The sequence below is a fragment of the Bradyrhizobium sp. BTAi1 genome (genome assembly GCF_000015165.1).
In the GTDB taxonomy this organism is placed as follows: Bacteria; Pseudomonadota; Alphaproteobacteria; order Rhizobiales; family Xanthobacteraceae; genus Bradyrhizobium; species Bradyrhizobium denitrificans.
Genome location: NC_009485.1, coordinates 6,778,502 through 6,836,172, shown reverse-complemented (window position 1 = coordinate 6,836,172; position 57,671 = coordinate 6,778,502). Strand labels below are relative to the sequence as shown.

Here is a 57,671-nt window from a genome sequence, read left to right as displayed (position 1 = left end):
GCACGGTTTCGAGCTCGAGCGCGATCAGTCCTTCGTCCTCGGCGACCAGGATTCGCAGGCCTTCGAGCTGAGATGTGTCCGTTGCCATGGCCTCCATCCGGTCGCAACCGCGTCCAGGAGTTCCGATCCTCTTTCTATCTAACCATCCGGAGCGGAGTGTCGAGCCGTTTTCGATCCGGCTCGTTAACGGACTACAGAATCGCGTGCGGCAAAAAGCGTGAGCGATTTCCTGTGATCGGGGTCACATCCTCGCGGATGGAGAGGCCGCACGGTGCATGCGCCACCAGCCAGCTGCCGACGACCGGGAACACGCCGCCGAAATCCGGCAGCGGCGCGAGCGCCTGACGGATGAAGCCTTCGGCCCCGTAGGGCCCTTCTTGTTCTGATACCGCAATGCCCTCGGCGACGAGGCTGACATTGGCGCCTTCGCGCGAATAGATCGGCTTGCGCACGAAGCTCGGGCCGAGACTGGCGGCCTTTGGATCATCCTCGAAATAGGCCGGCAGCAGGTTGGGGTGGCCTTCGAACATCTGCCAGAGCAGCGGCAGGATGCCCTTGTTGGAGAGAACGGCCTTCCACGGCGGCTCGACCCATTGCGTCAGCGCGATCGCCAGTTTCGCGCCGAAGGCATCCTGAAACATCCACTCCCACGGATAGAGCTTGAAGGCGAGCGCCATGTCCTTGTTGTCGAGATCGACGAAGCCGCCGGCCTCACGCCAGCCGATGTCGGCCATGTCAAGGATGGTTGTCGATAGGCCGGCTTGCGTCGCCGTGTCGGCGAGATAGGCCAGTGTGGCGGCATCCTCGGCTGCGTCGGTGAGTCCTGCCAGATGCAGCGGGCGTCCTTTGCCAATCAGACGCCAGCGTTCGATCAGCCGCTCATGGATTGAATTGTACTGATCCGCGCGTCCCGGAAGGATGCGCCGTTCGATCGCCTGTTCGAGCCAGGTCCATTGGAACACGGCCGCCTCGAAGATCGACGTTGGCGTGTCGGAATTATATTCGAGCAGCTTCGCCGGCGCGCGGCCGCCCTGGAAACTGAGATCGAGGCGGCCATAGAGGCTGTCGTCCTTTCGCTTCCAGCTCGAAGCCAGCAGCGGCCAGAAGCGGTCCGGGATTTTCAGCCGGCGCAGCAGCACCTCGTCTTTCACCACGCGGCTGACGAGTTCGAGGCACATCTGCTCAATCTCGCCGGTCGGCTCCTCGATGCCGAGCTCGATCTCGGCCAGCGTAAACGCGTAGTAGGCGCGCTCGTCCCAGTAGCGCTCGCCGTCGAGTTCGTGGAAGTCGAACCCGCATCGCGCCGCCGTCTCCCGCCAATCGTCGCGCTCGGGGCAGGGAATGCGCTGCATGGCAATCAGCCGCGGTGATGCGTAGGCACGCCGTGCAGCCGACACGATGTCAGCAGGCATGTCGAGCGCAAGGCGACCGCAGCGATGGCTGCGGTCCCCATCAGCCCCGGCGCCCAACGGCGCCGACCAGTTATCGGGGCGATCCCGATCAGCGGGTAGTCGCGTTTGTTATGATTTTGAGTCTGTGTCAAAGATCCGGATCCAACTCACAACGTAAACGCGGTGTTTTCGCGGCGTCATCGCGATCGCAATCAGCCGCCATGTCCGAAGCCGAAGGCGTGGGCGAAGCCGCCGAAGCCGCCGCGCGAGACGTGGGCGGAGGAGGCGTCGGCGACATGGGTCGAACTGCTGCTTCTGGACTCGTTGTCGCTGCTGGCGAAGCCCCAGCGTCCGGAGCCGCTGCCGCCACTGCTGCCGCCGCCGGAGCGGCGGGTCGTGCATTCGGTGCTCTGCGGCTGTCCGGCCACGGCCGGATCCTGCTGCGGGCAGTTCTGCTGGCGCGGCATCAGCGCATAGGCGGTGCCGCCGACCGCGAGCGTGCCCATCACGAGCAGCGCCACATGGCCGGAGCGCTTCACCGGCGGTGTGGCGGGCGGCGGCGGCAGCGGCCTGCGCTTGCCGAATTCGATGCGTTGCTCGGCCATGGTCAGATGATCATCGAGGCGGCGTTGAGCGCGCCGGCCGAGAGCGAGGCGAGGCCGAGCCAGATGGCCGAGGCCAGCTCACCGGCGACGATGCGGTTGGCGAGGTCCGGCACCGGGATGCGGACGAGATAATACACGATCACCTGGACGATCAGCGCGACCAGCGCCCAGATCAGGCAGTCCAGCACATTGGCCGAATGCGCGATGGCGCTGACCAGCGGCAAAGTGAAGCCGAGCAGGCTTAGGCCGAGCGAGATCGCGGCCGAGGGATGATTGTCCCGGATCAGCTGGAACTCATTGTAGGGTGTGACGCGCGTATAAATGAAAAGGTATGCCGTCACCGCAAACAGGGCGGTGCAGAAATACACCAGGAACGCCGGCAGGCCGGCGAGCGATTGCAGGATCATGATCAGGCCCGAGGCGGAAAGCTTTCATCTGTCGCGGCGCCAGCATGTCCGGTTCGACGTGAACAAAGTCTATGCGCTGTTGGCCTGATTCAGCATCTGCAGCACGGAATCCCCGGTCTTGCGGGTGTGCGCGCTGAGCGCCAGCGCGAAGCCCTGGGCGTCGTGGGCGCGCAGCAGCGCCATGAAAGCCTCGTGTTCGCGCAGCGACTCGTCCCAGCGGCGCGCGTCGTAATTGGCGACCGCGCGGGCGCGGAACACGCTCGCATGCAGCGTGCTCCAGATGTTGAGCAGCACGCTGTTGCCGGCGAGCCTGGTGATCTCGAGGTGGATCTGCTGGTTGAGCCGGAAATAGGCGGCGCGCTCGGCGGCGCCGTGCAGCGCCACCAGCTCGTCATGCATCGCATCCAGCCTGGCGATCTCATCCGCCGTGGCGCGCGCGGCCGCCGCGCGGCCGGCGGCAGCGTCGAGCGCGACCATCACGTCGAAGATCTCGGCGATCTCGCCGGCATCGATCGGCGTCACCACCGGTGTGCGATGGGGCCGCAGCGCGATCAGACCTTCGGCGGCGAGGATCTTGAACGCCTCGCGCAGCGGCGTGCGCGAGACGCCGAACGTCTCGCACAGCATGCGCTCCGGCAATGGCGCACCGGCCGCGAGCTCGCCGTCGATGATCATCTCGCGGACCTTGGCGACGAGCTGATCGTGCAGCGACAGCCGCGCCAGCGGCCGGGTCGACTGGTCGGAGGACAGCTTCAGCCGCGTCGGCTTGAAGCGCGTTTTCAGTCTGGGCCGGGTTGCCGAAGGGGTCATGACAGAAGCTGCGGCTCTGCTGCGAGGTGCCTGAGATTCGGGCGGAGCGCCCTCGGATCAGGCAGATCCAGAAATTCTGATGTAGAATTACATATTGATTTCATTGTAAAAAATCAACATTGCATATCGCATCCAATTGGCACGTCGCTTGCTGATTGGGGGCAGAGACCTGATCCGATCGACCTGCCCTGGAGATGGACGTGACCCGCTTTCTGCTCCCCATTCTGACCCTGCTCATGCTCGCGCTGCCCGCGCCGAGCTTCGCCGAGGACGCACCGAAGATCAAACTCGGCTACGCCAAATGCGCGCATTGCACGCCGATGTCGCTGACACCGCAATTCGCGGAGGGCGTCGCCATCGATGCGGTCGGCTTCAACACCGGCACCGATGCGCTGACCGCTTTGGTGTCGAAGAACATCGACGTCGCGCAGGTGACCTATCTGCATTACGCCATCGCGCTCGATAAGGGCTTCGATGTCGTCGCCATCTCCGGCCAGGTCAATGGCGGCTCGGCGATCCTGCTCGGCAACGACCTCGATGTCGCGCAGGGCGACTGGGGCGCGCTGAAGGCGCTGATTGCCAAGTACAAGGCCGACGGCAAGCCGTTCCGCGTCGCCGCCTCGCGCGGCAATGCGCAGGACATCCACATGCGTGGCGCCTTCGCCAAGCAGGGCATCGACATCAACAAGGATGTGCAGTTCGTCAACATCCCCAATCCGTCCGACCATCTGCAGGCGCTGCGCCGCGGCGAGGTCGAGCTGATCTGCACCGTCGAGCCGTTCGCCACCCAGATCATGCAGGCCAAGGCCGCAAAATTCTTCGGCTTCCCCTATGACCAGGCCGCCGGCAAGCTGACCAACCTGATCCTGACCCGCTCTGACGTGATCGCCTCCAACCCGAAGGGGCTCGAAGGCGTGGTGCGCGCGGTGGTGAAGGTCGATGCGCATATCGCGGCCGACAAGCCGGCGCTGATCGAGGTCATCTCCAAGGTCACCGGCCTCGACAAGGCGATCGCGACCGGTGCCGTCGAGAACCTCGATCCCGATCCGAAGATGTACCGTTCCTCCGCGCTCGCCATCGCCGCGATGATGCGCGATCTCAAATACATCAACTCGGATGTCACGGCCGCGGTCGAGAAGAACCTCGACTACCGCTTCCTGGAAGCGGCGACCGGCAAGCCGAAGACCGAGCTCGGCTACTGAGATGATAGCGCTCGCCCAGCTCAAGAAGCTTGACCGCGCCATTGTCCCGCTGCTTGTGCTCGTCGGCTGGGAGGCGTTCTCGCGCTCGGGCGCGCTGCCGGCGGCGCTGCTGCCGGCACCGTCGACGGTGGTGTGGGCGTGGACGGACTGGCTGGTCGGCACCGACGGCAACACCCAGACCTACAGCGGCCATTGGGTCGCCGACATGCTGGCGAGCCTGTCGCGCGTCGCCGCCGGCTTTGCCATCGCCACCGTGCTCGGCGTGGCGCTCGGCGTCGCCATCGGCTGGTCGCGCAGGATCGAGATCGTGATCGAGCCGACACTGCAGATGCTCAGGCCGATCCCGCCGGTGTCGTGGATCCCGCTCGCCATCATCTGGTTCGGCATCGCCAACAAGCCGGCGATCTTCCTGGTGTTTCTCGGCGCGTTCTTCCCGATCCTGCTCAACACCATCCATGGCGTGAAGAGCTGCGACCGCAATCTCATCCGTGCCGGCGCCATGGTCGGCGGCAGCGAGCGCAAGCTGTTGCGCTACATCGTCGTGCCCGCGGCGATGCCCAGCATCTTCGCAGGTCTGCGCATCGGCATCGGCTCGGCCTGGATGCTGACGGTGACGGCCGAGATGGTCGCGGTGAAGAGCGGGCTCGGCTATGTGCTGTGGGACAGCTATTATTTCCTGCGCTACGATCTGGTGCTGGCGGCGATGGCCAGCATCGGTCTGCTCGGCTTCTGCAGCGACCTGTCGATCCGGCTCGTGATGGCGCGCGTGCTGCACTGGCAGCGCAACACTACCTTGCGCGGCGGAGAGTAGCCATGGCCACGATCGACATTTCGAACGTCTCCAAGATCTTCACCGACAAGAAGCGCAACGCCGATGTCACTGCGCTCGCCGACATCAATCTCTCCATCGCGCGCAACGAATTCGTCTGCCTGCTCGGCCCGTCCGGCTGCGGAAAGTCGACCCTGCTCAACATGATCGCCGGTTTCGAACAGCCGAGTGCCGGCCACGTCACTGTCGACGGCGAGATCGTCACCGCGCCCGGCGCCGATCGCGGCGTCGTGTTCCAGCACGCCAATCTGATGCCGTGGCTGCCGGTGTGGGAGAACGTCGCCTTTCATCTCCTGCTCGGCGGCGGCCAGAAGGCCGAGCGCCGCGCGCGGGCGCAGGTCTATATCGACATGGTCGGCCTCACCGGCTTCGAGAACCATTACCCGTCCGAACTGTCCGGCGGCATGAACCAGCGCGTCGGCATTGCGCGGGCGCTGCTGATGAACCCTCAAGTGATTCTGATGGACGAGCCGTTCGGCGCGCTCGATGAGCAGACCCGCATGGACATGCAGAATGAGCTCGTGCGGATCTGGCAGCAGCACCAGGGCACGATCGTGTTCGTCACCCATGGCATCGACGAGGCGCTGACCTTGGGCACCCAGATCGCCGTCATGAGCGCGCGCCCCGGGCGGATCGTGGAGATCATCCCGATCGACCTGCCGCGGCCGCGGGATATCACGAGCCCGCAGTTCAACGCGCTGAAGCGGCACATTCTCGCGCTGCTGCGCGGGGAGCGGGTGGAGCAGGAGAGGGCTCCGGCATGATGCGCGGCTTGCTTGATCTTGAAGAGCTTCGCAATGGACAAGCATGGTCGAGCCGAAGCGCGGGTCCGTTGGCGGCACATGCTGTCTCGACGACGGCGGTGTACCCTCTCCTCTTGCGGCAGAGGGTGGTTTCTCACGCAGTGAGAAACCGGGTGAGGGGTCTCTCTCCGCGATCTCATTTGTCGAGGCAGACCCCTTACCCAACCGAGTCTGCTGCACGCGCAGGCATGCCCTCTCCCGCAAGGGGAGAGGGCGCATCAATGCGCGGCTCGCCCGCTGCCGCTGCTGTGGAATTGCCGTTAGTCACGCCGGCTCTGGTCGTGCGAAGAGGGCTCAATCACCAATGACCAAACGCACCCTTCTCGGCATGCTGACGCCGTCGTCGAACACGGCGCTGGAGCCCATCACCTCGGCGATGGTCGCCGGCCTGCCGAACGTGTCGGCGCATTTCTCGCGCTTCAAGGTCACCGAGATCGCGCTGTCGAGCGATGCGCTGGCGCAGTTCGACACATCGAACATTCTGCGCGCGGCGGAATTGCTCGCGCACGCCAAGGTCGATGTCATCGGCTGGAACGGCACGTCCTCCGGCTGGCTCGGTTTCGAGACCGACGTGAAGCTGTGCGAGCAGATCACCGCGGCGACCGGCATCCCCGCGACCACCTCGATGCTGGCCTTGAACGAGATCCTGGCGGCCTCGAAGGCCACGACGCTCGGCCTGGTCACACCCTACCGCGACGATGTGCAGGCCCGCATCATCGCCAACTATGCCAAGCTCGGCATCGCCTGCCGCGGCGACCGGCATCTCAACCTGCAGGACAATTTCTCCTTCGCGGAGGTGACGCCGGCGGAGATCGAGACCATGATCCGCGAGGTCGCCCGCGAGACGCCGGATGCGATCGCGGTGGTCTGCACCAACATGCGGGCCGCGCCGCTCGTGGCGCGCCTCGAGCTGGAGACGGGCATTCCGATTCTCGACACCATCGCTACCGTGGTATGGAAATCGTTGAAACTGGCGGGCGTCGACACCCGGGGCGCCAGCGAGTGGGGATCGCTGTTTCAGAAATTCGCCTGAGCATTTGGGAGAGCGCGTCACATGGCTGCATTCGACACCGTCATCCGCAACGGCACCGTCGCCACCGCGAGCGACACGTTCAAGGCCGATGTCGCCATCCGGCAGGGCCGCATCGCCGCGATCGGTGAGGCCATTACCGATGCCGACGAGATCGTCGACGCGTCGGGCCTGCTGGTGCTGCCCGGCGGCATCGACAGCCACGTCCATATCAGCCAGCCGTCCGGCCCCGGCATCGTGATGGCCGACGATTTCGAAAGCGCGACACGCGCCGCCGCGTTCGGCGGCAACACCTTCGTCATGCCCTATTGCCTGCAGGAGAAGGGCCAGCCGTTGCGCGCGGCGCTCAAGGACTATCACGCGCTGGCTGAGCAGGCCTGCTACGTCGACCATTCCTTTCACCTCATCATCGCCGACCCCTCGGACTCCGTGCTCGGCCAGGAATTGCCGGCGCTGGTTGCCGATGGCTATTCGTCGCTGAAGATCTTCATGACCTATCAGGATCTCGCGCTGAGCGATTACGAGATCCTCGGCGTGCTGCAGGTCGCGCGCGAAACCGGCGCGCTGGTGCAGATCCACGCCGAGAACTACGATGCCATCCGCTTTCTCACCGATCGCCTGGAGCGTGCCGGCAAGATCGCGCCCTATTATCACGGCAAGTCGCGGCCGATTGCGGTCGAGCGCGAAGCCACCCATCGCGCCATCTCGCTGGCCGAGCTGATCGATGTGCCGATCGTCATCGTCCATGTCTCCAACCGCGAGGCGATGGAGGAGATTCGCCGTGCGCAGACGCGCGGCCTGAAGATCCACGGCGAGACCTGCCCGCAATATCTGGTGCTGACCGAGGAGGACATGCAGGGCCTCAACATGGAAGGCGCCAAATATGTCTGCTCGCCGCCGCCGCGCGACAAAGCGAGCCAGGGGGCGTGCTGGGAGGGGCTGGAGCAGGGCGTGTTCTCGCTGTTCTCCAGTGATCACTGCCCGTTCCGCTATGACGACGAGGCCGGCAAGCTGACGCCGAAGGGCCGCACCAGCTTCCGCTGGGTGCCGAACGGCATCCCCGGCGTCGAGACTCGGCTGCCGATCCTGTTCTCGGAAGGTGTCGGCAAAGGCCGCATCAGCCTGAACCAGTTCGTGGCGTTCACCGCGACCAACCACGCCAAGACCTATGGCCTGAAAGGCAAAGGCTCCATCGCGATCGGCTACGATGCCGACATCGCGCTATGGGACCCGAACAAGACCGCGAAGATCAGCCAGTCCGGCCTGCACCACGGCTCCGACTACACGCCCTATGAGGGCATCGAGATCACCGGCTGGCCGGTCGCCACGATGCTGCGCGGCAAGTTCGTCGTGCGCGACGGTCAACTCGTCGGCGCCAAGGGCAGTGGCCGCTACGTCACCCGCGGCAAGCCGGGCGCCGTGGCCTGAGGCACGTTCCCTCCATGCGTCATCGCGAGCGCAGCGACGCGATCCAGAGTCGCGGATGGGACTCTGGATGGCTTCGTCGCTTCGCTCCTCGCAATGACGACGTCGCAGCATCGCTCCGGGCGAGCTCTCACCGTCGTGGTGCGCCATAGGTCCCGTGATCGACGCTCCAAAACAGACTCGTCATGCGCGGGCTCGACCCGCGCATCCATCAAGTGGGCAGATTGTTCTCGCGAAGGGATGGATTGCCGGGTCAAGCCCGGCAATGACGACGAAGAGAACGGGGCCCACCCTCCCCTCCAGGGCAGGGTGATCATCGCGTCAATCGCACCAGCCGTCTCTCCCGCACTGCAGCATCATCCCGCGCTACCGCCACCATCCCTTCCTGTTCCAGATGTGTCGAACCATTATTACAACTGGAAGACATAATCCTTGTCAGACAAGGAGTGCCGCCATGCCCGCGCTTGCATTTTCCAACAATGATATTGCCGTGGTCGCCTGGACATTCGATCGCCGCCTCGACGGCTGTCTCGGCTTTGCCATTCACCGCATCGACCTCGCGGACAACAGCGACACTGTGCTGCCGGCGCTCGCGCGCTTTGCCGGGCAGACCGCCGACAAGCTCAAGACCAACCAGGCCCCGGTGCAGAAATTCTGGTGGAAGGACCTGTTTGCCAAGCGCGGCGGCACCTACAAATATCGCATCGTGCCGATGGGCGGGACACCCGGCCAGACCCTGACGCCGCTCGCCGGCGTCGACGCGCTGGAGAGCAACGCAGTCACGCTGACGCCGGAACGGCCGCCGTTCCACGTCTATTTCAACCGCGGCATCACCGCGACCCAGGCCCTCACCCACGCGCTGAACGATCACCCCAGCGTGCCGGCGCTGGCGCCGCACATTCTCGATCCCAACGACCCCATTCGCATCCGGCTGATGGGCCAGCTGCAGGACGGCCTGACCTCGCTGTTGAAGCGCGCGGATGCCGGTGGTGGCACCATTCATGCCGCGCTCTATGAGTTGAACGATCCCAACGGCCTCGAGACGCAGCTGCATCAGAACCCGGCGAGCCGCACGGTCATTCTCGGCAACGAGCAGGGCAAGGACACCGACGACGCCGATGCCGAGAACCGCGCCAATCTGAAGGCCGCCGGCGTCGCCGTGATCGACCGTATCCTCGGCAAAGGCAGCATCCCGCACAACAAGTTCATGGTGCTGACCGAGAGCGGCAAGCCGACCGCTGTGCTCTCCGGATCGACCAACTGGACCTCGACCGGCCTGTGCACCCAGACCAACAATGCGCTGGTGGTGGAGAGCCCCGAGCTGGCCGAGCGCTATCTCTGCTATTGGAATGCGCTCAAGGCCGACGTCGACGCCGCTGATGGCGACAAGGCGGCGCTGCAGTCCAAGACTTTGCGCGACTTCGCCCATGCCAACAATGCCGACGCGATTCAAACGCCGATCGATCTCGGTCATGGTGTCACCATCGAGCCGATGTTCTCGCCCAACACGCCAGGCAAGCTCGGCAAGACCCCGAAGACGCCGAACGACATGGGCCGTGTGTTCGAGCTGATGCGGTCAGCCAAGCACGCCGTGCTGTTTCTCGCCTTCGATCCCGGCAACAATTCGATCCTCGACGTCGCCGGTCAACTGCTCAAGGACAAGCCGGACCTGTTCGTGCGCGGCGCGTTGACCAGCCCGGTGCGCGCCACCAATTTCTCCGCCGCGCTGCATTCCGGCGGCCATTCCGAGAGCGGCGGCGAGGATGATGGCGGCAGCGACGCGCCCGAGGTGAAGGTGGTCGGCGAATCCGGCACGCCGAAGAAACAGGGCGCCAAGGGCAGCATCGATTTCCGCGGCGTCCCGGCCGGCGCCGTGCAGGACGCATTCGGCAAGTGGGAGAAGGAGCTCGCCAAATACGGCTTCGCCATCATCCACAACAAGATCGTGGTGATCGATCCGTTCAGCGACGATTGCGTCGTGGTGACCGGCTCGCACAATCTCGGCTTCCGCGCCTCCCACAACAACGACGAGAACATGCTGATCATCCGCGGCCATCGCGGTCTCGCCGAGGCCTATGCCTGTCACGTCCTCGACCTCTACGACCATTACGCTTGGCGTTTCCTGCTGAAGGAGCACCCCGACATCTTCGGCAAGCCGCTGCAGGGTGATGACAGCTGGCAGGACCGCTACATCAAGGGCGATCAGGAGAAGTCGCCGGAGCTGCGCTTCTGGCTGTCGGCGGCGGGTGGCGGCGGGGCGGCCGAAACGCCACCGACGCCGAAGAAGCCCGCAACGCCAACCGGCACCACCAAGCCGGCCAAGACATCGGCTGTGACGACGAAGCCTGCGAAGGCGTCGACCAAGCCGACCAAGAAGGCCCAAAAGAAGACAGCCGCTGCAGCCAAGACCTCGGCCGGCCGCAAGACAACCACGACAAAGAAGGTCGCGAAGAAGGCGTCGAAGACGGCAAGCCAGCGTGCCGCCTCAGCGAAGAAGGCGAAGGCCAAGGCGACCAGGACGGCGGCGAAGCCTCCGGCGAAGAAGACCGCGGCCAAGACCGCCAGGCGAGCCAAGACGAGCGCCAAGAGGAAAGGGCGCTGACCGTCGCGCCCGCGCTGAACCGTCGCCCTTCAGACGAGGCCATGGGATCTTGATGCGAGTCCGCGGGATCGCATCATGATCTCGTCTCTTGCCCGAAGCGGATCGCGGGCCACGATCGTCCCAGTCCCTAGAGCATGATCGGAAAAAGTGGAAACCTGTTCTCCGAAAAGACCATGCTCTAGCCGTCTTGAAGCGGGCTCAATAGGCCGTCCATCCGCCGTCCGTCGCGTAGAACGCGCCGGTCAGGTTCGACGCCTCGGGCGACAGCAGGAACAGCATCACCGCGACCTGCTCCCACACGGTGGCCGGGCGATGTTTGGGATCCGCATAACTGAGAATGGAGTTCGTCTTCAGCCGTCCCATGCCGCCGTCGGCCGGCGCCCGCTGCGCCTTCGCGGCGACGGCCTGCGCCGCCCGCGCGATCATCGGCGTGTCCGTCGCCGCCATGTTGACGGAGTTGATGCGAATGCCGTGCGGCGCGTAGTCGACCGCGGCGTTGGCGGTCAATCCGTTGACCGCGTGCTTGCTGGCGACATAGGCCGGATTGCCGGCCAGTCCGGTCAGGCCGGCGATCGAGGCGACGTTGACGATGGCCCCGCCGCGCTTCTGCGCCACCATCTGCCGCAGCTCGGCCCGCATGGCGCGGAACACGCCGGTGGCGTTGGTGGCCAGGACATTGTCCCAATAGGCATCGGAGGCCTCGTGGAGCGGCGCGAACAGCAGGTCCTTCTGCTTGTCATAGTCGAACGCCTCGCCGGAAAACACGCCGTCCATGACGCCGGCATTGTTGATGGCGAAATCCAGCCCGCCGAATTTTTCGACCGCCCGCTTGACCATCAGGTCGCAGGAATCGCCCTTGGCGACATCGCCGACGAGAAATTCGATGGCGCCGCCCTCGCGCTGGATCGCGGCCGCCGTCTCGCGCGCCAGGTCCGGCAGCCAGTCGATCCCGACGATGTTCGCCCCCTCGCGCGCCGCCCGTAGCGCCGCGGCGCGGCCCATGCCGCGGGCGAATCCGGTGATGGCGATCGTGCGTGACTTGAAGCGATCCTTGATGAAGTAGTCCGGATCGATCGGGCTGATCGCCAGATTGGCCGGGCCTGCGGACTCCGCCGCCTCGGCGCTTCCCGGAAGCAGCTGCGCCAGCGGAATCGTCACCGCCCCCGAACCCAGGCTCTGCAACATGCTGCGGCGATCCATCGACATCTCCCTTTTCAGAAGCTGATCCGGGCCAGCGACATCGCGCTGAACCAGGGACGGGTGGTGCCGGCAACGGCCTGGCTGACGCCGGACAGCGGCACGGTCAGCGCCAGGCCCGACTGGAACATCACGTTGCGGCTCATGAAATACTTCACCGTCAGATTAACCTCGTAGCCGAGCAGATGTCCGGCCAGCGTCGAGGTGGTGCCGCCGATGTTGTTGAGCTGCTGCGCCTGGAACAGCCAGGCCTGCGGCACGAGCTCCCATTGCGGTGCCGGCCGCAGGATCGCCTGCAGGCGATGGGCGATCAAATTGGTGTCCTGAAACAGCTTGTAGTGGTTCAGCCCCTGCACCCATTCCTCGCCGGTGCCGCCCGACAGCAGCGGATCCCAGCGCTCATAGGTCCGCGTCGCCGGATTGTCGCCGCTGAAGCCGGACAGCCGATAGCTCAAAGTGGGGCGCCACAGCGCCTCGTTGAAGGTGTAGCCCGCCTCGACATAGCCGCCCCAGGCGCGCATCGGAAAGGCGTTGCGGTCGTTCCACTGCAACGCCAGCTCCGTCTTCGCATACGGACCGGAGGCGCCGATGGCGGGTGTCCAATAATAGCGAACGTCGGCGACCTGCAGTCCCTGGCGCGTGCCTTGCGCTGTCGTCGTGTACCAGCCGTAGTCCGAGCGCGGCACGGTCAGATAGGTCAGTCCGAGCTGATGCGGCGTTCCCAGGCCCGTCTCGAGATTCGCGCCGGCGATGACGGTGTGGGTATCGATCGCCGGCAACTCGTCGGGAGCGAGGCGAAAGACCTCGAACTTCGTGGTGTTGTAGCGCGCCTGCGCCAGGAACAGACTGTCGGCCGCCCAGCGCGGATTGAGCTGCACGGCGGCGCGGTCAAAACCGTTGGCCGCGGTGATCCTGATCAGCATGCCGTCGGCGATCTGGAACGGCTGCCGGCCGCCGGACAGGTTGATCACCAGCCGCGAGCCGTCGTCGCCCGTGATCCCGGTGACGATGCCCGCATAGGCGTCCTCGATCGCGCCATGGCGGCGCGGGCCGGTGACGAACAGGTCGGTCCCGACCGAGCCGCTCGCCAGATATGAGAGGCTGCCATAGGCGTAGACATTGTTGCCGATCGGCCCGATGCCCTGCAGCCCGCCCTCCAGCGCGGCTTCGCCGAACGACGACCAGCCGGCGCCGGCCGGTCCCCTGGCGAGCGGATTGGCGCCGACGAAGGCCTGCGGCCGGCCGTACCAGGCATCGTGATTGGCGTAGCCGAGCGTCGCGGCCGTCAGCTTGAGCTTCAGCAGGCTGTCGTCGCCTTGAAGAAGATAGGGGAAATCGACGCGGCCCGGATCCGCCTGCGGCCGGTCGCCGACGACGACGCTGACCTCGACCGCAACACCGCCGGTGTTGCCGTCGACATAGTTGACCGACGCCGAGGCCACGCCGGGGATACGCTTCACCTTGCCGAGCCCGAAATCGACCATCAGGTCGTGCAGCTGCGACCCCGGATACACATTGAGCGCCCGGCGGACACGATCCTCGAACGCGACCCGCTGCGGCCCGCTCGGCACCGCTCCCGACAGCGCCAGACGCACAACCTCGATTGGCCGGTTCTCGAACGTCGGCCCCAGTGCCTGGGCGTTGGCGGCAGAAACGGCGAGCAGCGAGAACAGCCACGCTGCGAGGGACAGACCGAGGCTTCCGCGCGAGCGGAAACGCTTTCCATACGGCATGGCTCTGACACCAGCTCAGTGCGTGGTCCGATGATCGGCGTCGCAAAGGTAGCGCGATTGATCCGGATCAACCAGAGAGAAATTGGTTGCGGGTCACCCTCCCGGTGCGCCGCCCTGTCGCAGGCGCGCCCCGCAGGCTGATAAGCGAGCATTGGGTAATGCCCCGCCGTCGCACAGCAGCGGCCGAGTTGATAGTTTTGTGCAGCGTCAGCGTAATCCCGGATACACATTGAGCGCCCGGCGGACACGATCCTCGAACGCGACCCGCTGCGGCCCGCTCGGCACCGCTCCCGACAGCGCCAGACGCACAACCTCGATTGGCCGGTTCTCGAACGTCGGCCCCAGTGCCTGGGCGTTGGCGGCAGAAACGGCGAGCAGCGAGAACAGCCACGCTGCGAGGGACAGACCGAGGCTTCCGCGCGAGCGGAAACGCTTTCCATACGGCATGGCTCTGACACCAGCTCAGTGCGTGGTCCGATGATTGGCGTCGCAAAGGTAGCGCGATTGATCCGGATCAACCAGAGAAAAAAATTGGTTGCGGGTCACCCTCCCGGTGCGCCGCCCTGTCGCAGGCGCGCCCCGCAGGCTGATAGGCGAGCTTGGGTAACGCCCCGCCGTCGCACAGCAGCGGCCGAGTTGATAGTTTTATGCAGCGTCACCGTAATCTGCGTAATCCGGTGCTCAGCAGATGTGAAACGGGCTCAATAGGCCGTCCACCGCTATCCAGGAAACCGCGCGGAGCGGCGGGCGAGCTGATAGTGTCATGCAGGATCAACGGAGCTGGCCCGGTTCTATCCCTACAGCAGACATCCCCCGCGCCGGACGAAAGGTCCGCGTTGGGCCAGCAAGCGACATGGCAAGCCTAATCTGATAAGGAAAGAGGCCGCCAACTGAGGCGGCCTCCGGATAGGGGATGGTTGTGCTACCTCAAGATCGCTTCTACGATTGGCTACGCTCAAAGTACCCGTGGATGTTCGGGTGGAAGGCCATCCTCGTCAGTTTGGGGTTTAGTGTAGCGGTTATTGCTTTTGGCTTATGGATCAATCCGCCTTCGAAAGTCCGAGAAGAATTTTACCGCGCACACCCAGAATTACTTTCACGCTCGGCAAAGTAGGACACCGCTCCAATCAATTTAGGACACTCGGGGTCAAATACGGACAGCACCCAGGGCGCCTCAATAGGAAACAGTTTGGCAACCGAGAACCTCTCCTGAACGCGGCAGATGTCGTCACGATCTACCGCATGTCTCTTGTGGGTCATAACCAGCCGTTTGGTCTTTGACTGTAAAGCGTCAGCTCTGGCCCAGACAGCCGACCTTTCCCGCTGGAATGCCAAACGCCGCATGGCCACCTGCTGACCTGAGGGCACCGTCCTCGGCAGAGCCGAAACTTGCAGCAGCTCGCTGCGATCCAAGGCGCGCGATGAGGACCGCATGAGCCGGACGCGGCTAGCGCCGCGAGGCGAGGGTTGGGCCCGTCGTCCATGTTGGATCGGCGGGACCGCTCTGCAGCGTCGCTCGCCTTTCGGCGATGGCATGATGGAATAGTTCGAGGACCAGACCGAATGCGGCCAGATCCTCCTGTTCGATGACTCCATCGTCGTAGGATTTGAGGGTCTCGCCGATGATCGCGTCGACTTCGCGCTGTCGTGTCAGCAGATCGTCTTCCGACCCGGCATTGCGCACCTCCGACACGGCCGCGAGAATGCGATTGCGACAGCTGTTGTCGTCGTCCGGTTCGTCCCGGTTCAGAAAGCGACGCAGCCAGGCGGCTGCCGAACCGATGCCGGACAGAACAAGCAGGGCGAACCAGAAGTAGTCGCTGTACTTGTCCAGAAAGGTTCGCTCCGTGCCGTTGATCACCGCCGCGGCGCCCCGATGCACGGAGGGGTCAGTCTCCTTCTCCGTGTCGGGCTTCATGATGTGGGACGCGCCGGCGACGCCTTGCGTGATCGTGTCGCGGACAGCGAACAGCTGCCGATAGAAAGCTGCCGCCTTGGCTTCGGACAGTTCCTTCCTGGCCAGGATCAGGTGGTTGACGCTGATCGTGTCGACCTTGTCCTCTGGCCAGGCCGGTCGCGCGTTGAAGACGCTGGCCGGAATTTCCTCGGCCTCGTAGCGCGCGTGCTTCAGAGCAATGGCCTCAGATGCTTCGATCGGAAGAAAGGTAGGAGCGCCACGCACTCGGGCAGTCGCGGCGATGGCGTCCGCCGTGATTTTGCTGTCAAGCGGACCAACGGCGAGATACGCATCCAGGGTCGGGTCCTGCGCAAGCTTTTCGATCTCGTCCGTCCCGAATTGAGCCGTGGTCACCTTGTCCGGCGGCACGCCGGAGCCTTCCAGAATGGTTCGGAGAACGGCGACGTTTGCTCCGGTCCTCCCGATGATGCCGACCTTGCGACCCGTCAGTTGCGCGATGTCTCCGATCTTACCGCTCGCCTTCTTCTTGGTCTCGTTGCTGCGTCGCCCGGAGGGCGACCACAGGACAACGTAATTCTTCCGCAGAATGGCCAATGTTTGCGCGTCGGGCGGCATGCCGAGGTCGCCGCGGCCGACCGCCAGATCGGTTTTGTCGGCGGACAGCAGGGCGAGCGACTCAGCCGCTCCCCCGGTCGTGAGCGGGGAGAGCCTGACTGTCCTGCTTTCCTCGCTGAAGGCGTCGGCCATCGCCTGGACCACCTGATAGTCGTCGCTCCCTGCCGGTCCAACGGCGATCCGCAGGGTCTCGGGCTGTAAGACGTAGAAGAGGGCGGCCGCAGCGGCGCCAAAGGCAACAAATCCCAGCGCCAACACGATGAGCAACCTTCGTTGACGACCATCGTGAGCGCTCCTGACTGGATCGGACGGTGACATCAGTGGGACCCCCTGACAACAGAGCATGGTGCGCTAGAAGTGTGCCGGGAACCTGGGCGAACTGGTTTCTGTCCGAAATGTTCCGCCGCGCCCACAGAGAGTCCACGAAAGGCGGTCAGCTTTGCGAAGGGACAGTGGTGAGGCAGCCGGGGTCCGCTTCCGGCGAGAGCAGTCTTGTTGTCCCTTGATGGCCGATTTCCAGGTCGGGATTACGGTGACGCCGGCAGGGTTGTGAACACGGATATCGTCGGCGATCGCCGCGATGCTCTCGACCGCGCGCGGCGTGAAGCGAAGCTTCATGGATCGAAGCGGCGAAACGCGGCCTCGATCTCGGTGTCCGTCGCGAACCGGCGCTGCTTGGCCTGTGCAAGGCTCTCCAGCACATCCGGCAGATGCGAGGGGGCAATCTCTTCCGGCTGGCTCTCATCGCCGGCAAGGTCCAGCATTCCGCGCGCGATCTCATTTTGGGTCTCGGAGGGAAGGCGGCGTACGGCGCGCGAGCGCCTGATCGAGCAGTTTGGTCATGTCCGGCTCCTCGTGAAAGATATTGGCGCGTCGAGATGCATTTTCCAGAGGTGTCGAAGTATCTCATGCTGCGAATTGCCTCGCGAGCGCACGCGTTGTCGTCCGAATTGACGGTGCCCGCCCGCCGGATGAGCCGGTCTCAGCTTGCACGGGGTTGGAGCGATCGGTTGTGCCGCACCGGCCATCCGCGCGCTCGGAAGAACAGATCCGGCTTCGCCAAAAATCATCTTTCGTTTTTACAGAAATCGTGCTTTACTCCGCTGCGTCCCGCCCCAACGAGGGGACGCTTCGCGGTCGTCACGGACGTCGGGTGTGGGATGCGATGGGCGCTTTGGGGTCGCAGCATGGTTCGCCGTGCCGACGAACGATCTCCGGCGCACGGTGAAATCGCGTGGTCCTGGCCTCCCGGTGCTGAGGTCAAGCGTGTGGGCGTTGCTGATGAGCGGCCTGCGGGTGATGGGGGCAAGACAGCCGATCCCCAGGGAGAGCGCGTATAATTCGTAAGGCCATCGCGCAGGGAGGGCCGGGCGTTTTCGGCCAGACCTGTGGTGACTGCCGCCTGCATTTTTTTCCGCAGCGGGCCACGGGCGGTGTGCCGAGTATGAACGACAGCTTGGAGGTGGAAGTCCTCTATCCAGCCTGATGACGGCGAAGGATTAGCGAAGCGCAAGGGCGTCATCGCGAGGTGGGGTCTGAAGACAGCGTGGAGCAAAGCCGCGGCCCGATGAACAAACAGCGGATGCGAGGCCTACCCGTCCGGACGAGCGAGCTGCCAATCGCGAAGTCCACGGTCATCAAGGGGCGGGGTGGTAAATCCGACGGGTATGCGGTGAAGGCGGTCGGTCTTACCTCGGGAGATCTGTGTCGTGTCCCAACGGGACTGAGGTCGTCGTAAGGCGGCCGGATCGCGGCGCAGAAGTCAGCAGAGGGCGTAGTAGGCGGTAGCGTGCCGCTAAAGGCCCAAACGATGGAAGGGGTCAGTAGAGCGGTGATCTCGCACGATCCAATGCGGCCGGAAGATCAGAGCAATCTGAACCCTCGCCTCGGACCGAGGGGTGAAGCCCCGCGTGCCGGCGCCGGGGAGGCCGAAGCTCGTGCGGCGTTGACCTGTCTCGAACGCCCGGCGGTCGTGGGACCGTCGATGGAAAGGATCGTCGCACGTGAGAACCTGAAGAAGGCATTGGACCGAGTGAAGCGCAACAAGGGGGCGGCGGGTGTCGACGGGATGACCGTGGACGATCTGCCGACCTACCTGAAGGCGAACTGGCTCACGATCCGGGCTCAGCTGCTCGACGGCACCTACAAACCGCAGGCGGTGCGGCGTGTCGAGATCCCGAAGGCATCGGGTGGCGTTCGGCTGCTCGGCATCCCGACGGTTGTCGACCGCTTCATCCAGCAGGCGGTGTTGCAGGTGTTGCAGGGCGAATGGGACCGGACGTTCTCCGACGCGAGCTACGGCTTCAGGCCAGGCCGCTCGGCGCATCAGGCGGTGACGAAGGCGCAGGCGTACATTGCGTCCCGGCACCGCATCGTGGTGGATATCGACCTGGAGAAGTTCTTCGACCGGGTCAACCACGACATCCTGATGGGGCTGGTTGCCAAACGGGTCGCTGACAAGCGTCTTCTGAAGCTGATCCGCGGCTTCTTGACTGCGGGTGTGCTGGAGGGAGGGCTGGTCAGCCCGACGGAGGAAGGCGCGCCGCAAGGCGGGCCGCTCTCGCCGCTGCTGTCGAACCTGATGCTGGACGTGCTGGACAAGGAGCTGGAGAGGCGAGGTCATCGCTTCGTGCGCTATGCCGACGACTGCAACATCTATGTGCGCAGTCGAAAGGCGGGCGAGCGGGTGATGGCGAGCATCGAGACGTTCCTGGAACGGTGCCTCAAGCTCAAGGTGAACAGGGCCAAGAGCGCGGTCGCCAGACCGAACCACCGCAAGTTCCTGGGCTTCAGCTTTACCCAGGGGAGAAAGCCGCGTCGGCGCATCGCGCCCGAGGCGATCGCCCGCTGCAAGGCCAGAGTTCGGGAACTGACGGGGCGACAATCTGGTCGAAGCCTCGCGCAGATCATCGAGAAGCTGTCGCTGTACCTGAAGGGATGGCGCGGCTACTTCGGGTTCTGCGAGACACCGTCGGTGTTGCGCAAGCTGGATGAGTGGATCAGGCGGCGGTTGCGCGCCGTCGTCTGGACCCAATGGAAGCAGGGTCGTACTCGCTTCGACGAGCTGCAACGCTGCGGCGTTGGCCGGGAGCTGGCGCTCAAAACCGCCGGCAACCCACGTGGCCCTTGGCGGCTGGCGAACAGTGCCGGGCTGACCATGGCTCTGCCAAACGTCTTCTTCGCCTCACGCGGATTGCCCTACCTCGCACCCCGCTGAACCGTTCAATCTGTCGAACCGCCGTATACGTGACCCGTACGTACGGTGGTGTGGGAGGGGAGGAGTCGCGAGACTCCCCCCTATCCCGATCGGCCAGCGCCCGGCCTTCCCTGCGCCCTCAGTTTGGAAGAGGGCGGTGAGAATGGCTCATAGCTCGGGCGCGAGGCGCTGCGAGATCGCGAGGGTTTGTCCGCATGGTCCGTACAAGGCGCATCCGCAGATGTCGTGTGAGCTTCTCGAGTTGAATGCTGCCGCAAGCGTCATTGCGAGCGCGGCGAAGCAATCCAGGGGACGGGGTGGGACTCTGGATTGCTTCGTCGCTTCGCTCCTCGCAATGACGGAGATTGGAGCAGCCGGTCGTGCTTCGCGACCGGGATCGCGCTGGGGGCCTGGCGGTGGGGCGCAATTCCTCGGGAGAGGCAAGTGCGGCGTTCGCGATGTAGAGACTCGTGCGCGACTTCCTTCGCCTCGATCCGCCACCCCCCACAAACAAAAACCCCGCCATTTGCGGCGGGGCTCAGTCTGGGAGGAGCAAGCCGTGAGGCTCGCCGGAGGACCCAGTGAAAGCTCAGGCGGGGATGCGTTCGTCCATGTCGTGGGGCTCGCGCAGCACGTAGCCGCGGCCCCAGACGGTCTCGATGAAGTTGCGGCCTTCGGAGGCGTTGGCGAGCTTCTTGCGCAGCTTGCAGATGAAGACGTCGATGATCTTCAGCTCGGGCTCGTCCATGCCGCCATAGAGATGGTTGAGGAACATCTCCTTGGTGAGGGTGGTGCCCTTGCGGAGCGAGAGCAGCTCCAGCATCTGATATTCCTTGCCGGTCAGATGCACGCGCTGGCCACCGACTTCCACCGTCTTGGTGTCCAGGTTGACGACGAGGTCGCCGGTCTGGATGACCGATTGGGCGTGGCCCTTGGAGCGGCGCACGATCGCATGGATGCGGGCGATCAGCTCGTCCTTGTGGAACGGCTTGGTCATGTAGTCGTCGGCGCCGAAGCCGAGACCTTTGACCTTGTCCTCGATGCCGGCGAGGCCGGACAGGATGAGGATCGGCGTCTTGATCTTCGAGACGCGCAGCTGCTTGAGCACGTCGTAACCGGACATGTCGGGCAGATTGAGGTCGAGAAGGATAATGTCGTAATCGTACAACTTACCGAGGTCGACGCCTTCTTCGCCGAGGTCAGTCGTGTAGACGTTGAAGCTCTCAGACTTCAACATCAGCTCGATCGACTGCGCGACGGCGCTGTCATCCTCAATCAGCAAAACGCGCATGCCAGTTCCCCATAGTCGCCGCTCCGGGCGTCAGGTCGGCCGCCATCGCGGCACTCAAAACGCCTTTGAACAACTGATTCGGATCCTGACGAGAGATGGTTAACAAATCCTGATTCACATCCGCAAGCTCAAACCGTGCAATTTTTGTCGAATCGCCGTAAGGTGTTGCGAAGAAGCAGTTTTTCTCAGCCGCCCTCGTTCAAGCTCCATGTTAAGAGACGGACCTAACCGACTCTCGTTCCTCACCGCTTTTGAGGGCGGAAAGGCGCGCTGCGTCAGTCACTCCAGACCATGACGCAATGATTAATGATGCGAGTAAACACAGAGTTAAACCGCACAACCGAATCTGCCCTTACTTAAGGTTTTCGCAATGAAGGCGCTTTCGTGATGAAGGCACTGGCCGAGCAGATCAGCGACATCGACGCGGTGAACACCTATGGCCGTGTCGTCGGCGTGAAGGGGTTGATGGTGGAAATCGCCGGTCCGATTCATGCGATGTCGGTCGGCGCCCGCATCGTGATCGAGACCGGCAATAATGTCATCCCCGCCGAAGTGATCGGCTTCTCCGGCAAGAACGCGGTGGTGATGCCGTTCGCGGGACTCGAGGGCGTGCGGCGCGGCTGCCGTGCGGTCATCGCCAATGCCGCAAACCAGGTGCGGCCATCACCGGCCTGGCTTGGGCGCGTCATCAATGCGATGGGCGAGCCGATCGACGGCAAAGGGCCGCTGCCGCAAGGCGCGGCGCCGGTTCCCTACCGCAACAATCCGCCGCCGGCGCATTCGCGCAAACGCGTCGGTTCGCCGCTCGATCTCGGCGTCCGTGCCCTGAACACCTTTCTGACGTGTTGTCGTGGCCAGCGACTCGGCATCTTCGCCGGTTCGGGCGTCGGCAAGTCGGTGCTGCTGTCGATGCTGGCGCGCAATGTCGATGCCGCGGTCTCGGTGATCGGCCTGATCGGCGAGCGCGGCCGCGAGGTGCAGGAGTTCCTGCAGGATGATCTCGGCGAAGAGGGCCTTGCACGCTCGGTCGTCGTGGTGGCCACCTCCGACGAGCCGGCGCTGATGCGCCGGCAGGCGGCGTATCTGACGCTCGCAATCTCCGAATATTTTCGCGACGAGGGTAAGGATGTTCTCTGCCTGATGGACTCGGTGACGCGCTTCGCGATGGCGCAGCGTGAGATCGGCCTGTCGGCCGGCGAGCCGCCGACCGCGAAGGGCTATACGCCCACTGTGTTTACCGAGTTGCCGAAACTGCTCGAGCGTGCTGGGCCCGGCAGCGGCGAGGGAACCATCACCGGAATCTTCACGGTGCTGGTCGATGGCGACGACCACAATGAGCCGGTCGCGGACGCGGTGCGCGGTATTCTCGACGGTCACGTCGTGATGCAGCGTTCGATCGCCGAACGCGGCCGCTATCCGGCGATCAACATCCTGAAATCGGTGTCGCGCACGATGCCGAAATCGGCCGACCCCGTATTCTTGCCGACCATCATGCGGGCGCGCCAGGTGATGGCGACCTACGCCGACATGGAGGAGCTGATCCGGCTCGGCGCCTATCGCGCCGGCTCGAGTCCCGAGGTTGACGAGGCCATCCGGCTGCACGAGCCGCTGGAAGCCTTCCTGCGCCAGCGCAAGGACGAGGTCTGCGGCCTGGCCCAGGGGTATCGGGAGCTGGAACAGATCCTTGGACGCTTGGAAACGGAAAGCTAACTTTGTCGCGTAATCATCCCCCGCATGTAACGAGCCTAGTCGGCGGGCCCAGGAAGGGCGGCCGGCCCTGTCCCGCGCCGTATACGGGACTTCTGGGGAGTATGAGTCGATGAAGTCGCGCGAAACGCTGATCCGTCTGAAAAAGTTTCAGGTGGATGAGAAACGCCGCCGGGTGACGCAGATCGAGGGCATGATCGCTGATTTCCAGCGCATGTCGGCCGAACTCGAGCGGGAAATTCAGACCGAGCAGGAGCGGGCCGGCATCAACGACCCGACCCATTTTGCCTATCCGACCTATGCCAAGGCCGCGATCCAGCGCCGCGAGAACCTGACGCGCTCCGCTGACGAGCTGCGCGCCCAGCTCGAGGACGCCAAGGCCGCGTTATCCGAGGCATTCGAGGAAATGAAGAAGGTCGAGTTGCTCGACGAGCGTGACCAGGCCCGCGAAAAGGCCGAGGAGAGCGCCCGCGAGCAGGCCGACATGGACAGTATCGGCCTGATGCGCGCCCGGCTCGGCGTCATCGCCTGAGCTGGAGCGCCCCACGGCCTTTGCTTTCGAAAACCCGGGCCCGCAAGGTCCGGGTTTTTCGTCGCGCCCACCTTGGGTGGAGCACGGTGCGCGAGTCGTGCTACGGGAGGGCGGGGCTCGAACGAGGGAGTGGGGCCGATTTTCGGGGACGCTGAATGCTGACGCCGGCAGAGCTGGTCTGGTTGCTTGCCGCAGTCGCCAAGGGGGATGAGGCCGCGTTCGAGCGCCTCTACGCGGCAACGCGCGCGAAACTCTATGGCGTCGTGCTCCGTATCTTGCACCGACAGGACCTCGCCGAGGAGGTCGTCCAGGAGACCTACGTCAAGGTTTGGAATAATGCCGCCCAGTTCAACCCGGCGGTGTCTTCCCCGATCACCTGGATGGCCGCCATCGCTCGCAACCGGGCCATCGATCTGGTGCGCAAGCGGGGCGAGCTGTCTTTGGAGGACGAGCCGTCCGCGTTCGAGGTCGCTGCCGAGACGCCGGATCCGCTGGCGCGGCGCGAAATGTCGGAGGAGCTGAAGCGGCTATTGGAATGTGTCGGCCGGCTCGAGCCGGACCGTCAGAAGCTCGTGCTGCTGGCCTATTATAACGGCTGGAGCCGTGAGCAACTGGCGACCAAGTTCGAGGCGCCGGTGAATACGGTCAAGACCTGGCTGCGGCGGAGCATGATGGACATTCGCCAATGCCTCGGTCTCGGTTGAGGCGTGGTTTGGACTGAGCGTTTGATGCGAGAGACGCTGCAATAGACTTTGTAGGTGATCTGACCTGGACCTGTACCTGGACCTGTGATGGCGTATAGCGAAGACCATATCGCGCTGGCGGCGGAATATGCGCTCGGCACCCTCGACGCCGCCGAGCGCGCCCAGGTCGAGACCATGATGGCGGTCGACAGCGATTTTGCCGCGGTCGTGCAGGCCTGGGAATTCCGGCTGAGTGCGCTCAATCAGATGGTCGGGCTGGTCGAGCCGCGCCCCGAACTGTGGGAGCGCATCAAGGCCGAGATCGCGCGCACGGCGCCGGTCGCCCAGGTCTCCCCCACGACTGCAGCTGTCGTGGCGGCGCCGGTCGCTGTGGATGCGCCGGAGCCGCCGGGCGCGATCGTGCTGGATGCTCCGCCGGTTTTGGCTGCGGATGGTCCGGCCGTCACGGCGGCCGAGGACGGCAGTGCCACGGGCAAGACGACCGAGCTCAAGGCCGAACGGACCGAGGCCGTTGCAGCCGACAACACTAATGTCATTCAGCTCTCGTCCAAGGTCCGGCAGTTGCGCATCGTCGCCAATGTCATGACGGCGGTTGCCGCGATGCTGCTCGCGCTGCTCGGGGTGCAGATCTACCGGCCGGAGCTGTTGCCGCCACCGCTGCAGCCGAAGGCGCGGGTTCAGACCGCGGAGGTCAAGGTGCCGGCTGGAGCGCAGCCTTCGGCCCAATTCGTTGCGCTGTTGCAGAAGGATGCGGCCTCGCCGGCCTTCATCCTGACCGTCGATGCCGGCAGCAAGACCTATACGGTCCGCCGGGTTGGTGCGGCGCCTGAGCCGGGCAAGAGCTTCGAGCTCTGGATCGTCTCGGACAAGCTGCAGAAGCCGCGCTCGCTCGGCGTGATCGGCGGCAGCGACTTCACCAGCCGGCCCGTTCTGTCGGCCTATGATGCCGACACGGTCAGTCGCGCCACCTACGCCGTGACGGTGGAGCCGGAGGGCGGGTCGCCGACCGGGCAGGCCACCGGGCCGATCGTCTTTACCGGCAAGCTGATCGAGACGGTGCCGCCGTCACGCTGAACCGCGGCAAAAAGAAAACGCCCGTGGGGAGCGGGCGTTTTCGGTAGTCGACTTGGGGTTGGGTCTACTACATATCCACGCGGCCAGTTGGGGGGCTGTGAGAACCGCGTGAATTCCGGAAATTCCAATCAACGAACCAGCGATGTCTCCGAGCTCGTCACCGCCACCGGCTTGCCGGCTTTCATGACTTTTGCGGTCTGCGTATAGCCCGGCTCCGCATTAAGGCGAGCCGAGATGCCGAGGCCGGCCACCGCGATGCCAGCCACCAGTGCAACCACCACGATCTTGAGGTGGGTTGTCCGATCCGCGCTGTAAATCGAGTGGTTCATGGAAGCCTCCTGCCGCCTTCCGTCCTCTATCGATTCGTGTGAGCCGGGCTCGTTCCGGTTCATCGTCTCGCCTCTAAGAACGTAGGAAACCTCGATTCCGTTTCGTAGGTGGCATCACAAGTGTGTGAAAAGTCGTGATGACCTGCGATCGGTATGCGCAGAAGGATGAATATTTATTTATTTCCAATGCCTTGTGGTGTTTCTGGTCTGTTCTGAAGTTCGGGCAACCTAACGGAAAAGAAAGAAATCGTTTGCCTGTGGCGATAAAGCACAGCTCCGGCCTGCCCAGAAAAACCGCGGAACCCAGCGATAGCGCGCCGGCTCCCATCTCAACGAGCGGCGGAGTCGCGGGTTCCGCCGCGTCCGTCCTCACACGCTTCCGACCGTCTTGAGCCGCGCGCGAGGATGAATTTCGGCCTGCGACAGCACGGTGGTCTGCGCCCGGAAGCGTTCCACCAGCGAGCGGACGAACGGCCGGATCGCGGCCGAGGTGACCAGCACCGGTGACTCGCCCTCGCGCGCGGCCCGCTCGAACGCATCGCGCGTCGCGGTCATGAACTCGGAGAGCTTCGACGGCTGCATCGCCAGGCTGCGCTCCTCGCCCTGGCCGATCAGCGATTCCGCAAACGCCTGCTCCCATTTCGGCGACAGCGCGATCAGCGGCAGGTAGCCCATCGGCGAGGTGTTCTGGGCGCAGATCTGGCGGGCGAGGCGGGCGCGCACATGCTCGACGATGGTGGCCGGATTGCGCGAGAACGCCAGCGCATCGGCGATGCCTTCGAGGATGGTTGAGAGGTCGCGGATCGAGATCCGCTCCGACAGCAGCAATTGCAGCACGCGCTGGATGCCGGAGATCGTGATCTGGGTCGGCACGATGTCCTTGACCAGCTCGCTCTGCTCCTTCGGCAGCTCCTTCAGAAGCTTCTGCACCTCGCCGTAGGACAGCAGGTCGCTCATATTGGCCTTGAGCAGCTCGGTCAGGTGGGTCGAGAGCACGGTCGCCGCGTCCACCACCGTGTAGCCCTTCAAGGTCGCTTCTTCCTTCAGGCCGGCGTCGACCCATGTGGCGGGCAGTCCGAAGGTCGGCTCGGTGGTGTGGATGCCGGGCACCGCGACCTGGTTGCCGCCGGGGTCCATGACCATGAACTGGTTCGGCCAGATCTTGCCGGAGCCGGCGTCGACCTCCTTGATCTTGATGATGTAGGTGTTGGCCTCGAGCTGGACGTTGTCGAGGATGCGCACCGACGGCATCACGAAGCCCATTTCGATCGCGAGCGACCGCCGCAGCGCCTTGATCTGGTCGGTCAGCCGGTCGGTGCCGTCGGGGCCGTTGACCAGCGGCAGCAGCGCATAGCCAAGTTCGATCTTGAGGTCGTCGATCTTCAGCGCGTTCGCGATCGGCTCCTCGGCCGCCGCGGCGGTGGCGGCTGCGGCGGGCGCCGCCGCCTCCGCGGCCTCGACCGCCTTGGCGACGTCCTTCTGCCTGCGCGCCTTGATGGCGAGCGCGGCGGCGCCGCCGCCCAGTGCGAGGAACGGAAGGGTCGGAATGCCCGGCAGCAGCGCCAGCACCAGCATGACGGCGGCGGACAGGCCGAGGGCCTGCGGATAGCCGGAGAACTGCTGCATCAGCGCCTTGTCGGCCGCGCCGCTGACGCCGGCCTTGGACACCAGCAGGCCCGCGGCCGTCGACACGATCAGCGCCGGCACCTGGGTGACGAGGCCGTCGCCGACCGTCAGCACCGTGTAGGAGCGGGCGGCGTCGCCGAACGACATGCCCTGCTGGGCGACGCCGATGATGATGCCGCCGATGATGTTGATGAACACGACGAGCAGGCCGGCGACGGCGTCGCCGCGGACGAATTTCGAGGCACCGTCCATCGCGCCGAAGAAGCCGCTTTCGTCCTCGAGCTCCTTGCGCCGCATCTTGGCGACCTTCTCGTCGATCAGGCCGGCGGAGAGGTCGGCGTCGATCGCCATCTGCTTGCCGGGCATCGAATCCAGGTGAAAGCGTGCCGCGACCTCGGCGATACGGCCCGAACCCTTGGTGATGACGACGAAGTTCACCGTCACCAGGATCGCGAACACGATGATGCCGATGACGAAATTGCCGCCCATCACGAACGAGCCGAACGCCTGGATGACGTGGCCGGCGGCGTCGGTGCCCTCATGGCCGTGGCTGAGGATCAGCCTTGTCGAGGCCAGGTTCAGCGACAGCCGCAGCATCGTCGAGATCAGCAGGATGGTCGGAAAGGACGAGAATTCCAGCGGCGCCTGGATGAAGAGGGCCGTCATCAGGATCAGGATCGACAGCGTGATCGAGATCGCCAGGAACAGGTCGAGCACGATCGCCGGCAGCGGCAGGATCAGCACCACCAGGATGGTGAGGATGCCGAGCGCCAGCGCGATGTCGCCGCGCAGGATCAGCGTCTTGAAATCGCCGAATGTGTAGCCCCCGGCCGGTGACCCGGCCCCCTGACCCGCCGTGACGTCGACCATGGCTTTCGCCCCTTCCCGTGAGCCGCGTTTCCCGGCCCCAAACGACTGCGCGGCGGCCACTGCGCCGCCGTTTCGAAACTGAGGTACCGCGCTGGCGTCCACGGAAGGTCTCCCCCGTCAACTGCACCCGACTGCGACACGCACATTTCACTCGGCAATTTTTGCCCGGTGTATGGTTAGCATTCGGTTAATGCGGGTTAACAAAGGGTTGCGGGGAGAAGGGATGGGGTGTTCCGCGGTGCTCCGATCCACCGCCCCTGCCCGAGCCTCGCCCTGCGAGACGCCCGCTTTCGGCGATCTTCTCAAGGGGAGGGGGGCGCCGATTTCGCCGCTCGACCCTCGCCATGAGCACGCAGCGTGCAGCGCCGGGGCTGGCGCAAAATCCTCATGGTGAGGAGCGCCGCAGGCGCGTCTCGAACCGTGAGGCCCCTGCCGCGCCTGACAGCCGACGCGCACGATTGAATGTCTCTCCGCGGCCATACGCCATCATCTCTCGCGGCGCATCGCGCCCGAGCTTTCGCATCAGGTTCGCCCTCATAACAAAGGAGGGCGCGGGGAAGGCCGGGCGCTGGCCGCGCCCGTGGCCCGCCTGCAGCAAAAAAAGCAGGCGGCAGTCACCACAGGTCTGGCCGGGCACGCCCGGCCTTCCCCGCGCGACGGTTGGAACGGCTTATACGTGGTCTCCCTGGTGCACCGGGCTTGTTGGCCACCATGCGCGACGGCGCTTGCGCACGCTCGCCGCGGGACACCAGCATCGGGGTGTCAGGACCGCACGACTTCGCCGTGCGCAACGAACCGTTCGTCGGCGCGACACAAAGCCACGCTGCGATTCCCTGCGCCCATCGCATCCCACCTCCCACGTCTCGTGACGGTCGCGACACGCCCCTCCACCGGAAGCAGGACGGGATTGATATACGCCAATGCTGGAAAAAAGAAAAGAAGAAAAATTCTGTAAATCGGAAGTTGATCGGGTGGGTGCGTCATACCCTGTCAGTCAGGCGGGTTGCTGGCGATCGAGCGCGAGCATTCATCGCATTAGTGTTCGGTTGTTTGCGCAACCGGAAGTAGCTTGCGCTAAAGCCGCTCCGGTCATGGTGACGGCTTTGCCGCGGCTGTCATCAGGCTGGTGCTCGAGGCGGACTTGTCCGGCTCGCGCATAGACTACCGAAGCGACGCTATCCTTCCGAACAGGCCGCCGAGGTCTCCTGGATTGAGGGGGCGGCGTGGGATCTAGACAACCGAGTTCGCGGTGTCTATTTGCCGTTGTCCGGCCAAGGCGCGTCACTGTTCTTGATGCTGTCGCCAGCAGCTGATCCGCGCGGACCTCTGCGTCGGAGGATCGATGATCTCGCTCGGAGCCGAAGCCATGGATGCGACACGTATCTTCGTGGACAGCGAGTTCGCACGCCTGCGCACGGTGGTGCTCGCCGAATGCGAGTTTCGCGCGCCCGACGCCATGCCGCTGCCGGCAGATCTGGCATTCCTTCCGCAACAGGCGAGCGCCGCAGGATCTCAAACGCCTGGCCGCAGCTTGGCTGAGAGCCATCCCGATGTGCAGCGCGCTTGGGAAGCCGAGCGCGAGGCGCTCGCGGTGGTGCTGCGCCGGCATCAGGTCGAGGTGCTGCGACCGCGGAAGTTGAACGCGGCGGAGAAGGCCTTTGCCGGCGCCAGGGGCTACGCCAACTTCTTCACGCGCGATCCGTTCTTTACCATCGGACCTTTCCTGATCGAAGGCTCGCTGCGCTTTGTGTATCGCCGCATCGAAGTCCTGCCCGCCCGCGACCTGATCTTTGACTGGGCGATGCGGACTGGCTGCCTCTATGTCGCAGTCCCGCAGCCGGCGATCGCCGACGACGATGACGGCGGCGCCGGCCCGTTCCTGGAGGGCGGCGACATTCTGATCCTGGGGCGTCACGTCTTTGTCGGGCAATCGGGGCTGGCATCGAACGACGCTGGCATCCGATGGTTGGCCAATCTGCTGCGTCCGATGGGCTATACCGTGGAAGGCGTCAGGTTGCGGCCCGACGTGCTCCATCTCGATTGTGCGCTCAGCCTGGTCCGGCCGGGTGTGATGGTCGTCTGCGAGGACGCCTTCCTCGACGGCGTGCCCTCGGCGCTTGCGAACTGGACCCGCATCGCTGTCGGTCTCGATGAGGTGGCCCAATTGGCCGTGAACGGCCTGCCGGTGACGTCCGACATCTATATCACCGATCCTGCTTTTGCAGCGGTTGGCGAGGCGCTCGCCCGACATGGCGTCGCGGTAGAATATGTCGACTTCGCCATCTCCCGATCGATGGGCGGCGGATTTCGCTGCAGCACGCAGCCGCTGCTGCGGGCCGATTGACGCAACGCGTCGATGAGGCCGGCGCTCCTTCGAGACAAATGCATCATCGATGGAGCTCAGTTCCTTTCAATCAAGCAGCAGCTCGTTGTCCATTACCGTCACCGTAATTCGCAGAGCAGCTTTCGCTTCGGCTGCGCATGCGTCCATCTACGACGGCTCGGCGTCAGAGCCCTACGACCGCGGTGTCTCGTGCTCCCCCCGCGCATCGCCGCGAGACGATCGTGCCGGCCGACAAACTGTGTCGTGATCATGCTGGCCGTGCGGCAGGCGGCATCAAGTTTTTCTGATGGTTGCGATCAGCAATCGCGATTGGCATCCCAGGCAGCTTCTTTTTAGAACGTTTCTAATTTGAAGGAGAAGCCAGGATGTATCCACCCCACCACCGCCTGCGGCTGACATTGACCGCAGTAACCCTCGCCGGACTTGCGATCGTCGCGACCGGCGTCGGCTTGCGCGCGGAGACGCCGCCGCCGTCACCGGCCTATCTGCCGAGTGTCAGCGACCTGATGATCGCGACCATCCAGCCGCGCCACATCCGGCTGTGGATCGCCGCCCATAGCGGCAATTGGGCGTTCAGCGCCTATGAGCTCGGGAATCTCAAGGGCGCCTTGAACCGGGTCAGCCGTGCGCAGCCGCTGGTGGACGGCAATTCTTTCGCCGACATGACGACGGCGGTGACCCAACAGCCGTTCGAGGCGCTGGCGCAGGCGATCAAGCAGAAGGACATCGGTCGCTTCGAGCAGTCATATGCCGATCTCACGGCGGCCTGCAATTCCTGTCATCAGGCGCTGAACCGCGCCGCCGTCGTGATCAAGGTGCCACAAAGCGCGAGCGTTGCGGATCTGGACTTTGCGCCGGGCGCGGAGTGAGGCAAAGGAATTGAGCTCGGGCGCGCCGTCCGGTGGCGATGGGAGACGGCTTGATGAAGCTCTATTCGTTCTGGCGGTCGGTTGCGAGCTTCCGGGTGCGGATCGCGCTCAATCTGAAGGGCGTCGCCTACGAGCTCATCACGGTTGATGTCGACCGCCAGCAGCATCGGGAAGGCGCTTATGCGGCGGTCAATCCGCAGATGGCGCTGCCGTCGCTGGTGCTGGACGACGGCACGGTGCTCACGCAGTCGCTGGCGATCCTCGACTATCTCGACGAGGCCTGTCCCGGTCCGGCGCTGCTGCCGGCCGATCCCAAGGGGCGGGCGCGGGTGCGGGCGCTGGCGGCGATGATCGCGTGCGATGCGCATCCGCTGACGACACCGCGGGTGCAGCGCTATCTCACCGAGGTGCTGCACCTCGACGATACGGCGCGCGCGGCCTGGCTCAGGTACTGGGCCGCGGAGATGCTCGGCGCGGTCGAGGCGCGGCTCGCGGGCGATGGCGCCACGGGGCGCTTCGCCCATGGCGATGCGCCGACCACCGCCGACATCTGCCTCGCCGGCCATGCGCTGTTCGCACGCAACCAGGGCCTCGATCTCGGCGGGGCGCCGACGGTGCAGCGCGTCGTCGAGGCCGCGATGGCGCTGCCCGCCTTCGCGGCCGCGCATCCGCTGGCGCAGCCGGATACGCCGGAGTCGCTGCGGCGCGCGCCCACTTCATCGTAGTCCGAGCGACGGCGCTATCGCGCCGGCTGTCCGCCGCTTTGCTTCATCCAGTCCTGAAACTGCTCGAACAGCACCTTGGCCTCATCATTGCTCAGGCGCCGGCCGCCGGTCGCGGTTCTCGCGCTCATCCACTCGTCGAACTGCTGCTTGACCGCGGCGGCCTCGGCCTCGGGCGGGCGGCTGCTCGCGAGCAGCTCCTCGGCGGCGCGGAAGCGGGTCCAGCCGGGCAGCGAGGAGGCGAGGTTGATCTCGTTCCATTTCGGGTGGAAGGGCGGCTGCTTGAACTGGTCGAACCGTTTGAACAGATACTCCACGAAACGCGAGACGCGGCGATAGCGCTCGGTCTCCGGCGACCAGTTGTACACCGCCAGCACCTGCGGCACGCCGATCGTCTCGACGGTCTCGCCGGGCTTAAGCAGGTTGGGGTAGTCTTGCGAGGTCAGCTTGGTCGGCACGTAATAGTCCTGCAGGCTGCGCGCGAACGGAATCGGCAGGAAATGAAAGCCCGGCTCGGGCTTGAACTTGGCGAACAGGTCGGTCGGCTTGCCGGTCACATGCACCACGCCGGCGATCTCGCCGCTGCGCATCTTCTCCAGCGCCACCGAATTGTTGATGAACACCTTCTCGGCGTTGATCTTGAGCCGGTCGAACACGATGCCGCCGGTGAGGTTGGCCGCGCTGCCCACCGTGTTGAACGAGACCTTCTTGCCGGCGAGGTCCTCGAGCGTCTTGATCTCGGGCCGGACATAGACATGCATCTCGTTGATGTAGAACGAGCAGATGTAGCGGATGCGGTTCTTGATGTTGGCGAGCGTGCCGTTGCGGACGAACTCGTCGAGCACGTCGGCCGAAGTGATGGTGACGTCGACGCCGCGCAGATACAGCAGGTCCTCGATATTGCCGAGCGCACCATAGGTCACCATCGGCAGCACGCGCAGGTTCGGCCGATCGTCGAGCACCTTGGCCATCTCGGCGGCAAAGCGGATGTTGGTGCCTTCGAGCAGGCCGCCGGCAATGCCGACCGTCCATTCGTTGGACTCCTGCAGCTTGCCGCCTTCGCCGGCGGCGGCCGCCGTCGCCGATTTTGCCGGCTTCGCGGTCTGTGCGGCGGCGGGCAGCAGCGCAGTCGCCAGACTCAATCCCGCCGCAACGACGCAACTCAACCACGCGACCCGCATGCCCCAGATCCCCCATTGCCGGCCGCACGATGATCGCGGCACGGTCGTTGTTCTGGTCGATTATGTCGGCGTTCCGCGAAGGCCGTCTACTACTCGCCGGTTGGTCGCTATTTGGCCGAGACAGTGGCGGCACGTCGCCACTAAAAAGCCATCAACTTGAATGCGCCCTGGTTTCGCCAGTGAGAGGCATTGTTACATCGGGCCCGGCCAAAAGGGCACAGCGGGAACCGTTACAGCTATCGGTTGTACCTCCGATACCCGAGAGGCTCCCGAAGACCCGGTAGGACGCATCGATGCGGTCTGCGAACGAACTCTCTGCCGTGCGCGGCAAGAGCCGCACGGCCGATCAGGTGCCGGCTTTGGCGCAATAGTCCCGCCAGAACTGCCGATAGCCCGCCTCGACGCAGCGCGTGTAGTGGGCGACGTCGCCGGCAGGCGAGCGTGCGACCTTGCCGGGCAGCTCGGTGCGCAGCTGTGCCAGCAGCTCGGGCTGCGCGGCAAATGTCTTGGCGATGCGGATGTAGCCGTCGTCATCGTCGGCGACCCAATCGGACAGGCCGGCCGCGGTCAGGATGCCGCCCGCCGCCCGCGAGGCCGCGCCGGCACCAAGCTTGGCAACGACCGGCACGCCCATGTAGAGCGCCTCGAACGTCGAGATGCCGCCATTCTGCGGGAACGGATCGAGCGCGATGTCGATGCGGTCGAACGATCGCAGATGCTCGCTGCGCGCGCTGGCGCCGAGGCAGAGGATGCGCGATTCCTTAACGCCCTGCGTCACGAAGCGGCCGAGCAGGCCGTCGCGCACCAAGGGATCGTTGAGCGCGAGATGCTTGACGACGAGCTTGGCGTCCGGCACTTCGCCGAGCAGCCGCGCCCACAAGGCAATCGCCTCGTCGGAGATCTTGTCGATGCGATTGTAGACGCCGAAGGTGACGTGGCCGTTCTGCAGCATCGGCGGCGGCGATGGCGGAATGTCGAGCAAGGGATCGATCGTGATCACCGACGGCAGGTCATGCACGCGCTCGGCGAAGAGCGGCCGGACGTTTGCGGGCACCGTGACGGGATCGGCGAAGAAATAGTCCATGGTCGCAAGCCCCGTGCCGGTGCCGCTGCCCCAAGCGGTGACCTGGATCGGCGCCGGCTTGCGCGCGAACACCGGCATCCGCGTGCCCGTGGTGTAGCCGGAGAGATCGACCAGGATGTCGACGCCGTCCGCCTGGATGCGATCGGCGAGCTCGTCGTCGGAGAGGTTGGCCGCCTCGACCCAGACGTCGGCGATGGACTGGAAGGTCGCCGTCAAGTCGTCGTGGCGCGGCGAGGACGAGTAGCAATTGACCTGCACCTGCGTCTTGTCGTGCCCGCGCAGCACCGGCAGGAAGGCGAAGGCGGCCGAGTGCGTGCGGAAGTCGGCCGAGACGTAGCCGACGACGATGCGCCGCTCGGGATCGAGCGCGCGTGCGGCAAGCTTGCGGCGCGGGAATTTCGAGCCGACCGCCACCCACCAATAATAGCGCGCCGCCTGCTGGACCGCGAAGTCGGCGCCGGAGAGGAAGTCGAGATAGAAGATCTTCTTGGTGATGGCCTCGTCATAGTCCGGCTGCACCGCGAGCGCCTGATCGAAGCGCGCAATCGCGCCTTCGATGTCACCGAGCCGTCCCTGGCAGGCGCCGAGCAAGGTCAGCGCCACTTGGGCCGTCGGGTTCTGGTCGAGCACGCGCTTGCAGGCCGCCATCGCCTGGGCGATGTTGCCGTTGAGCATCGCGATCTGCGCCTTGCCCTGCCAGCCCACTTGCAGCCGGGGATCGAGCGCGACCGCGGCGTCGAACTCGGCTTCGGCTTCGGCATTGCGCCCGCTCAGCATGAACAGCCGGCCGCGATGCGCCAGCAGCTCGGCATTGCTCGGCCGCACCGCGCGGGCTGTGTTGAACGTCGCTTCCGCCAGCTCGAAATGATGCAGTTCGAGATGCGCGAGGCCCTTGTTGACCAGTGCTTCGAAATGCGCCGGGTTGAAACTCAAGGCGCGCTCGGCGCTGGCCGCAGCGGCGTCCCAGCGTCGCAGCATCAGCTCGGCGACACTGCGGTTGCACCAGGAATCGACATCGTCAGGCTTGAGCTGGAGGGCGCGGGTCGCGGCGTCGAGGGCGGCCTCGCCCTGTTTCAGCCGCAGCAGGGCGATCGCCAGATTCCGCCACGTGACCGGCGCGTTCGGCCGCAGCGCGAGCGATCGCTCCAGCGCGGCGCGCGCCTCCTCGTAGCGCTCGCAATTGACCAGTGCCCAGCCGAGATTGGACTGCGCATCGGCCGAATTTGGCTCCAGCGCGACCGCCTGGGTCAAGAAGCCGGTGGCCTCGACGAAACGCGAGCTGGTGACGAGCGAGACGCCGAGCAGATGCATAGCGTCGAAGCAGCTCGGCACCTCCTGCAGCAGCGCCGCGCAGATCGCCTGGGTCTCCGCCTGCCGTCCGGCGCGATAGGCCGTGTACGCCGCCGTCAGCTGCGTCTCGACCAGCTTCTTCTGCTTCTTCTCCTGCCGGGCCTTCTGGAAGGCGCGCGAACCAACGGTGCTCAAGGCTTTTCTCCGGGCGAACTGTGCGGTGGCGCGTTCGAACGGGCCTGGCGCCGCGCTCGGCGGAGCGCCCCGCCGGGGGCCGCAGGTCGGGCCGATTGCGCCGTCGTGCCGGCAGCCGCGACGGGCAGGGCTCGCCGGAGCGATGATCCGGCGGCCCGCCACGCGCAGCGCGACGCGGCAAAGCTTGCCCGCCTCATGGTTAGCAAAGCGTTAACGCGGCCGGCGGGGCGCGCGCGGAGGCGGGGAATGCCCGGTCAAGGGAGCAGCATCCTCGCCAAGCGGCCGCAGGGGCCAGGACTTTGACGGGCCAGCGTCGCTTGTCCTACTTGCCCTTCTCGATCTTGGTCACCGTGTAGCCGGAGGGCTCCTCGATGGCCTCGAACTTGACCTTGTCGCCGGCCTTGAGGCCCTTGAGCATCGCGGCGTCCTTGACGCGGTAGACCATGGTCATGGCCTCGTCCATGCCGAGGCTCTTGGCCGGGCCGTGATGCAGGGTGATCTTGGCGTTGGCTTCGTCGACCTTCTTGACGTCGCCGCTGATGGCATCGGCGGCGAGGGCGGGGGTCAGAAGCGCGAGAGCAAGGGCGGCGGCGGTGGTGAGCTGAGTGAACGTCTTCATCGTGTCGTCTCTTCTGCTGGTCTTGGGTCTGAATGCGTAGGGCGGATCAGCGCAGCGTGATCCGCCGATGGGGCCGAGATCGGTGGCGATGGCGGGTCACGCCAACGCTGATCCGCCCTACGGCCTGGCGCGTGAGGCGCGCCGTCACTTGACGCTGACATGACCGGTCATGCCGTAGTCGCGATGGTCGGGGATCAGGCACGAATATTCGAACGTCCCGGCCTTGGTGAAGCGCCACAGCAGCTCGGTGGTCTTGCCCGGTGCGAGCCGGGCGCCGTTCGGTTCGGCGTGCTCCATGTGGGGATGCTTCTTCATGACGGCGGCGTGTTTCAGATTCTCCGTCTTGGTGGCGAGCAGGAATTCATGGTCCTCCTTGCCGTTGTTGCGCAGCATGAAGCGGATCTGCTCGCCGCGCTTCACGTCGATGCGCGCCGGGGTGAACTCCATCTCGGTCAAGAGCACCTCGACGGTGCGCGACGGCAGTTTGGGGTCGCCCGGCTCGCCGGCCGAATAGCCGTGCGCGCCGTGCTGCTCGTGGCCGCGCGCCGGCGCGGCTGCGATCATCGCGGCGGCGATGGCGGCGCTGATCATGACGGGGGTCTTCATCTGTCTCTCCTGGGGATCATCTGGTCGGCTGGTCATGGACGGGTGGATTTCGGCGTTGCGGCTGCGGCGCTGCTGGCGCGCGGGACCGGCTCCGGCGCGCTCGCGACCTCATAGGCGACGCTGCCTTGCGGAAACTGATAAGGGCCGGGATCGCGATAATCGTCGCGCGCCAGGCCCTCGCGCACCTTGAGCGTGGTGAACATGCCGCCCATCTCGATCGGGCCGAACTGACCGGTGCCGGTCATCATCGGCAGCGTGTTGTCGGGCGCCGGCATCTCCATGGTGCCCATGGCCATGCCGGTATGGCCCATCACCATGCCCTCGGGCGCGAGCTTGCCGACGGCAGCGGCCAACTCCTTGCGCGACACGCCGATCAGGTTGCGCATGTCGTGGCCCATGGCGTTCATCGTGTGATGCGACTTGTGGCAGTGGAACGCCCAGTCGCCGGGATTGTCGGCCGTGAAATCGAGCACGCGCACAGCGCCGACCGGCACGTCGGTGGTGGTCTCCGGGAATTGCGCTGTTTCGGGCAGCCAGCCGCCGTCGGTGCCGATCACCTTGAATTTGTGGCCGTGCAGATGGATCGGATGGTTGGTCATGGTGAGATTGCCGATGCGGATGCGCACTTTGTCGCCGAGCCGCACCGGCAGCGGATCGATGCCGGGAAAGACGCGGGCGTTCCAGGTCCACATGTTGAAGTCGGTCATCTCATTGACCTTGGGCAGATAGCTGCCGGGCTCGATGCGATAGGTCGACATCACGAACACGAAGTCGCGGTCGACCGGCGGCGGCGCGGAGCCGCGCGGATGCACGACGATCATGCCCATCATGCCCATCGCCATCTGCACCATCTCGTCGGCATGCGGGTGATACATGAAGGTGCCGGCGTGCTTCATCTCGAACTCGTAGACGAAGGTCTTGCCCGGCTTGATGTGCGGCTGGGTCAGGCCGCCGACGCCGTCCATGCCGCAGGGCAGGATGACGCCGTGCCAGTGCACCGTGGTGTATTCCGGCAGTTTGTTGGTGACGAAAATCCGCACCCTGTCGCCTTCGACCGCCTCGATGGTCGGGCCCGGCGACTGGCCGTTATAGCCCCACAGATGCGTGGTCATGCCGGGCGCGAATTCGCGCGTCACCGGCTCAGCGACGAGATGGAATTCCTTCCAGTCGCCGTTCATGCGGAACGGCAGCGACCAGCCGTTGAGCGTGACCACCGGCTGATAGTCCGGACCGGCGGACGGATTCAACGGCGGCTGCATCACGGCCTTATCCATGGTCGGTGCTTCGGGAATGGCGGCGGCCTGGACGCGGCCGGATACGGCGGAGGCGCCGGCCAGCGCCGCGGAGCCGAGCAGGGTTCGGCGTGACAACATCGGGGCTCTCCTGTCAGTCATTGGCGGGCACGAGCGCGCTCGCGGTCTGCTGTGCATTATCTTCGCCGCTCACGACGCCGCCGTTGATCGCGGCCGACAACTCGGCATCGGCGAGGAAGAAGTCTCTGACGGCATCGATCGCGGCGCGGCGCGAGGCCAGCCGCTGCCGCGCCTCGACCAGCAGTGCGAAGATGTCGACCTGCATGCTGGAATAGCGCAGCTGCATCTCCTCGCTGATGATCTGGCGCAGCGGCAGCACCTCGCGGGCATAATGGCCGGCGATGTCGTAAGCCGCGCGATAGCTGCGATAGGCATCGCGCGCCTCGGAACGCACCGTGACGGCGCGCTCGGTGAGGCGGTTGAAGGCGATGTTGTAGGTCTCGGCCGCCTGCCGCGCGCGGACCTCGCCGCCGTCGAAGACCGGAATCTGGAACTGCACATCATAGCCGCGCTCACGGATGACGCGGCCGTCGGGCTCGACGGTCTTGCGATCGAGGCCGGCAAGGTCGAGCAGCGTCACGAAGCGCGTCGCCTCGGTGAGCTGCAGCGAGGTCGCGAGTGCCGTGAGCTCCAGCCGGGCGATCTGCAGATCGATGCGATGCGCGACGGCGTCGCGCTCGACGAAGGGCTGGCTCAGCGGCCGCCGCGGCAGCGCGGGCAACCGATCCGGCAGCCGGAAACCCAGGTCGTCGCCCCACAGGCCCATCAGCCGGATCAGGCGCTCGCGCGCGCTTGCCGCCATGCGGCGGGCGGTGGCGAGCTCGGCCGTCGTCTCGGCATAGAACACCTGCTCGCGCGCCTGATCGAGCCGGTTGAGCGCGCCGGTTTCGCCGAGTTTCTGGGCGAGCTTCGCGGTGGCCTCCGCGGCCGATTGCGCCTCGCCGAGCAGCGCCACCAGCTCGTTCGCGGCCACCACGCGCACATGCGCGCGGCGGACGTCGGCGGCCAGCCGCAAGGTGGTGAGTGCGGCCTTCAACTGCGCCTGCCGGAAGCGCTCGCGCGCGATCTCCGAGCGCAGCGGCAAGGTGGCGAGCGCCAGAATGTCGCCGGCGACCTGCCGCTCGGCTTCCAGCGCGCCGTCGCCGCTGATGCGCATCAGCGAGAAGGTCGGGTTCGGCGGCAGGCTGGCCTCGATCGTATCAGCCTCGCTGAGCGCCAATTGATGATAGGCCGCCTGCAGCCCCTTGTTGTTGAACAGCGCGACCTGCACCGCGGCATCCGCCGACAGCGGCCGCGACAGCAGCCGGCGCGTGGCGTCGCGCAGGCGCGCGGCATCGTCATCGGTTCTGACCGAGGCGACCTCCTTGCCGGTGGTACGGCCGGTGATGTCGGCCACGACGCCGAGGCCGCCGTCGGGCGAGAACGAGGCACAGCCGGCAAGCCCAGATGCTGCGACGACCAGCGCCGCGACGCGCGGCGCGAGCTTGATGATCCCTTGCATCTCAGGGCTCCTGGCGGGCCGGTTCGGAGCGCGGTGCGCGCGCCCCGCCACGCTCTCCCCAGCCGGCGGGGGCGGTGGGGCGCAGCGGCGTGTAGGGCGCGACGACCGCGGAGGTGCGCACCGGCGCCTCATTGGCCGCGGGATCGGCCGGATCGGGGCCGGCGAACGCGACGGTGCGCGGCTGGCAGCCGGCGAGGCTCACAGCGGTGAGCAGCGCGCATGCCCCGGAGACAATGCGATACGGCAGGCCGCGCCGCGCCGGACGAACGGCAGCGGGCGTCGCCGGTGATTGCGACAACATGATCTGTCCTTTGGTCGGTCGATGATCAGCGACCGCGCGCAGTTGCGCGCGAGTCCGCGTCGTTCGTTCAGACCAGGACGATAGGGGGACGATCGAGCCGTGGCGGCGTGCGCCCGGGCAGGCTGGTCTCGTGCGCAGCTTCGCTGGCCGCGGCGAGGGGAGCGCGCAAGGCGACCACCGGCAGCGCGGCGGCGAGGCCGACCGCGCACATCATGGCGCAGCAGGGGCCGGGCATCTTGCTGTGATCGTGGTGGGACGGTGCGGGCGGCGGATCCTGCTGCGGCTGTAGACCGGCATCCGCGATTGGGTGATCATGATGATGCGCATGCGCGGCATGCCGCGGCATCGCGCCATCGTCCAACGCGTGTTGGGCCGGATGATGAGAGACCGCGACGGCAACCATGCCGTCATCGAAGCACGGCGCCGCGCCGCGGGCAAATGCGAGCGCCACGCCCGGGCTGAGCACGCAGAACAGGTAGGCGAGGACGAGCAGCCGTCCCGCTGAAACCCGCAGCTTTCGTGTCAATCCCAGCGACATGCGCGCGCAAATCTCTCCGTGTCGGTCGGCATTCTAGCGCAACAGGCGCGCCGCCGCAAAGAGGGCTGCGGAAGCAGCATTGCGCCACGTCTGTTGCACTGCTTCTGCATGGCCAATGCTGCAGCAATGTGACTTGACCCGATGCGGCGCGACGATGATGTTGCCGACATCGTGCACGGACCAGCCACAAGATTCGAGGAAGCGCCCCATTTCGTTCCGGATTCGCGCCAGGCCTGGGCGCGGCTGGTGCTGGCGCTCGTGATCGGATCGATCGGCGGTGCGGGGATGTGGACCGTCGTCGTCGTGCTGCCGACGGTGCAGGCGGAGTTCGCCGCCAGCCGCGGCGCCGTCTCGCTGGCCTATACGCTCACGATGTTCGGCTTCGGTCTCGGTGGCGTCATCGTCGGCCGCATCACCGACCGTTTTGGCATCGTCACCGCCATGGCCCTGAGCATTGCCTGCACGGCAGCGGCCTATCTGCTCGCTGGCGCCTCGGTGACCCTGTGGCAGTTCCAGGCAGTGTATTTCCTGGTCGGGCTGGGTTCATCCGTGACCTTCGCGCCGTTGATGGCCGAGGCCTCGCATTGGTTTGTGCGCTATCGCGGGCTCGCCGTCACCATCGTCGCCTCCGGCAATTATGTCGCCGGCACGATCTGGCCGCCGCTGGTGAATTGGGGCGTGCAGCAGATCGGCTGGCGCGCCAGCCATGTCGCGCTCGGGATTTTCAGTGCGGTGACCATGAGCGCGTTGCTGCTGCTGTTGCGCGCCCGCATGGGCGGCGCCGGCGCGCAGGATCATGCCCATGCCGCACCGCCGCAGCTCGCGCTGCCGATTTCCACCAATGCACTGACCGTGCTGCTCAGCGTCGCTGCGATCGCCTGCTGCGTCGCCATGGCGATGCCGCAGGTCCACATCGTCGCCTATTGCGGCGATCTCGGCTATGGCGTCGCGGCCGGCGCCCAGATGCTGTCGCTGATGATGGCGCTCGGCATCCTCAGCCGCATCGGCTCGGGCTTTCTCGCCGACCGTGTCGGCGGCATGCGCACATTGCTGATCGGCTCGCTCGCGCAGGGCTTTGCTCTGCTGTTCTATCTGTTCTTCGACGGCCTCACCTCGCTGTATCTGATCTCCGGGATGTTCGGCCTGTTCCAGGGCGGCATCGTGCCGAGCTATGCGATCATCGTGCGCGAGGCGATGCCGGCGCGCGAGGCCGCCACCCGCGTGGGCATCGTCATCTTCGCCTCGGTGTTCGGGATGTCGTTCGGCGGCTGGGTCTCCGGCGTGATCTTCGACGCCACCGGCTCCTATGCCGCGGCCTTCGCCAATGGGCTCGGCTGGAATGCGCTCAATCTGGCCATCGTGGTCACGCTGCTGATTCTGGCGCGGCGGCAACACTCGCTCGCGGCTTGAGCCCAGACCTGAAGCGAAAGCGTTGCGCGACGGCAACAGTCGGATCCCGATCGGCGGGGCATATGCACGCCGTCATACAAAATCCCGGCGCGCGCCGCAAATCCATCGAATCCCAACCAGCAACTACCAACTCGATCGAGGCCGCTCGAGGCCATGAGCGCTCGGGGGGACTCGCATCGCGAGGGGGAATGTTGCGTGGTCCCATCCGGGGCCGCGGATGCCCATCGCTTGCCCGAAGCGCAAGGAGGCGTCGAGGTGAAGGCTGCGGACCGGTCGAGATCGCTGCGGCGGCATCGCGATGGCGAAGGACGATGCGCATCACCGATCGTGCCCCAAGGCGTTTGGAAGCTGCTGCCCGCAGTGATCGTCAGCCTCCTGCTTGCCGGTGCGGCTTCGGCGCAGGCGCCTCCACCCCAACGCCCCGCGCCGACCCGCTCCATCATCGTGCCGGTGGCGCCTGCGCCGGCCAAGCCGAATGCTGCGCCTGTGATCCCCGCGCCGCCACGTCCGGCCGGATTGCCGGCCTCATTGTCGCCGGCGCCCGGCAGCGGACCCGATGTATGGCGGCTACCGAACCCGAACGACGTCAACGACGGCACGGTCACGATCATCACGGCGCCGGCTGGCGGGGCGACCTCGGTGTTCGGCTCGGACATGGCGCGCGTGCTCGACGATCAGTCCAACATTCGTGTGCTGCCGGTGCTCGGCAAGGGGCCAGTCCGCAATGTCTCCGACATCCTGTTCCTCAAGAGCATCGACATGGGCGCGGTCGCCGCCGACGTGCCTGAGTTCTATCGCCTGCAATACGGCATCCCGGACATCACGTCGCAGCTGCGCTACGTCGCGCGGCTTTATTATAATGAGGTCCATGTCATCGCGCGGTCCTCGATCCGCTCGATCTTCGATCTCAACGGCAAGCGGGTCATTGCGCCGACCGATGTCGGGTTCTATTCGGCGCGCGTGATCTTCAACCGGCTCGGCATGACCGCATCGTTCGACTATTCGACCGACGATGCGAAATCGATCCAGAAGCTGGTCGACGGCGAAGCCGACGCCTACATCGTCTCGACCGGCAAAGTGTTCCAGCTCGCGCGCAACATCCGCAACGACAATCGCGCGCTGCATCTGGTGGCCATCCCCTACGACCGCCGTCTGCAGGATCTCTATCTGCCGACCACGCTGTCGTCGGAGGAATATCCCAACCTGCTCGGGTCTGGCGAGACGATCGAGACCGTGGCGATCGGCATGCTGCTTGTCAGCTACAATTGGCCGGAGAATACCGAGCGCTACCGCAAGGTCGCGCGCTTCGTCGATGCGTTCTTCGCGAACTACGACGAGTTCATGAAGCCGCCGCGGCATCCGAAATGGAAGGAGTCGAGCATCGTCGCCGCCGTTCCCGGCTGGAAGCGCTTCAAGGCGGCGGACGAGTGGCTGGTCGCCCGCAACATGGCGCCGCGGCCGCATGTCGCCGATGTCCAGCAGCGGCAATTCGAGGATTTCGTGCGCCAGAGCGGCGGTCAGGTGTCGAACGATCCGGCCGAGCGCAGCGCGCTGTTTCGGCAGTTCCTGCAATGGCGCCAGCAGCATGGCGGCCCGCCGGCGCCGACGCGCTGAATCCGCCGCGCGGTCAGACCGACTGGCCTGCCTTCAGCAGCGAGCAGCCGGTGATCTTGAGGCTGCCATCGGTCTGCGCTTGTAGCGTGTACAGCGCTTCCCAGGCCTCGCCATTGGCGTCGACGATGTGAACGCGCTGCATGATCGTGCCGTCCTGCGCCTGTGATGGACCGAATTCGAAGCTGCGGTGCCGGTAGACCGGTGCATAGCCTTCGCGCACCATCGCCATGAAGATCTCGATGCTGGGGAACAGCGCCTGGATCTCCGGCGCCGCCTGGGCATAGGCGGTCGCGCCGTCATCGCGCGCCAGCGCCTGCTCCTGGGCGCGGATCACCCCCTGCGCGGCGTCGACCTCATTGCCGGCAAAGGCGGGCGTCCGCAGCAGGCAGAGACCGAGGACGAGCCATGCTGAAACTCTCATCGCGCTTGCTCCAAAGCTGCAGTCATGACAGAGCCAGATCGCGCGGGCATGGGCGGTCCGTCACGATCTCGGTCGGGGCTGTGGCCGCCCGGGCCGTCCGATCTGGCCTCTTACGGCCCAAATCATGCATCCAGGATCGCGAACAGAGCAAGGCAGCATGACGGATTTTTCCTACACACGATCGCTTTTCAAGATACCTGACGGCATCATCTATCTCGACGGCAATTCGCTGGGAGCGCTGCCGTCCGCGGTGCCCGCGCGCGTCGCCGCCATGATCGAGGCGGAGTGGGGGCAGGAGCTGATCCGCGGCTGGAACAGCGCCGGCTGGATGGTGCAGCCGCGCCGCGTCGGTGATCGCATTGCCCGGCTGATTGGCGCTGTGCCCGGCACGGTCGTGATGGGCGATACGCTCTCGATCAAGGTGTATCAGGCGCTCGCCGCGGCGCTCTCGCTCAATCCGAGCCGGCGCGTGATCCTGTCCGACAGCGGCAATTTCCCGTCCGATCTCTACATGGCGCAGGGGCTGGTCCGCATGCTCGGCGACCGCGCGACCTTGAAGGTGGTCGATCCCGAGCAGGTCGAGGCCGCGATCGACGACAGCGTTGCCGTGCTGATGCTGACCGAGGTGGACTACCGCACCGGCCGGATGCACGACATGGCCGCGCTGACGCAGAAGGCGCATGCTGCTGGCGCGCTCACGGTGTGGGATCTCGCGCATTCCGCCGGCGCGGTGCCGGTGGATCTTGCTGGCGCGGATGCGGACTTCGCCGTCGGCTGCACCTACAAATATCTCAATGGCGGTCCCGGCGCGCCAGCCTTCATCTATGTTGCGCCGCGCCACGCCGACATCGCGCCGCCGGCGCTGTCGGGCTGGATGGGCCATGAGGCGCCGTTTGCCTTCGACCTGGATTATCGCCCGGGCGGCGGTATCGAGCGCATGCGCATCGGCACGCCGCCGATCATCGCGCTCGCCGCTCTCGATGCCGCGCTCGACGCCTGGGACGGCGTGTCGATGCAGGACGTGCGCACGGCCTCGATCTCGCTCTCCGAGCTGTTCATCGCCGAGGTCGAGGCGCGCTGTCCGTCGCTGACCTTGGCGTCGCCGCGCGATGCCTCGCGGCGCGGCAGCCAGGTGTCGTTCCGTCATCCCGACGGCTATGCGATCATGCGCGCGCTGATCGCGCGCGGCGTCATCGGCGACTTCCGCGCGCCTGACGCGCTGCGCTTCGGCTTCACGCCGCTCTATATCGGCGAGGCCGAGGTGCGCGGCGCCGTCGGCATCCTCGCGGAGGTCCTCGCCAACAGGCTGTGGGACAAGCCTGAGTATCGCCAGAAGGAGCTCGTGACGTGAGCAACGCCCCCTACGATCCCGCCACCGAAGGCGCGCGGATGAACTTCAAGGGACGCATGTCCTATGGCGATTATCTGATGCTCGATCGCCTGCTCGACGCGCAGGCGCCGCTGTCGTCGGCGCATGACGAACTGCTGTTCATCATCCAGCACCAGACCTCCGAATTGTGGATGAAGCTCGCGATCCACGAGATCAAGGCGGCGATGGCGGCGATCGCCAAAGACGACGTGCAGCCGGCGTTCAAGATGCTGGCGCGGGTGTCGCGCATCTTCGAGCAGCTCAACGGCGCCTGGGACGTGCTGCGCACGATGACGCCAAGCGAATATACGCTGTTCCGCGACAAGCTCGGCGAGTCCTCCGGATTTCAATCGTTCCAGTATCGCTCGATCGAATTCCTGCTCGGCAACCGCAATCTGGCGATGCTGCGTCCGCACGCGCATCACCCCGAGTTGACCGCCGAGCTGGAAGCGATCCTCGCCAAACCCAGCCTGTATGATGAAGCGCTGAAGCTGCTGGCGCGGCGCGGCTTCTTCATCGGCGCCGACGGGCAGCGCACCGACTGGCGCGGAACGCGCAGCGAGAGCCCGGAAGTGGCGGCGGCCTGGACCAGCGTCTATCGCGATCCGCAGCGGCATTGGGAGCTGTACGAGCTGGCCGAGAAGCTGGTCGATTTCGAGGATTATTTCCGCCGCTGGCGCTTCAACCACGTCACCACGGTGGAGCGCATCATCGGCTTCAAGACCGGCACCGGCGGTACCAGCGGCGTGAACTATCTGCGCAAGATGCTGGAGATCGTGTTGTTCCCCGAACTCTGGAAGCTGCGCACCGGGCTGTGAGCAGGGCTCCCGCATATGATGTTCAAGCTTGAAGGCGGCTCTCTGCGCACGGTCATGGTCGGACTCCGTTCCGGCCATCCACGTCGTGCTGCATCCTGGAACGGACGTGGATGCCGGGCCTTCGCCGCGCCGAAGCGGCTTCGGTCGCGCAGGCGGGACGAAGCCCGGGCATGAGGATGCGGACCCGCGAAGACTCAGAATATCATCAGCGATAGACCTCGGGCTGCAAGGCCGCGCGCTCATTCGATCAGGAGATTTCGATGCTCTATACTATCAAGGACTGGGACAACGCCTACGCCAATGGCCCCAACATCGCCGGCGGCGAGCGCTGGCCCGGCCTATGGGTCGCGCCGGCTGACGCGTATCGCAAAGAGCTCGCGGGGCAGGGCCGGGCGAAGCTCGACATTGCCTATGGCGCGCATGACCGCCAGCGTCTCGACCTCTTCCTGCCTGCGGCTGCGCCGAAAGGGCTCGTCGTCTTCGTGCATGGCGGCTATTGGATGCGGCTCGACAAGAGCTTCTGGTCCCATTTGGCGCGCGGCGGCAACGCGCACGGCTTTGCTGTGGCGATGCCGTCCTACCGGCTCTGCCCCGAGGTCGGCCTCGCCGACATCTCGTCCGATGTGGCGCAGGCGATCGCGCGGGCCATGGACGAGGTTGCGGGTCCGGTGGCGCTGACCGGCCATTCCGCCGGCGGCCATCTCGTCAGCCGCATGATCTGCCGCGGCGCGCCGCTGCCGCCGGAGCGGCAGGCGCGCATCACCAGCGTCGTCTCGATCTCAGGTCTGCACGATCTGCGTCCGCTGCAACGGACGGCGATGAACGAGACCTTGCGCATCGACGACGCCACTGCGCTGCGCGAGAGTCCCGCGCTGCTGGCGCCGATCGAGGGCGCGCGGGTCACCGCCTGGGTCGGCGGCGCCGAGCGCAACGAATTCCGCCGCCAGGCCCAACTGCTCGCCAACATCTGGACCGGGCTCGGCGCATCCACGGCCTACGTCGAAGCACCGGACCGGCACCATTTCGACGTGATCGATGAGCTGGCGGAGCCGGAGAGCGGGCTGGTCGGGGCGCTGGTGGGGTAATCGCCAGGCTCTTTGCGCACTGCTCTCGCTGCTTACTCATCGCTTGCGTTCTACGGTGACGCCGCCGCGATCTCATCTCCTCCCCGCAAGGGCGGGGCGATCGCATATGGAAAACTGACATCGTCTCTGCGGCCATCCTTCGAGACACCCGACTCCGGCGGCCTCAGGATGAAAGCTTGTTTTGCGGCACGAAATTAGCCCCTCATGGTGAGGAGCGCCTCTGCGGCGCGTCTCGAACCATGAGGCCCCGAACTGCTGTGCAGCCATATGCAATCGCCTTGCCCGCAAAGGGGGGGAGCACAATGTCAGCGCGGTGATATCTCCAATCTGAGGGATCGTTGCCTCACCCCTCCGCCACCGCATCTCCCCAGGCATGGAAGATCTCCGTCGCGCCGCTGTTCGTGTCGCCGTTGCGCAGCACGATGCTGGGGCAGGCGAATTTCATCGGCATGGTCTGCACCGGGGACGGCACCGTCTCGAACTTTGCCGCGAGCGCGTTCATGACCTCGGCCGGCAGCCGCGTATCGGCACCCACCACGTCGCCCTCGCTGGCGTCGATCCGCGGCTGGTGGATCGCGGCGTCCAGGTCCATGCCGTAATCCATGACGAAGGACAGCATCTGCGCGACCGCGGGCAGGATGCGACGGCCGCCGGAGGCGCCGAGCGCGAGGCGCTTTCCATCCGCCGCCTGTGCCACGACCGGCGTGTAGTTGGTGAGGCAGCGCTTGCCCGGCGCCAGCGAGTTGGTCGTGCCGGGCGTCGGATCGAACCACATGATGCCGTTGTTCATCATGATGCCGCTCTGCGGCGCCTGGAATTTCGAGCCGAAGCCCGACAGCAAGGTTTGGGTGACCGCCGCCATGTTGCCGTCGCGATCGACCACCGAATAATGCGTGGTGCAGGCCGGGGCGAGATATTCCGCGCCGAGCGCGCGCTTGCCGGGCGCATCGCCCATGTCGTTGAGGCGCTCGCGATAGGCCGATTGCAGCGCTTGCGCATAGGCGATGAAGGCGCTGGCGTCAGGCGCCTGGCCTGACGCGGCGATGCTGGCCTGCATCAGCCGCAGCGCGTGCGCCAGCGTGGGTCCAGCGGTCAGTTCCGGCGTCGCGAACACGGTGCCGCCGCGATAGGGGATGCGCAGCGGCTCGCGGACATGCGCCGCGAAGGCGGCGAGATCCTCGACCGACAACGCCCCGCCGGCCGCCTGGATGTCGCGCGTCAGGGAGCGGGCGATGTCGCCCTGATAGAAATCGCGCGCACCGGCGCTGGCAAGATGCGCAAGCGTCGCCTTCAGCTGCTCCTGCGGCAAGCGCGTGACCGCCTTGGCACCCCATTGCGGGTTCGGCGGCAGGCCGTCCTTGAGATAGGCCGCGGCGCTGGCGGGATAGCGGCGCAGATCGGCGGCGCAGCTCGAGATCATCACGGTGGTCCACCAATCCACCAGCAGGCCTTCAGCAGCGAGCCTTACGCTCGGCGTGACGAGGTCCTGCCAGGGTAGCCTGGCGTAGCGGCTGTGCGCCGCCTCCATGCCGGCGACGACGCCGGGCACGGCGACCGCGCCGGGGCCGTGCAGGTTGCGGTCGTCCTTGACGCGGGGCCACGGGAACAGATCGGCGGCGACACTGCCGTCATTGGCCAGCGGATAGTCTTCCACGCGCAGACTGTCGGGCGCGCGCATGCCGTAGTCGATCACCTCGACGCGGTTCTCCTTGGCGCGGTACAGCACCATCGCGCCGCCGCCGCCGAGACCGCTCATCCACGGCTCCAGCACGCCGAGCGCAAAGCCGGTCGCGACGACCGCATCGATGCAGTCGCCGCCGGCGGCCAGCACCTCGGCGCCGATCTCCGCCGCCCGCCGCGACTGCGCCGCGACGATGCCGCCTTTGCTGGTCACCGCCGGCTTGCGGATCTCTTGACGATTGGAAAACTGGTTCGGCATGGCACTCCCCCTCGATCCGCCGCATTCGTCGGCGAATTGACACCGGTTGGTGCCGGCACACAATCGGCAGCAGCGGAAGGCTCCCCAGCCCGGATCGAATGACGGCTTGCCGCGTTGAGGAGATGTTTACCAATGGGTATTATGGTCTGCGGCAGACCAGATCGATCTCGATCAGCGCGTCATAGGCAAGGCCGGTGACGCCGACGCAGGTGCGGGCCGGCAGCCGGTCCGGCGGAAAGAATGAACGATAGGTTTCATTCATTGCCGCGTAATCGCGCTTGAACTCGGTCAGGTAAATCCGAGCCATCACAATATGTTCGAAGCAGAGGTTAAGACCTTGGAGGATGTCCTTCAAGTTCTGCATCACCGCCTTCGTCTGCTGGACGATCCCCTCCGGCAGTACGCCCGGCGCCTCCGGTGAGTCCGGCATCTGGCCGGTGACGAACACGAAGCCGTCGGTCTCGACCGCGTGACTGAACGGCGCCACCGGCTTCGTCGCGCCTGTGATCATGTGGAATTGCATGGGGGTGTCCTCTTCGTAGGGGGCTCGCTGGAAAAACAACAACGGCCGTCATTGCGAGGAGCGAAGCGACGAAGCAATCCAGAGTCGCGCGTGACGCCCGGGATTGCTTCGCTTCGTTCGCAATGACGGAGATCTGAGAAGCAGCTGCGGTTCAATCCGCATCCTCGAACAGCCGCTTGCTCAGGATCGCGTGCACGCCCCAATTGCCGTCGACCACCTGCGTCACGCCGAAGTCGACGGCCGCCGACATCAGCGCGATCGCCTCGTCCTCGCTGAGGCCTTTGATGTGCATCAGGAAGCGGCGCATCTTGCGGAACGCATCCTTCATCGCGAGGTCGAGCGAGGATGTCGCGTAGACCTCGCTCTGGCCCTGCGCGCCGAACTCGGCGAGATAGTTCGGATGACTGAAGCCGGTCAGCACCCAATCGGTCGCGGTCTCGATCAGCGGATAAGTGAGGTCGGCGAAGGGCTGTCCGGCGAGCTGGGTCTTCTTGTGGAGGATCACCTGGAAGGTGCCGGTCATCGAGCATTCGATCGCGGTGCCGGACAATTCGCCGTCGCCCTGCGTGGCGTGAGGATCGCCGACGGAGAGCAGCGCGCCGGGAACGGCGACCGGCAGATACACGGTCGCTCCTTTGCCGATGCGCCAATTGTCGAGATTGCCGCCGAAATAGGATGGCGGAACCGAGTCGACGAAATCGGCTTCGCGCGGTGCCACGGCGATGACGCCGAAATGTGGCCGCAGCGGAATGCGGATGTTGTCGAGCACGCCATGGCGGCGCTTGATGCTGTCAGCGGCCACCGGCACGCCGGGATAATCATAGGTCGCGTGCACGATCCCGGCCGGATCGGTTTGCGGCTCCCAGCGATAGGAATACAACGCGCGGGCGTGCGGCTCGGGATCGCCGGCGAAGATCTCGTAGATCGTCACGGCCTCGCGCGGCTGCGGCGACGCGATCAGCTCATTGTAATGATAGCCCCACCACGCCGCGACGCTGGAGCCGAACACGCGTCCCGCGTGGTTCGGGTTGCGGCTCGGCCGCGGCACGATGTCGAGGATGCGGACCTCGAGCACGTCGCCGGGCTGCGCGTCCTTGATCGCCACCGGACCGGTGCAGATGTGTACGCCAAATCCTTCGCCGGCGCCGCGGCCGAACACGCTGGCGTCCATCGGTCCCGCTCCGCGGCGGTCGACGTTCTTCTTCGTTCTGGTCCAGCCGAACACGCTGAGCGCGCCCTCGTCACCTGCGATCATCAGCTCCGGATCATCGGAGGCGTGCTGGGTCAGCGTCTCGATCGTGATCGTGTCACCGGAGGCGATCTCCAGCTGCGGCGGCAGCGAGCGGCTGAAATAGCCCCAATGCACGCGCTCGGCGGACACTGCGAGATGATGATGCCGCTGCTGCGCGTCCTGGTCGTTGGCGGGCGCGGGCAGGGCGATGCCGCTTCGCGCCGGAGCCGCGGTCGGCGAGGCGCGCTGCTGGGCCAGTGCATCCTGCGGCCAGCCGCGCTGGCCGCGCGGCACCGCCGAGGTCACCGCCTGCTCAGCCTTCTGCTGGCGGAACTCGCGCGGCGACAGGCCGAAGCGGGCGCGGAAGCTGCGGCTGAAATGCGCTGAATCGGCAAAGCCCCAGCGATAGGCGATCTCCGAGATGGAATGATGGGCTTCGGCCGGATTGGACAGATCGGTCCAGGCGCGCTGCAGCCGCCGCTCGCGGACATAGTGACTGAAATTGTCGCCGGCGCTCTCGAACAGCTTCTGCAGATAGCGCTCGGAGATGCCTTCGGCCTGCGCGACGCTTGCCGGCGTGAGAGTGGCGTCATCGAGCCTTCGCTCGATGCTCTGGCAGATCCGGTGCAAGGTCGCGGCCTGGGTCGCGCTGCTGCCGGCCTCCGAGACCGGCACGGCCTGGCGATGCGCCAGCGTCAGCAGCAGATCGACGAGACTTTGCGCGACCGTGCTCCATTCGGCGTCGCTGAGCGTTTCCAGCGTTCGCGCTGTCGCCTCGATGGTGCGGCAGACCACGTCGGCGAGCCCAATTGGCGCGATCACCTGCGGCTTGGCGAATTTCAGCTTGCCGCTGATGCGGCCGTGCAGCGCGTCCGATGTTACCGACAGCACGATCGCGCGCAGGTCGCGCTGAAACGCGATGCTCCAGTCGCGTGTCCGCGGCAGCAGCAGCAGATGTCCCGACGGCACGATGCGGTGGCTGTCGCCGCTGCGGAGCACGGCGCCATCCTCGATCGCGAGCAGCGCGATCGGCAAGTCCTCATGCGCCTGCGGAACCGCGGCTACGCTCTGCGAGCCTGCCGAAAGCCGCGATAGCGCCAGGCCTGGCGCAGTCCGATGCGAGGCGGTGGCATGGCCGTCGTAGAAGGCCGTCTTCGTTGCCGGCTGCAGCCCGACGGCGCTCAACACATCGCGCCACGCATCCGGGCGCTCGCCCTCGGCATAGGATTCGCTGGTGAACGGACGGAAACTCATGGCACGCCCCGGGTCCGGGAATTCGAAGCAACCCCCGTGCCAGATGAGCTTCATGGTGTGTGATGTCCGCAGAAGGGAGTCGGTCTTCAGCGCTGTGCTCTTGAGTTGGTCAATGCTGTGCCCCGCGAGCGGTCTGTTCCCCTGCCCCACAAGGGGGGAGGGAGCGTACCTTTCGTGGAGCGAGGGCTCGTTCACCAACGTCAATCAATCACACCGGAACACGGTCTTCCGGATCGTGCCGTGCACGCCCCAATTGGCGTCCACCACCTGGGTGACGCCGAAATCGGCGCCGACCGACATCAGCGAGATCGCCTCGTCCTCGCTGAGATGATGCACCGTCATCAGGAAGCGGCGGAGCTTGCGGAAGGCGTCGCGCATGGCGCGATCGAGGCTGGAATGGTTGGCGATCTCGGTCTGCGCATTGGCGCCGAGCTCGGCGAGATAGTTCGGATAGGTGAAGCCATAGACCGACCACGCGTCGCTGGTTTCCAGCAGCGGATGGGTGAGGCCTTCCAGCTGGGTGCCGCCAAGATCGCCCTTCTTGTGCAGGATGAACTCGAAGTCCCCGGTGAGCGAGGTCTCGATCGCGGTGCCGCCGAGCTCGCTGTCGCCCTGCGCGGCATGGGGATCGCCGACCGAGAAATAGGCGCCGGGCACGGCGACCGGATAATACATCCGCGCGCCCTTGCCGATGCGCCAATCGTCGATATTGCCGCCGGTGTAGCTCGGCGGGATCGAGGAGACGTAGTCCGCCTCGGAGGGCGCGAGGCCCATGGTGCCGAAATGCAGCCGCGCCGGCACCTTGATGCCCGGCAGGATGTTCTCGCGCTTCCTGATCGTGGTGTGATCGACCGGCACGCCGGGATAGTCGATGGTCGGATGGACGATCCCGTCGGGATCGGTCTGCGGCGTCCAGACGTAGTTGTAGACCGCCTTGGCGAACGGCTCGCCCGAACTGTCCAGCTCGAAGATGGTGACGACCTCGCGCGGCTTCGGCTCCTCGATCAGGTCGTGATAATGGAAGCCCCAATTCGCCGCGACATTGGAGCCGAAGCACTTGCCGGCATGGCAGCCGCATTGGCTCGGCCGCGGCCTGATATCGAGGATGCGGACCTCCAGCACGTCGCCGGGCTCGGCGCCTTCGATCGCCACCGGGCCCGTCAGCAGATGCACGCCGATGCCTTCGCCGGCGCCGCGGATGAACGGGCCTTCGGTCGGGCCGGAGCCGCGCCGCGCCACCGCCTTGTGTTCTTTCGTCCATTTGAAGACGCTTTCGGCGCCGGGATCGTCCTTGATCATGCGCTCATAATCGTCGTTGGCGTGATGCGTCAGCGTCTCGATCGTGGCGCGATCGCCGGAGCGCAAGGTGAGCGCCGGCGACACCACCTTGGAGAAATAGCCCCAGTGGACGGTCTTGTTGGACACCGGCAGCAGATGGTGCTTCATGCGAGGGCCTCTTTGCTCAGAGATCGAAAAACGTCAGGACGTTGGCTCGTGCCCGGGGTCCTGTGGGGGACGAGACCGTGGGCCTCATAGTTCTCAAGGCGATGCCGAAGGCATCGTCCGGAGACGGCGCTGCGCGCCTCCTCACCATGAAGGGTGGGAGTGACGGCGCCGCAGCCACGGACCTCATCCTGGGGAGCCCGCCGTAGGCGGGCGTCTCGAAGGATGGCCAAGAGGACGCTGTCGCGGCACACAAGGACGCGGCGCTCATGCCACCGCGTCCTTCGGCCGCTCGGCCTCCATCACCGACAGGAAGCGTGCGGTCAGCGGATGGCGCGGATTCGTCAGCACCTCGTGGGCCGGGCCCTGCTCGAGGATGACGCCGCCATTGAGGAAGGCGACGCGGTCGGCGACCTCGTCGGCGAAGCGGATCTGGTGGGTCGAGATGATCATGGTGAGGCCGTCATCGATCGCGAGGCGGCGGATCACCTCCAGCACCTCGTTGACCAGCTCGGGATCGAGCGCCGAGGTCGGCTCATCCAGCAGCAGCACGCTCGGGTTCGGCGCCAGCGCGCGGGCGATCGCGACGCGCTGCTGCTGGCCGCCGGAGAGATGCCGCGGCAGCGCATCGGCACGGTGCGAGAGCCCGACGCGCTCCAGCAGCTCGAGAGCACGGCGCTCGGCCTCGAACCGGCCCATGCCGTGCACCCAGCGCAGGGGACCAGCCACGTTCTCCTTCGCGGTGAGATGGCCGAACAGGTTGAACTGCTGGAACACCATGCCGACGCCGACATTGGCGCGCTCATTGGCGATCGCGCGCGGCGACAGCTTGCGCCCTTGTTCGTCGAAGCCGAGCTTGCGGCCGCCGACGCGGATCTCGCCGGCATCCCAGTTCTCGAGGTGGTTGATGCAGCGGAGCAGGGTGCTCTTGCCGGAGCCGGAGGGCCCGAGCAGCGCGACCACCTCGCCGATGCGTACGGTGATGTCGAGGCCGTCGAGCACCTTGTTGCCGTCATAGGCCTTGCGCAGGTGTTTCACCTCGACCGCGACGTTGTTGCGCGCGACAGTCGCCGCGCGCCGGGCCCGGTCTTCGATCGACAAAGCGAGCGGCGGGGTCTCTTTGAGCTCGGGTGCCTCTGGCGGCGCTGCCTTGTTGGCCTGCTCCGGCTTTGGCGTGAGGTCGACGCGGCGCCAGGGGAGATAATCAGCGAGGCCGCGCGGCTTCGTCGTCCGGTCGAGGTCGAGCAGCCATTCCAGCGCCAGCTGAATCACGCTGATCGCGCCGGTCAGCACGAGATAGATGAGGCCGGAAGCAAAGAAGATCGAGAAGAAATCGAAAGTCGAGGAGGCGAGCTGCGTCGAGCGCAGGGTCAGCTCCTGCACGGCGATCACCGAGGCCAGCGAGGAGTTCTTCAACGCGCTCACGGCCTCGTTGCCGAAGGCGGGGATCATGGTGCGGATCGCCTGCGGCGCGATGATCCGGCGCATCAGAACGCCGGGCGTCATGCCGAGCGCCTGACCCGCCAGCAGCTGGCCGCGATCGACGCCGAGCACGCCGGAGCGCAGCATCTCGGCAATGAACGGCGCTTCGTTGCAGGCCAGCGCGAGGCCGGCGGCCAGCACCGCCGGCAGCTTGATGCCGATATGCGGCAGCGCGTCGTAGGCGAACACCATCTGCAGGATCAGCGGCGTGCCGCGGAAGATCACGGTGTAGCCGCGCGCGATCGCGGCCAATAGCCAGAACCGGCTGAGCTGCATGCCGGCGAGAATGATCCCAAGAAGCAATCCGCCGATCAGCCCGAGCGCGGTGACCTGCAGCGTGAGCTCGATGCCCATGAGCAGGTACGGCATGCTGAGATAGTGCAGAAAGAGGGACATCGGTGATGAGTGCCTGAAAAGTGCCGCAGGGTGAGCAACGGCGCGGAGCGCCGTGCCGACCGCGATTCGTGCGATCCCTCCTCGTTGGGGAGGGGGATGTCAGCAAAGACTCCGCCGTGTAGACCCCCATCCCCCATCCTCTCGGCAAGGGGGAGGGGAGCGCGCGGTCTTTTGCGGCAGCAGCTTCGCTTGAAGGGCGCGCTTAGTCCGCCGTCAGGATGTCCGGCTCCTTGAAGTTCGCCGGATCAAGCTCCCACTTCTTCAACAGCTCCTGATGGATGCCGGCCTTCTGCACCTCGATCAGCGCGGCCATCACGGCGTCGCGGAACTTCGGCTTGTCTTTCGGCACGGCGATGCCGACCGAATAGGGGATGGTCACCGCGATCGCCTTCTCCAGCTTGTCCGGATAGGCCTTGACTGCTTGATCGACCGTGTTGACGTCGTTGACATAGGTGTCGGCACGGCCGGCGAGAATGGCCTGGATGCAGTTGGCGTTGTTGTCATAGAGCTGGAGCGTCGGCTCGGGCTTGCCGGCGGCCTTGCATTGCGGGCCGAGGTCCTGGATCAGCGGGACCTCGACATAGCCGGTGTTCTCGGCGGCGGCGGCGCCGCACATCGACAGATTGATGCCGTTGATGCCCTTCGGGTTGCCCTTGGCGACCAGCACGCCGTCGAACACCTTGGAGTAGGTGATGAAGTCGGCGGCCTTGGCGCGCTCCTTGGTGGCGTAGATGTCGGAGATGACGATGTCGGCCTGGCCGCTTGCCAATGTGGTCAGGAGCGCGGCGAAGGTCACGGGTTTGTAGGTCAGCTTGAAGCCGAGGCAGTCGCCGATGGCCTCGCCGAGATCGATGTCGAAGCCGACATATTTGCTCGGGTCCTTCGGATCGATCGACTCATAGCCCGGCGTGTGCGGGTTGATGGCGTTGACGAGCGTCTTGCCCTTCCAGTCCGGATATTTCTCCTTCAGTGCCGCGCAGCCTGCGGGCGTCGCGGCCTGGGCGCCGACGGGAGCGAGAAGCCCCGCCGCGATGATCGCGCCGAGCGCGACAAGCCACGCGCGCCTCGCTTTGGTGAATAGCCTCGTCTGCATGTTGCCAGCTCCTTCGAACGATGATGTCGCGCTGGTCCGGCGGTGCATGGGTGCCGTCGCCCCGGTCCAAGCTCAAAAGCGAGCTTAGGTGCGCGCGAGCGCGGCTGACTTGTCCGTGGGCGCACAAAAATTTGGATCATGGCGGCGCAAGAAATGAGCAGCCGCGTGCCTATAAACTGATCTGCGACAGAGCGTTCTCTCAGTTTCCGATCGTGCTGAGGCTGCGCGAGGGATAGCGCAGCGCGACGTCGAACGGGTTCAGCTTGCCAGCCAGCGCCTGTGCCTCGCCTTGCAGGATCTTCACGACATGCGGCAGGCGATCGGCATTCAGCCGCTCCGCCAGCGTGCCGACGCTGAGCGCTGCGACGGCGCGTGCTTGCGTGTCGAGCACGGGGACGCCGACGCCGGCCATGCCCGGAATCAGTCCCGTGCTGGTGTTGACCCATCCTTGTGCGCGCGCCTGCGCCAAAGCGCTGCGCAGCGACGCCTCGTCGAGGAAGCCGCGATCGAGCAGGCGCGGGATGTTGAAGCGGATCACAGCTTCCTGCTCGTCCTCCGGCAGGTTGGCGAGAATGGCGAGGCTGCCCTGGCCGAGCCCGAGCGGCACCTTGCCGCCGATATCGCCCGTGAAGGAGCGGATCGGAAACGGCCCCTCGACGCGATCGAGGCACACCGCATCGAAACCGTTGCGCACCAGCAGGAAGATCGTGTCGCTGAGCGTCGCAGAGAGGCGCAGCAGCGCCGGACGCGCGGCCTCGCGCAGGCCGCTGGCCTGGCCGGCGCGCGCGGCGAGCACGTAGAAATCGAGCGCGAGTCGATAGCGTTTGCCGGCGGCCTGCTCCGCGAAACCTTCGGCCGCGAGGTCTTGCAGCATGCGATGCGCGGTCGGCTGGCTGCAGTCCGCGGCCTCGGCAATGTCCTTCAGCCGCAGCCCCGCCGGGTCGCCGGCCGCGAGAACCCGCAGCAGTCTGAGCGCGCGGCGGAGGCTGGAGGGGGACTGCAGGTCAGAGTCGTTCATTTTGTTGAGTGAATGATATTGGGGATAGGAGCGTCTAATAATCCATATACCGGAATCTTTCTGAATTAAATTCAGGATATTGAAATCGGTCGTTGACCCGTCGTCCCGATCGCCCG

The 57,671-nt window shown here is 65.6% G+C and carries 48 protein-coding genes (1 of these 48 cut by a window edge); 19 read left to right on the top strand and 29 right to left on the bottom strand.

Annotation, left to right across the window (positions count from 1 at the left end; genetic code table 11):
• The 5 genes from BBTA_RS30715 to BBTA_RS30695 all read right to left on the bottom strand — a co-directional run.
• A protein-coding gene (locus BBTA_RS30715) for a response regulator (protein WP_012046399.1) crosses the window boundary here: on the bottom strand, window positions 1-88 show its 5' portion. Its footprint begins 302 nt before the window's first position; the window shows 88 of its 390 coding nt (coding positions 1-88); the start codon lies at window positions 86-88; its stop codon lies off the left edge, out of view.
• Window positions 89-191: 103 nt separating this feature from the next.
• Window positions 192-1,352, bottom strand: coding sequence for a glutathionylspermidine synthase family protein (locus BBTA_RS30710; protein WP_012046398.1), 1,161 nt, complete (start codon window positions 1,350-1,352; stop codon window positions 192-194).
• 251 nt (window positions 1,353-1,603) lie between these two features.
• A complete protein-coding gene (locus tag BBTA_RS30705) occupies window positions 1,604-1,996 on the bottom strand; it encodes a hypothetical protein (protein WP_012046397.1) in 393 nt (130 codons plus the stop codon).
• A gap of 2 nt (window positions 1,997-1,998) precedes the next feature.
• Window positions 1,999-2,403 (bottom strand): DUF350 domain-containing protein, encoded by a 405-nt coding sequence (locus BBTA_RS30700; protein ID WP_012046396.1) that lies wholly within the window; start codon window positions 2,401-2,403, stop codon window positions 1,999-2,001.
• A gap of 69 nt (window positions 2,404-2,472) precedes the next feature.
• The gene (locus BBTA_RS30695) at window positions 2,473-3,213 is read right to left on the bottom strand and encodes a GntR family transcriptional regulator (RefSeq protein ID WP_012046395.1); all 741 of its coding nucleotides are present in this window, start codon (window positions 3,211-3,213) and stop codon (window positions 2,473-2,475) included.
• Between the two features lie 194 nt (window positions 3,214-3,407).
• Here BBTA_RS30695 and BBTA_RS30690 point away from each other — a divergent pair, with 194 nt between their 5' ends.
• The 6 genes from BBTA_RS30690 to BBTA_RS30665 all read left to right on the top strand — a co-directional run bounded on the left by BBTA_RS30690 (window position 3,408) and on the right by BBTA_RS30665 (window position 11,104).
• On the top strand, window positions 3,408-4,415 hold the full coding sequence (locus BBTA_RS30690; protein ID WP_012046394.1) for an ABC transporter substrate-binding protein: 1,008 nt from the start codon (window positions 3,408-3,410) through the stop codon (window positions 4,413-4,415).
• Window position 4,416: 1 nt separating this feature from the next.
• The gene (locus tag BBTA_RS30685; RefSeq protein ID WP_012046393.1) at window positions 4,417-5,226 is read left to right on the top strand and encodes an ABC transporter permease; all 810 of its coding nucleotides are present in this window, start codon (window positions 4,417-4,419) and stop codon (window positions 5,224-5,226) included.
• Window positions 5,227-5,228: 2 nt separating this feature from the next.
• Window positions 5,229-6,008, top strand: a complete 780-nt coding sequence (locus tag BBTA_RS30680) for an ABC transporter ATP-binding protein (RefSeq protein WP_012046392.1) — start codon at window positions 5,229-5,231, stop codon at window positions 6,006-6,008.
• Window positions 6,009-6,351: 343 nt separating this feature from the next.
• Window positions 6,352-7,080, top strand: coding sequence for an aspartate/glutamate racemase family protein (locus BBTA_RS30675; protein ID WP_012046391.1), 729 nt, complete (start codon window positions 6,352-6,354; stop codon window positions 7,078-7,080).
• 21 nt (window positions 7,081-7,101) lie between these two features.
• Complete coding sequence (hydA, locus tag BBTA_RS30670; RefSeq protein WP_012046390.1) at window positions 7,102-8,505, top strand: dihydropyrimidinase; 1,404 nt, start codon at window positions 7,102-7,104, stop codon at window positions 8,503-8,505.
• 451 nt (window positions 8,506-8,956) lie between these two features.
• Entirely contained in the window at window positions 8,957-11,104 is a 2,148-nt protein-coding gene (locus tag BBTA_RS30665; protein WP_012046389.1) for a phospholipase D-like domain-containing protein, read from the top strand.
• A gap of 198 nt (window positions 11,105-11,302) precedes the next feature.
• Here the strand turns inward: BBTA_RS30665 and BBTA_RS30660 are convergent, their stop codons facing one another.
• The 5 genes from BBTA_RS30660 to BBTA_RS30640 all read right to left on the bottom strand — a co-directional run bounded on the left by BBTA_RS30660 (window position 11,303) and on the right by BBTA_RS30640 (window position 17,331).
• Window positions 11,303-12,304: an SDR family NAD(P)-dependent oxidoreductase gene (locus BBTA_RS30660; protein WP_012046388.1), complete on the bottom strand. Its 1,002-nt coding sequence runs from the start codon at window positions 12,302-12,304 to the stop codon at window positions 11,303-11,305.
• A 14-nt stretch (window positions 12,305-12,318) separates the two neighbouring features.
• A complete protein-coding gene (locus BBTA_RS30655; protein WP_012046387.1) occupies window positions 12,319-14,034 on the bottom strand; it encodes an alginate export family protein in 1,716 nt (571 codons plus the stop codon).
• Between the two features lie 207 nt (window positions 14,035-14,241).
• Window positions 14,242-14,481: a hypothetical protein gene (locus BBTA_RS30650; RefSeq protein ID WP_012046386.1), complete on the bottom strand. Its 240-nt coding sequence runs from the start codon at window positions 14,479-14,481 to the stop codon at window positions 14,242-14,244.
• Window positions 14,482-15,481: 1,000 nt separating this feature from the next.
• A complete protein-coding gene (locus BBTA_RS30645; protein WP_012046385.1) occupies window positions 15,482-16,885 on the bottom strand; it encodes a TAXI family TRAP transporter solute-binding subunit in 1,404 nt (467 codons plus the stop codon).
• A 296-nt stretch (window positions 16,886-17,181) separates the two neighbouring features.
• A complete protein-coding gene (locus BBTA_RS30640; protein ID WP_012046384.1) occupies window positions 17,182-17,331 on the bottom strand; it encodes a hypothetical protein in 150 nt (49 codons plus the stop codon).
• 1,220 nt (window positions 17,332-18,551) lie between these two features.
• Between BBTA_RS30640 and ltrA the strand changes: the two genes are divergently transcribed.
• On the top strand, window positions 18,552-19,784 hold the full coding sequence (ltrA, locus tag BBTA_RS30635; RefSeq protein ID WP_244424208.1) for a group II intron reverse transcriptase/maturase: 1,233 nt from the start codon (window positions 18,552-18,554) through the stop codon (window positions 19,782-19,784).
• Between the two features lie 568 nt (window positions 19,785-20,352).
• Here ltrA and ctrA read toward each other — a convergent pair.
• Window positions 20,353-21,054 carry a response regulator transcription factor CtrA gene (gene ctrA, locus BBTA_RS30630; protein ID WP_012046382.1) on the bottom strand — a complete coding sequence of 234 codons (702 nt, stop codon included), beginning with the start codon at window positions 21,052-21,054 and terminating at the stop codon, window positions 20,353-20,355.
• 387 nt (window positions 21,055-21,441) lie between these two features.
• Between ctrA and fliI the strand changes: the two genes are divergently transcribed.
• From fliI to BBTA_RS30610, 4 genes are all read left to right on the top strand, one after another.
• On the top strand, window positions 21,442-22,764 hold the full coding sequence (gene fliI / locus BBTA_RS30625) for a flagellar protein export ATPase FliI (protein WP_012046381.1): 1,323 nt from the start codon (window positions 21,442-21,444) through the stop codon (window positions 22,762-22,764).
• 109 nt (window positions 22,765-22,873) lie between these two features.
• Window positions 22,874-23,293 carry a flagellar export protein FliJ gene (fliJ, locus tag BBTA_RS30620; protein WP_008960735.1) on the top strand — a complete coding sequence of 140 codons (420 nt, stop codon included), beginning with the start codon at window positions 22,874-22,876 and terminating at the stop codon, window positions 23,291-23,293.
• Between the two features lie 155 nt (window positions 23,294-23,448).
• A complete protein-coding gene (locus tag BBTA_RS30615) occupies window positions 23,449-23,997 on the top strand; it encodes a sigma-70 family RNA polymerase sigma factor (protein WP_012046380.1) in 549 nt (182 codons plus the stop codon).
• Between the two features lie 87 nt (window positions 23,998-24,084).
• The gene (locus BBTA_RS30610; RefSeq protein ID WP_012046379.1) at window positions 24,085-25,071 is read left to right on the top strand and encodes an anti-sigma factor domain-containing protein; all 987 of its coding nucleotides are present in this window, start codon (window positions 24,085-24,087) and stop codon (window positions 25,069-25,071) included.
• 128 nt (window positions 25,072-25,199) lie between these two features.
• Here the strand turns inward: BBTA_RS30610 and BBTA_RS30605 are convergent, their stop codons facing one another.
• Window positions 25,200-25,400, bottom strand: coding sequence for a hypothetical protein (locus BBTA_RS30605; protein ID WP_012046378.1), 201 nt, complete (start codon window positions 25,398-25,400; stop codon window positions 25,200-25,202).
• Window positions 25,401-25,769: 369 nt separating this feature from the next.
• Window positions 25,770-27,896 carry a flagellar biosynthesis protein FlhA gene (gene flhA, locus BBTA_RS30600; protein ID WP_041750980.1) on the bottom strand — a complete coding sequence of 709 codons (2,127 nt, stop codon included), beginning with the start codon at window positions 27,894-27,896 and terminating at the stop codon, window positions 25,770-25,772.
• A 1,342-nt stretch (window positions 27,897-29,238) separates the two neighbouring features.
• Here flhA and BBTA_RS30595 point away from each other — a divergent pair.
• The 3 genes from BBTA_RS30595 to maiA all read left to right on the top strand — a co-directional run bounded on the left by BBTA_RS30595 (window position 29,239) and on the right by maiA (window position 31,834).
• Window positions 29,239-30,240 (top strand): dimethylarginine dimethylaminohydrolase family protein, encoded by a 1,002-nt coding sequence (locus tag BBTA_RS30595; protein ID WP_012046376.1) that lies wholly within the window; start codon window positions 29,239-29,241, stop codon window positions 30,238-30,240.
• 365 nt (window positions 30,241-30,605) lie between these two features.
• Entirely contained in the window at window positions 30,606-31,109 is a 504-nt protein-coding gene (locus BBTA_RS30590) for a hypothetical protein (RefSeq protein WP_012046375.1), read from the top strand.
• 53 nt (window positions 31,110-31,162) lie between these two features.
• Complete coding sequence (gene maiA / locus BBTA_RS30585; protein WP_012046374.1) at window positions 31,163-31,834, top strand: maleylacetoacetate isomerase; 672 nt, start codon at window positions 31,163-31,165, stop codon at window positions 31,832-31,834.
• A gap of 14 nt (window positions 31,835-31,848) precedes the next feature.
• On the opposite strand, the gene BBTA_RS30580 is transcribed toward maiA, so the two are convergent.
• The 8 genes from BBTA_RS30580 to BBTA_RS30545 all read right to left on the bottom strand — a co-directional run bounded on the left by BBTA_RS30580 (window position 31,849) and on the right by BBTA_RS30545 (window position 40,459).
• Window positions 31,849-33,012: a TAXI family TRAP transporter solute-binding subunit gene (locus BBTA_RS30580; RefSeq protein ID WP_012046373.1), complete on the bottom strand. Its 1,164-nt coding sequence runs from the start codon at window positions 33,010-33,012 to the stop codon at window positions 31,849-31,851.
• 346 nt (window positions 33,013-33,358) lie between these two features.
• Window positions 33,359-35,581, bottom strand: a complete 2,223-nt coding sequence (locus BBTA_RS30575) for a glycosyltransferase family 41 protein (protein WP_012046372.1) — start codon at window positions 35,579-35,581, stop codon at window positions 33,359-33,361.
• A gap of 322 nt (window positions 35,582-35,903) precedes the next feature.
• Window positions 35,904-36,200 (bottom strand): copper-binding protein, encoded by a 297-nt coding sequence (locus BBTA_RS30570; protein ID WP_012046371.1) that lies wholly within the window; start codon window positions 36,198-36,200, stop codon window positions 35,904-35,906.
• A gap of 144 nt (window positions 36,201-36,344) precedes the next feature.
• Window positions 36,345-36,806, bottom strand: a complete 462-nt coding sequence (locus BBTA_RS30565; protein ID WP_012046370.1) for a cupredoxin domain-containing protein — start codon at window positions 36,804-36,806, stop codon at window positions 36,345-36,347.
• A gap of 32 nt (window positions 36,807-36,838) precedes the next feature.
• Window positions 36,839-38,179: a multicopper oxidase family protein gene (locus BBTA_RS30560; protein WP_012046369.1), complete on the bottom strand. Its 1,341-nt coding sequence runs from the start codon at window positions 38,177-38,179 to the stop codon at window positions 36,839-36,841.
• A 13-nt stretch (window positions 38,180-38,192) separates the two neighbouring features.
• Window positions 38,193-39,620: a TolC family protein gene (locus BBTA_RS30555; RefSeq protein WP_012046368.1), complete on the bottom strand. Its 1,428-nt coding sequence runs from the start codon at window positions 39,618-39,620 to the stop codon at window positions 38,193-38,195.
• 1 nt (window position 39,621) lies between these two features.
• Complete coding sequence (locus tag BBTA_RS30550; RefSeq protein WP_012046367.1) at window positions 39,622-39,921, bottom strand: hypothetical protein; 300 nt, start codon at window positions 39,919-39,921, stop codon at window positions 39,622-39,624.
• Window positions 39,922-39,988: 67 nt separating this feature from the next.
• The gene (locus BBTA_RS30545) at window positions 39,989-40,459 is read right to left on the bottom strand and encodes a hypothetical protein (RefSeq protein ID WP_012046366.1); all 471 of its coding nucleotides are present in this window, start codon (window positions 40,457-40,459) and stop codon (window positions 39,989-39,991) included.
• A gap of 171 nt (window positions 40,460-40,630) precedes the next feature.
• Here BBTA_RS30545 and BBTA_RS30540 point away from each other — a divergent pair, with 171 nt between their 5' ends.
• Window positions 40,631-41,869 carry an MFS transporter gene (locus tag BBTA_RS30540; protein ID WP_012046365.1) on the top strand — a complete coding sequence of 413 codons (1,239 nt, stop codon included), beginning with the start codon at window positions 40,631-40,633 and terminating at the stop codon, window positions 41,867-41,869.
• A gap of 528 nt (window positions 41,870-42,397) precedes the next feature.
• A complete protein-coding gene (locus tag BBTA_RS30535; RefSeq protein ID WP_012046364.1) occupies window positions 42,398-43,483 on the top strand; it encodes a TAXI family TRAP transporter solute-binding subunit in 1,086 nt (361 codons plus the stop codon).
• A gap of 13 nt (window positions 43,484-43,496) precedes the next feature.
• Here BBTA_RS30535 and BBTA_RS30530 read toward each other — a convergent pair whose 3' ends face one another.
• The gene (locus BBTA_RS30530) at window positions 43,497-43,904 is read right to left on the bottom strand and encodes a DUF4864 domain-containing protein (RefSeq protein ID WP_012046363.1); all 408 of its coding nucleotides are present in this window, start codon (window positions 43,902-43,904) and stop codon (window positions 43,497-43,499) included.
• A 157-nt stretch (window positions 43,905-44,061) separates the two neighbouring features.
• Between BBTA_RS30530 and kynU the strand changes: the two genes are divergently transcribed.
• The 3 genes from kynU to BBTA_RS30515 all read left to right on the top strand — a co-directional run bounded on the left by kynU (window position 44,062) and on the right by BBTA_RS30515 (window position 47,176).
• On the top strand, window positions 44,062-45,255 hold the full coding sequence (gene kynU / locus BBTA_RS30525) for a kynureninase (RefSeq protein ID WP_012046362.1): 1,194 nt from the start codon (window positions 44,062-44,064) through the stop codon (window positions 45,253-45,255).
• Window positions 45,252-46,091, top strand: a complete 840-nt coding sequence (gene kynA, locus BBTA_RS30520; RefSeq protein WP_012046361.1) for a tryptophan 2,3-dioxygenase — start codon at window positions 45,252-45,254, stop codon at window positions 46,089-46,091. The genes kynU and kynA overlap by 4 nt, the downstream gene beginning before the upstream one ends.
• Window positions 46,092-46,351: 260 nt before the next feature.
• The gene (locus BBTA_RS30515; RefSeq protein WP_012046360.1) at window positions 46,352-47,176 is read left to right on the top strand and encodes an alpha/beta hydrolase; all 825 of its coding nucleotides are present in this window, start codon (window positions 46,352-46,354) and stop codon (window positions 47,174-47,176) included.
• 343 nt (window positions 47,177-47,519) lie between these two features.
• Here the strand turns inward: BBTA_RS30515 and BBTA_RS30510 are convergent, their stop codons facing one another.
• The 7 genes from BBTA_RS30510 to BBTA_RS30480 all read right to left on the bottom strand — a co-directional run bounded on the left by BBTA_RS30510 (window position 47,520) and on the right by BBTA_RS30480 (window position 57,555).
• Window positions 47,520-49,115: a gamma-glutamyltransferase family protein gene (locus BBTA_RS30510; protein WP_012046359.1), complete on the bottom strand. Its 1,596-nt coding sequence runs from the start codon at window positions 49,113-49,115 to the stop codon at window positions 47,520-47,522.
• Window positions 49,116-49,254: 139 nt separating this feature from the next.
• On the bottom strand, window positions 49,255-49,638 hold the full coding sequence (locus BBTA_RS30505) for a RidA family protein (protein WP_012046358.1): 384 nt from the start codon (window positions 49,636-49,638) through the stop codon (window positions 49,255-49,257).
• A gap of 151 nt (window positions 49,639-49,789) precedes the next feature.
• The gene (locus tag BBTA_RS30500) at window positions 49,790-52,123 is read right to left on the bottom strand and encodes an acetamidase/formamidase family protein (protein ID WP_012046357.1); all 2,334 of its coding nucleotides are present in this window, start codon (window positions 52,121-52,123) and stop codon (window positions 49,790-49,792) included.
• A gap of 204 nt (window positions 52,124-52,327) precedes the next feature.
• Window positions 52,328-53,569, bottom strand: coding sequence for an acetamidase/formamidase family protein (locus BBTA_RS30495; protein ID WP_012046356.1), 1,242 nt, complete (start codon window positions 53,567-53,569; stop codon window positions 52,328-52,330).
• 264 nt (window positions 53,570-53,833) lie between these two features.
• Window positions 53,834-55,444 (bottom strand): amino acid ABC transporter permease/ATP-binding protein, encoded by a 1,611-nt coding sequence (locus BBTA_RS30490; protein WP_012046355.1) that lies wholly within the window; start codon window positions 55,442-55,444, stop codon window positions 53,834-53,836.
• 202 nt (window positions 55,445-55,646) lie between these two features.
• Entirely contained in the window at window positions 55,647-56,537 is an 891-nt protein-coding gene (locus tag BBTA_RS30485; protein ID WP_012046354.1) for an ABC transporter substrate-binding protein, read from the bottom strand.
• A gap of 199 nt (window positions 56,538-56,736) precedes the next feature.
• Window positions 56,737-57,555, bottom strand: a complete 819-nt coding sequence (locus BBTA_RS30480; protein ID WP_012046353.1) for an IclR family transcriptional regulator — start codon at window positions 57,553-57,555, stop codon at window positions 56,737-56,739.
• Between the last annotated feature and the right edge of the window lie 116 nt (window positions 57,556-57,671).

Bases quoted from the DNA above. Each gene is read 5' to 3' on its own strand.
- BBTA_RS30710 (WP_012046398.1), bottom strand. From the start codon at position 1,352: ATGCAGCGCATTCCCTGCCCCGAGCGCGACGATTGGCGGGAGACGGCG.
- BBTA_RS30705 (WP_012046397.1), bottom strand. From the start codon at position 1,996: ATGGCCGAGCAACGCATCGAATTCGGCAAGCGCAGGCCGCTGCCGCCG.
- BBTA_RS30700 (WP_012046396.1), bottom strand. From the start codon at position 2,403: ATGATCCTGCAATCGCTCGCCGGCCTGCCGGCGTTCCTGGTGTATTTC.
- BBTA_RS30695 (WP_012046395.1), bottom strand. From the start codon at position 3,213: ATGACCCCTTCGGCAACCCGGCCCAGACTGAAAACGCGCTTCAAGCCG.
- BBTA_RS30690 (WP_012046394.1), top strand. From the start codon at position 3,408: ATGGACGTGACCCGCTTTCTGCTCCCCATTCTGACCCTGCTCATGCTC.
- BBTA_RS30685 (WP_012046393.1), top strand. From the start codon at position 4,417: ATGATAGCGCTCGCCCAGCTCAAGAAGCTTGACCGCGCCATTGTCCCG.
- BBTA_RS30680 (WP_012046392.1), top strand. From the start codon at position 5,229: ATGGCCACGATCGACATTTCGAACGTCTCCAAGATCTTCACCGACAAG.
- BBTA_RS30675 (WP_012046391.1), top strand. From the start codon at position 6,352: ATGACCAAACGCACCCTTCTCGGCATGCTGACGCCGTCGTCGAACACG.
- hydA (WP_012046390.1), top strand. From the start codon at position 7,102: ATGGCTGCATTCGACACCGTCATCCGCAACGGCACCGTCGCCACCGCG.
- BBTA_RS30665 (WP_012046389.1), top strand. From the start codon at position 8,957: ATGCCCGCGCTTGCATTTTCCAACAATGATATTGCCGTGGTCGCCTGG.
- BBTA_RS30660 (WP_012046388.1), bottom strand. From the start codon at position 12,304: ATGGATCGCCGCAGCATGTTGCAGAGCCTGGGTTCGGGGGCGGTGACG.
- BBTA_RS30655 (WP_012046387.1), bottom strand. From the start codon at position 14,034: ATGCCGTATGGAAAGCGTTTCCGCTCGCGCGGAAGCCTCGGTCTGTCC.
- BBTA_RS30650 (WP_012046386.1), bottom strand. From the start codon at position 14,481: ATGCCGTATGGAAAGCGTTTCCGCTCGCGCGGAAGCCTCGGTCTGTCC.
- BBTA_RS30645 (WP_012046385.1), bottom strand. From the start codon at position 16,885: ATGTCACCGTCCGATCCAGTCAGGAGCGCTCACGATGGTCGTCAACGA.
- BBTA_RS30640 (WP_012046384.1), bottom strand. From the start codon at position 17,331: ATGCTGGACCTTGCCGGCGATGAGAGCCAGCCGGAAGAGATTGCCCCC.
- ltrA (WP_244424208.1), top strand. From the start codon at position 18,552: ATGGAAAGGATCGTCGCACGTGAGAACCTGAAGAAGGCATTGGACCGA.
- ctrA (WP_012046382.1), bottom strand. From the start codon at position 21,054: ATGCGCGTTTTGCTGATTGAGGATGACAGCGCCGTCGCGCAGTCGATC.
- fliI (WP_012046381.1), top strand. From the start codon at position 21,442: ATGAAGGCACTGGCCGAGCAGATCAGCGACATCGACGCGGTGAACACC.
- fliJ (WP_008960735.1), top strand. From the start codon at position 22,874: ATGAAGTCGCGCGAAACGCTGATCCGTCTGAAAAAGTTTCAGGTGGAT.
- BBTA_RS30615 (WP_012046380.1), top strand. From the start codon at position 23,449: ATGCTGACGCCGGCAGAGCTGGTCTGGTTGCTTGCCGCAGTCGCCAAG.
- BBTA_RS30610 (WP_012046379.1), top strand. From the start codon at position 24,085: ATGGCGTATAGCGAAGACCATATCGCGCTGGCGGCGGAATATGCGCTC.
- BBTA_RS30605 (WP_012046378.1), bottom strand. From the start codon at position 25,400: ATGAACCACTCGATTTACAGCGCGGATCGGACAACCCACCTCAAGATC.
- flhA (WP_041750980.1), bottom strand. From the start codon at position 27,896: ATGGTCGACGTCACGGCGGGTCAGGGGGCCGGGTCACCGGCCGGGGGC.
- BBTA_RS30595 (WP_012046376.1), top strand. From the start codon at position 29,239: ATGATCTCGCTCGGAGCCGAAGCCATGGATGCGACACGTATCTTCGTG.
- BBTA_RS30590 (WP_012046375.1), top strand. From the start codon at position 30,606: ATGTATCCACCCCACCACCGCCTGCGGCTGACATTGACCGCAGTAACC.
- maiA (WP_012046374.1), top strand. From the start codon at position 31,163: ATGAAGCTCTATTCGTTCTGGCGGTCGGTTGCGAGCTTCCGGGTGCGG.
- BBTA_RS30580 (WP_012046373.1), bottom strand. From the start codon at position 33,012: ATGCGGGTCGCGTGGTTGAGTTGCGTCGTTGCGGCGGGATTGAGTCTG.
- BBTA_RS30570 (WP_012046371.1), bottom strand. From the start codon at position 36,200: ATGAAGACGTTCACTCAGCTCACCACCGCCGCCGCCCTTGCTCTCGCG.
- BBTA_RS30565 (WP_012046370.1), bottom strand. From the start codon at position 36,806: ATGAAGACCCCCGTCATGATCAGCGCCGCCATCGCCGCCGCGATGATC.
- BBTA_RS30560 (WP_012046369.1), bottom strand. From the start codon at position 38,179: ATGTTGTCACGCCGAACCCTGCTCGGCTCCGCGGCGCTGGCCGGCGCC.
- BBTA_RS30555 (WP_012046368.1), bottom strand. From the start codon at position 39,620: ATGCAAGGGATCATCAAGCTCGCGCCGCGCGTCGCGGCGCTGGTCGTC.
- BBTA_RS30550 (WP_012046367.1), bottom strand. From the start codon at position 39,921: ATGTTGTCGCAATCACCGGCGACGCCCGCTGCCGTTCGTCCGGCGCGG.
- BBTA_RS30545 (WP_012046366.1), bottom strand. From the start codon at position 40,459: ATGTCGCTGGGATTGACACGAAAGCTGCGGGTTTCAGCGGGACGGCTG.
- BBTA_RS30530 (WP_012046363.1), bottom strand. From the start codon at position 43,904: ATGAGAGTTTCAGCATGGCTCGTCCTCGGTCTCTGCCTGCTGCGGACG.
- kynU (WP_012046362.1), top strand. From the start codon at position 44,062: ATGACGGATTTTTCCTACACACGATCGCTTTTCAAGATACCTGACGGC.
- BBTA_RS30515 (WP_012046360.1), top strand. From the start codon at position 46,352: ATGCTCTATACTATCAAGGACTGGGACAACGCCTACGCCAATGGCCCC.
- BBTA_RS30510 (WP_012046359.1), bottom strand. From the start codon at position 49,115: ATGCCGAACCAGTTTTCCAATCGTCAAGAGATCCGCAAGCCGGCGGTG.
- BBTA_RS30505 (WP_012046358.1), bottom strand. From the start codon at position 49,638: ATGCAATTCCACATGATCACAGGCGCGACGAAGCCGGTGGCGCCGTTC.
- BBTA_RS30500 (WP_012046357.1), bottom strand. From the start codon at position 52,123: ATGAGTTTCCGTCCGTTCACCAGCGAATCCTATGCCGAGGGCGAGCGC.
- BBTA_RS30495 (WP_012046356.1), bottom strand. From the start codon at position 53,569: ATGAAGCACCATCTGCTGCCGGTGTCCAACAAGACCGTCCACTGGGGC.
- BBTA_RS30490 (WP_012046355.1), bottom strand. From the start codon at position 55,444: ATGTCCCTCTTTCTGCACTATCTCAGCATGCCGTACCTGCTCATGGGC.
- BBTA_RS30485 (WP_012046354.1), bottom strand. From the start codon at position 56,537: ATGCAGACGAGGCTATTCACCAAAGCGAGGCGCGCGTGGCTTGTCGCG.
- BBTA_RS30480 (WP_012046353.1), bottom strand. From the start codon at position 57,555: ATGAACGACTCTGACCTGCAGTCCCCCTCCAGCCTCCGCCGCGCGCTC.